Source organism: uncultured Fibrobacter sp., from assembly GCF_947166265.1.
Taxonomy (GTDB): domain Bacteria; phylum Fibrobacterota; class Fibrobacteria; order Fibrobacterales; family Fibrobacteraceae; genus Fibrobacter.
Genome location: NZ_CAMVDO010000013.1, coordinates 1 through 57,671 on the forward strand (window position 1 = coordinate 1; position 57,671 = coordinate 57,671).

The following is a 57,671-nucleotide window of genomic DNA, read 5'->3' on the forward strand; positions in this document are numbered from 1 at the left end:
TTGAAAGCCATAAATTCCTCGAAAGCTGTGTCCAACTTTCGGGGTTCACTTCACAACAGCATTTTTAGAATCTTCATCTACGGAACTCAACTGTTTCATTCGTTCACCATCGAATATAATACCCGACAAAATCTTCTGAGGGATAATTTTATTAAGAAAAAGTTTTACTTCATCAGCATTCTCAATAGGAAGAGCATCTTCGCCATTTTCTTTGATATAAGAAAGAACAACAGACTGCGTGACACTTATACCCTGTTTTATTTTTTTTGAATACTCTTCCGTTCTCTTAATTGTATATTCAATACCATCTGCCTCAAAAGAGAGTTCAACAAAACAACTCTCTTTTTTCTCTTGATCTGTATTATTCAATTCATGATATAATGCGGAATTAAGCGCATATGCCGTACTCTCTTTTCCCTTCAACTTATTAAAATCGAATCCATAGAGAACCCACCAGAAAGAGAAAAGCATTTCGGTTTTTCCGCCACCATTGGGCGCAACAATGAGGGTTATATTTTTCGAACCATTAGTCTTAAAATCTATCGTGAGATCGCGAAAACAGCGATAGTTAGAATATTTAATGCTACACAGTTTCATTCTTTGCAACCTCGCTGATTTTATTATCTACAAAACTTTTTAGGTTTTCACGACCAATAGTTTTTTGACAGGATTTAGCATACTCAATAATATCAAGAAAAGCTTTTTTCTCTTTTTCAGAAAAACCTTCTTGTTCAAGAACAACTTCAATAGGATTATTCTTCATTAGATAAATCCTCCATAGTCAAATTATATTTTTTCATAATGTTTTCAACAATCCTTTTGTTATCTTCAAGATTTTCAGATAAACGGCTATATTCACAGAAACGAGCCATTTCCGATGCAATTATAGAGCGGCAACCCACACCATAGTTTTGGAGAGTAGGAAGTACGATCATGTCATAAATGTTCGCTTCGCTTTTGCCGCTTTCAGCACATAGCCTCAATACTCGCCCACGACGCTGGACTGTTTGACGTAAAGAACTATCACTGGACAAGATGTATATTTTATCCAATTTCGGAACATCAACACCTTCATCAAAACATTTAATCGCCACAAGGACATCAAAATAACCTTGAGAAAACTTTTCCAAGACCCTTGTTCTATCTACGGTTTTACTCGTAAACTGCGACACTCGCATCTTCATATTGTGAATGATTTGAGTTACCCGATCAATAATAGATTCTTCTTCCGCTTTTCCCTGACCACAATAAATAACAGAATTACGAAATGGATAATCACCATTCATACTTTCCAATTTGAGCAATTTTCCCGATGCCTGTTTAATGATTAAACTGCGTTCCGTTCTTAATCGAGAAATTTTATCTTCATCACGATTCTCTTGATTCATTTCAAGAGCCAAGGCTTTAGATTTCACCTTATACCTATTTGTTTCCTCATCACTGAGATATACGATAATAGGGTGATATCTGTAATGGGACAAGTAACCAGCATCAATCGCTTCTTCTATGCTGTAGATAAATGTTTCGTTCTTATCCTTGGTAAAAAAGCTCTTAATTCCATCAGCTTGAAACTTTTCAAAACGTTCAAGCGTAGCACTCAATCCAAGACGACAAAGAGGATCTTTGGGAACCGACTTTAAATATGCTGGGGTAAGATTATGGGCTTCATCAACAATAAAGAACAAATTGTCAATATCTTTGCATTGGCTGGCAAACTTTGCAAAAAATGTGTCATAAACAGCGATGCAAATAACTGTTTTACGTTCTCCGTAAAATAGAATGGACGCATCATCATAGTTTTCGTCACTTTTTCCAGCTGCAAGCCCTCCAAGATAATATATATCTTCGAAACCGCATTCATCAAAGGCCGCTTTCCATTGAGGTTGCAGATCTGTTTGCGGGACACATACAACAACAAAAAGGGGACCTTTATCCTTTATTGCTCGTTCAACGGTTTTCACAGCGGTAAATGTTTTTCCCGTTCCTGTAGCCATTTCATAAAAATGGGCGTATTCATTGTTTACGAATTCATTTATCGCTTGTTCCTGATAAGGACGTATTTTTTTTGAATGCCTTGATTGCTCTTTTTTGCTTTTTTGAAAAGACTCTATCGCCTGTTCAAGAGATGCGCTTTTACGATATTTCTCAAAAATCTGTTTTTCTACTGCTTCCGGGAAATCCATTACCTGTATTTTTTCTCCAAAGCAATTATTCCAAAGTTTATTAAAATAATCTTGTTGGAGTTCGATCATTTTACTTCCACCATTCCACGATAACGCGACACCGATACATTCTGCATTGCGCAACTTTGCATTTACAGTCTCATTTGCAGAACCCGAAAAATAAATCTTATTGCCATCTTCATCCGAAAAGATTCCTATTTTTTCGTGATACAAACCGTCTGGCATATATGCAATCTTTATTATAAGATTTTTTTCATAAATCATATTGCATATAATATCAAGAGCAGCGAGTTCTGATTCTGAAAAATGGTCCCCTTCGCTTAATTCGCGCAGCAAGGATCTTGTTATGCATTCTTTATCGAGTTTTTGTCCTGCAATAATTATGTTAATATCTTCCTCAGACAAGCGCGGATTGCATACTAGGTGTATTTTTCCACCATTCTCTAAAAATGATATAATGCCTTCAATATCAAGAATTAAGGAACCTAACGAGAAAAAGCCAACCCCTCTTTCAAGAAAGACGCTCTCTCGATAACAAGGAATAAAAAAATCCCTGTCCAAATCATTTGTCAGACTTCTGTATATAGGCAAATAATTGTTTTGCGTAAGCATAAATAATATCGGTTTGCAAATAATATAAATAATTTACAAAGACAATTTGCGACAAAAACAAATTTTTTCGATTTAAATGTAACAAATAAGCGAAGGCCGTTATAAGGAAAAAAGGATGAATTTTCGTTGTTTTCTATTCAAGATTGGTCCTTTTTCGGGAGTGGCGCTACAAGATGTTCGCTGTTTTAAAGGATCTTTCTTAATTACAATCTCCAATCCTTGCATTTCTACCTTAATTCACCTCACAGTTCGGTCCCTTGACGCCCAAAATACGCGAGTATAGATTTGGGGTATGACTTACTATTTTATCAGCGATCTACATCTCGATTTCTATGTGTCGCCAGTGTTTCGCACAATCGACATACTGCGTATGGAATTTGAAGACTTCTTTGAACGAAATTTCTTGCCTGCGGATGCGTGCTGCATCGCGGGCGATATCGCAAATGACTACTTCAATTATATGGAGTTCCTGAAGTTCATTGCCGAGAAATACAAAAGTGTTTATGTTTGCCTGGGAAACCACGACATCATCACCGAACGCATTGGAAAATTCGGCTCCGACAGGGATTTTCTCACCTCCGAGAGCAAGATAAAATACTTTCTTGACGAAACCAAAAAGATTCCGAATCTGCAACTGCTTGAAAACCGCATCGCAGACGATGTCGCCGGCTGCATGGGCATGTGCGATTTCAAGTTCAAACATACGCCTTCGGCTTCCGAGATGGTGAACAAAATCCTTTGGGCGACGCGCTGGTTCGATGGTCGGCACTGGAATTACAAACTGAACGACGCCGACAAACTCTGGCGACACTACGATAGCGTATTCCGCAAACTTACCGCACAACGCCCTAAAATCATAATGTCACATTTTCTGCCGTTGGAATTCGACATGCCTGAGCGCTACAAACAAGATCCCTGCTCAAACTTCTTCTACTTCCACGGAGCAAAATACCTCGAAAAGATGGATGACGGAAGTATCTGGCAAGCAGGTCATACACACACCGCCATCAAGCGCGAATTCACCGATAAACTCGGCAAAAAACACCTGCTACTTTGCAATCCCGTTGGTTACCCCGAAGAAAATCCATACGCAGAATATGGACTAAAGCGAGAAGACTTTTTAGTGGAAGTAGAGTAAAAAAAGAGCACATTATGGACACACCCGAAATTAGCAACCGCTTTGATGCAGAAGACATTCGCAAACTGCGCGAATACAATTCCCTGAAGCATTCCAAGATGACCCACAAAGAAATCTTGGAAGATATCCGACAAGGAGCAGAATCCTTTATGTCAGAATTCAGTAGTTGCGTTGCTGAAAAATTTATCGCCATCAAAATTCAAAATCGGTGACAAATCGGTGATAAATATGGCGGTAAATTTAATTTCCAAAAACCACTTGACAGGATCTTGCTAAAAAATTATAATTAGTGCACAGATGTACAGAAGCCAACTTTTTTAACCCCGCCTTTTTTAGCATGTAGGCGGAAAGGAGTATCTAGCGTGTTGACCATAATGACTAAAAAAGATAAATTATGGGGGAATTATGGCTCTTGAAATAAGAAACATTCCGGTTCTGACAGGCTCTACGGCAGAGTCGTTTGTGCGTGCTGCCGAAGAACGCGAAAAGAACCCCCGTCATCTCGGGCTCAAGGTTTCCTTCGCCCAGATTGACGAAATGGCCGCCCGCGCCCGTTCTTATAGAGAGTCCCATAATGGAAAGAATCCGTTTAGCATCTGATTACAAGTCAGATTTCGCATCATTGAAAAATTGACAACCTCTCCACATCGCAAAAACTCCCCCAGTCTGGAGGAGTCTTGAAGACAGAAGGCAAATGTTGTGTCGTTCCCTTCGGCGGTGCTTCGACAGGCTCAGCAACCGACTCAGGTAACCGAACTAGCGTGATTTACTCGTACAATCCTTTGCTGAAGTAACGGTCACCACGGTCGGGGGCCACGAACACAATGTTTCCGCGTGCGCCCGAGGCGATGAGTTTCTTGGCTGCGGTGAATGCGGCACCTGAAGAGGAGCCTGCGAAGATTCCTTCTTTCTTGGCGAGTTCGCGAGCGCCACCAAAGGCGTCGTCATCGTTGATTTTGATGACCTGGTCCACGAGCGACATGTCCATGGTGTCGGCGATAAAGTCGTTGCCGATTCCTTCGATGTTGTAGTCGCCGTGTTCGCCGCCGCCCATGGTAGAGCCGATGGGGTCTGCGAGCACACCCTTGATGTTCGGGTTCTTTTCCTTGAGCGCCTTGAGAATTCCGCTAAAGGTGCCGCCACTGCCTGCGCCTGCGACCACGTAGTCGATTTGTCCGTCTAAATCTTCGTAGATTTCGGGGCCGGTGGTTTCGTAATGGGCGAGCGGGTTGGCCATGTTGCGGAACTGCCTGAGCGATACGGAGCCCGGAATTTGCGTCAGGAGTTCTTCGGCCTTCTTTTCGGCGCCGAGCATGCCGTCTTCACGCGGGGTGTTGATGAGTTCTGCGCCGAGGGCGCGCATGAGCGTCTGCTTTTCTTGCGAGAACTTGGTGGGCACCACGAATATCACGCGGATGCCACGGTTGAGGGCTGCAAAAGCGATGCCGAGGCCGGTGTTGCCTGCGGTGGCTTCGACAATGGTTCCGCCCGGTTTCAGGAGCCCCTTTTCAATCGCGTCGTTCACCATGTAAAGACCGGTGCGGTCCTTCACGCTACCCGAAGGGTTCCAAAGCTCGAGTTTGGCAAACAGGTTTACACCTTCGGGGAGTCCCACGTGCGTAAGCTTTACAAGCGGAGTCTTCCCGATTAAAGATTGCATCGATTCATAGTAATGCATATTATGCTTCCTTCGTGGCGTTGATGCCGGCGTTCAAATCCAAGATAATGTCATCGACTTTTTCGATACCTACAGACAAACGAATCAGTCCATCGGTAATGCCCACCTTCTCGCGAATTTCCTTCGGAATAGAGGCATGGGTCATGGTAGCCGGATGGCATACGAGGCTTTCAACACCGCCCAAACTTTCGGCGAGAGAAATCAGCTGCAGGGCCTTGAAGAATTTCTTGATGTCATAGTTTTCGTAAAGTTCGAACGAAATCATGGCGCCGCCGTTCTTGGCCTGCTTCTTGTTGATTTCGTAACCCTGAGCAGTCGGGAGTCCCGGATAATAAACACGCTTCACGGCTTCGTGCTGTTCCAAGTAGCGGGCAATGCGTTCCGCATTTTCGGTATGGCAATCGAGGCGCACGCCAAGCGTCTTGATGCCGCGAATCAAGAGGAAGGAATCGAAGGGGCCGAGCACGGCGCCCACGGCATTCTGGTTGAACGCGAGCTTTTCTGCGATTTCTTTATTGTTGGTCACTGCAAGGCCAGCCACCACATCGCTATGGCCGCCCAAATACTTGGTTGCAGAATGCACCACGATGTCGGCGCCAAGTTCCAGCGGACGCTGCAAATAAGGAGTCATGAAGGTGTTATCGACAATGGTCAGAATTCCATGCTTCTTGGCGATGGCAGCGACGCCAGCCAAGTCCGTCACGGTCAGGAGCGGGTTTGCCGGGCTTTCGATAAAGAAGGCCTTCACATCGGGCGTCACCTTGGTATCGAGCGTTGCCAAATCGGTCGTATCTTCGATAGAATAGGTAATGCCGAGGTTCTTGAAAACTTTGTCCAGAACGCGGAAGGTTCCGCCATAAACGTTGCTAGAGATAATGATGCGGTCACCCTGCTTAAAAAGCGAAAGCACCGTAGAAGTTGCAGCCATGCCGCTACCAAAAGCAAAGCCCGCCACACCGCCTTCGAGGTCGGCAATCAACGCTTCGAGCGCTGCACGCGTGGGGTTACCCGTGCGGGAATATTCCCAACCGGTATTTTCACCGAGGCCCGCCTGCTTATAGGTAGAAGTCTGGTAGATAGGAACGTTGACAGCTCCCGTGACCTTGTCGCCATCGATGCCGCCATGGATGAGTTTCGTTTCGATATATTTAGAAGTTGACATTTTTTGAAGTCCTTTAGCGCCATGCGCCTTTTATTGTTTAAATTCGGATAAAAAAATCCCGCTCTGGAGACACAGCCGAGCGGGAATCTGTTTTAGATAAAAGCCTAAAAACTAGTCGCCCGTTCGACATCGACCCCAACAGCAACAACACATGTTCATCAGGTTTTGATTCATTTTTATTTTCCTATCATTTACATAGGGATAATATAGACAAAAACAATAACGCTGTCAACTGAAAACGGGCTATCCAGTTATACTATTTTTCTTTGGTTTGTTATAGTTTAAAACGATAACCAGCCTGTATCAAGGCCTGTCACGGGCTCAATCCGCTTCACATTCTTCTGCGCATCGGTAACCACGGCCATTCCCGTCAGATAATTCATCCAGCGTTGCGGCGTAAAGGTCATCTTGCAAAAGTGCGTGAGGCTCGGAACCACCCAAGCATCATGCGTCGCAAAAATGTTGAAGCGACAATTTCCCTTTTCAAGCATCATCGAAAGCATTTCTTCGGAACGTGCAGGCAGCGGAGCAAAAGCTTCTTTTTCACCACGCGGGTTACCTGCAGCCTCATTCTTTAACCATTCGCAAATGCCTTCGTAAAATCCGGCGCGCAACACCTTGGTGTATTCATCGTAATCTTGAACAAAGTATTCTGCCAAGCAATCGAGCTTTTCGATATGCGGATTTTCAACGCCGCGACCTTTCGCGATACAAGAAGCAGTCTCCATGCAACGCCCTACCGGGCTTGAATAAAAGCAGATATCGCCTTCGGCAGGAATGCACTTACCCAGCGACAGAGCCTGCTCGCGCCCGCGCTCCGTAAGACCTACATGCGCACCGAAGTCAGGATCGTTGGGAGTAATATGGTTGCGTTCACCGTGACGCACCAACAGGAACACGCGTTCGTCAGACAAAAGAGATGCAAAGAAATCTGCGGCTTTTATAAAATCATTCATCTTTTAGATCCTTCGACTTTGCCCTTCGGCAGGCTCAGGGACCTTATTTCGGTTGGTGCCCTTCGACAAGCTCAGGGACCTTACTCGATTAAATCCCAAGCATTCCAGAAATGGGGATCCAGATCGCATGCGCAATCGCAAAACTCAAAATGCCGAGCAAGAATCCACAAACAATATCCGTCAGCCAATGCACACCAAAGTACACGCGCAAAAGTCCCCATGTAAGCGGCAAGAGCATCATGATCCAGCCATACTGCGGTACCGCATAGAACACCGCCGATGCCACCGCCAGGTTGTTCATCGTATGTCCCGATGGAAAGCTGTACTTGTCGAGCGGCGGGACTTCCGCCTTGATTTGCGGATTGGCAGCAAAGGGCCTCGGGCGCTTGGTCGAAAGCTTAACGCCCTCGTACAAGGCGAGCGCCACTCCCACCGCTACCAAAGCCTGCGCCAAAATCGGCCAGAACGCAGACCAGCCAATATGCAAAAAAAGCAACAACGCAAAAACGCCCCAAATGTATCCGTCGCCCAGGCGCACGTAAAACTTGAGGAACTTGTTCACCTTCGGCGAAAAATGCCGATTCGTCCAATAGACCGAAACCCGGTTGTCAAACTCTGCAATTTTCTTGAACATCGGGGTAAATGTAGATTTTTCAGTCTACGTAGCTTCTTCAAAATTCTTATTTTTTTTATGAAAAGGAGATTCCCGCCAGTTTATCCCGGACTTGTTCCGGGACGGGAATGACAATTATAAATAGTAAAGGAAACTACAATGCGCGTACTCGTACTTAACTGCGGCAGCTCTTCGGTGAAGTTCGCTGTCATCGACACCCAGACCAAGGAATCCATCTCCAGCGGCCTCGTCGAAAATATCGGCGTCAACGGCCACGTCAAGGCCAAGGGCCCCGCCGGCAACATCGACTTCAATTTCGATTGCCCCACGCACGCCGAAGCCGTCGCCGAGGTACAGAAGTTCCTCGCCGAACAGAAGCTCACCGACACCATCGAAGCCATCGGCCACCGCGTAGTGCACGGCGGCAAGTACGTCAAGAGCGAGCGCGTCACGCAGGAAGTCATCGACTACATCCGCAGCATCACGCTGTTCGCCCCGCTCCACGAACCCGCACACGCCACCGGCATGGAATGCGCCACCAAGTTCTTCCCGGGCCTCCCGCAGGTCGCCGTGTTCGACACCGCCTTCCACCAGACTATGCCGCGCAAAGCCTACCTCTACGGCATCCCCTACAAGTTTTACGAAGAAGACAAGATCCGCCGCTACGGTGCGCACGGCACGAGCCACCGCTTCGTGACGGCCGAAGCCGCCAAGATCTTGGGCAAGAAGCCGGAAGACTGCTGCTTCATTACCGCCCACCTCGGTAACGGCTCCAGCTGCTCCGCGATTCTCAACGGCCAGTGCGTCGACACCACCATGGGTTTCACCCCGCTCGAAGGCTTGATCATGGGAACCCGTTCCGGTTCCATCGACCCGGCAGTTCTCTTCTTCATCAGCAAGAAGTACGGTTACGATATCGACCGCCTCGACAAGCTCGTGAACAAGGAATCGGGCCTCCTCGGCCTCTCCGGACTCTCTAACGACATGCGCACCCTGACGCAGGCCGCAAGCGAAGGCCACGTGGGCGCACAGATCGCCCTCGAAACGTTCGCCTACAGGCTCACCCGCGAAATCGGCGGCATCGCCATGGCACTCCCGCGCATCGACGCGCTGGTATTCACCGGCGGTATCGGCGAGAACAGCAAGCTTGTCCGCAAGATGGCGATGGACAACCTCAAGATTCTCGGCTACCAGATCGACGAAGCCCGCAACGAAAAGAACGGCAAGGAATCCGGCCACATCATCAGCAAGGACGGCACGCCGACCGCCATGGTCGTCGCTACCAACGAAGAACTGCTCATCGCCCTTGACACCGAAGCTCTGGTGAAATAAACGAGAGACGAAAGAACGCCGCTCCGCGGCTACAGACGAGAGAAGGCTCCGCTAAAGCGGAGCCCTTTCTTTTAAATATCGTTACGAAATATCTCTCGTCTTTCGTCTGTAGGGCCGTAGGCCCGTCCTCTCGTCTATTTAATCGTCCAGGTCTGTCGATTGACTTGCAGGATCTTTCTGCCTTGCACCTGAGCGGCTGCGGCGCGTACCTGAGCCTCGGACACCGGGAGCTTGGCCTGCCACATCACGCGGCCCTGCATATCGAACAGAGCCACCGAGCCACGATTTGCAACAATGGCATTCTGCCAGGTCGCCTTGTACGTCACCACCACAGGGGCAATTCCCGAAGCGGCTTCGCCAACCAGAATCACAATCGTCGCCGTGGTAGAATCGGCAGCATCCTTTGCCTGAACCTTCACGCGGAAAATGCCGTCATTCAGCACCGTCGAATCGGTTGCAGGGGCAATCGTCAACACGCCGTCGACAATCTCGGTCGCAAGCACTATCGGAGCGGTAACCTTGTATGCAAGGCTGTCGCCATCGGCGTCATAGAACAGGGAATCCAGCACGATAGATTCGCTCCAGCCCGTCTTTTCGACGCGCAGCGTGTCACGCATCGCCACGACCGGGCCATCGTTCACCGGGGTGATATAGATATGAATCTTGAACGTCTCCGGAACAGAGACGCTGTCCGTAACGCTCACCGTCACATAAGCATCGCCAAAGGCATCCCTTTCGGCAAGCACCCACCAGGCGCCCTTGTTGTTCTGAGTCTTCGTCTTTCCGTCATCGCTCGTAAAGGTGTAATACAGCTTGGACTTGCCATCAGATGCCTTCGCCCAGGTGCTGTAAAGCTTTTCGGCATACGTCAGGGAGCCGCTATCTTCACGGATAGTCGTATCGAGGGTTGCCGGTTCCACCACCACAATCGGAGGTTCGGGCATGTCGATTACCGTAAGGGTGACAATCGCGAAACCCGATTTCTGACCCTTGGCAGTTTCCACATGATAGGCAAAGTAGTCTTCGCCATAGAAATCCTTTTCGGGCATATAGGTGAAGCTACCATCTTCGTTAAGAGTAAGTTCGCCATGGTCCGGGACTTCGTCAAGAACGGCAATCAAGGCAACCGTGCGGTCGTCGGGGTTGTAATCGTTGGCGAGAACACCCTTTGCAGCCTTCACAGAGAATTCCACATCTTCCTTGACTTCGTAGGCATCCTTGGCTGCCACAGGCAAATCATCCACAGGATTCACTTTCACATAGAAATTGACACCCACGGAATCGACTCCGGACTTCGCCCAGAAGGTCAACTTTGCAAGGCCATAGGCATCGGCTACCGGGGTAAACATAATGTAATGCGTTCCGCCCGTCAGCAAATGTTCCGCATTGATAACGCCCTTTGAGGTCACGCCATACACCACCTGTTCAAGTCCGTCAGCATCTTCCAAAACAAAAGCCGTCGCAGGGAACTGCAGCGCATCTACAGTATCGGGGTTAAAGTCTTCGTCCAGTTCGAGGGTATCCTTGAAATAGGACATATCGACCTCGGCGAGTACCATCGGGTCATTCACCGGAGTAACTTCAATCGACACAGTCGCAGGATCACTTTCCTTGCTAGTCGCATCCGTAACCGTATAGGTGAAGAAGTCAACACCGTTAAAGTTTGCCTCCGGCGTGTAGGTAAACGTTCCGTCGTATTCGCCAGCAGCATTCTTACCCAGCACCAGGGTCCCGTGCTGTACGTCGTCTACAAGGGCAATCGTAAGAGGCTTCGATCCTTCAGGATCATCGACATCGTAGTCGTTCTTCACGAAATTATTCGTAATCTTGACCTTCAGGGTCGAGTCTTCCTTGACCGTATAGGAATCGTCAACAGCGACAGGAGCGTTATCGCGGTCCTTGACCGTCACCGTGAGAGTGTACGAGACTGCAGCGTGGATTCCGTCGCTTGCTTTCAGGTTAACGGTAACATCGCCACTGACATTGGGGGTAGCCACCATATAAACATGGCCGTCCTGTTCATAAGAAGCCTTCGCATTGACAAACGAGGCGTAGCTCTTGTTCAAAAGGATCGATGCCGTCACGGTCGCGTCGCCATCTTCATCACTGAAAATCGTGGAGAGGTCGATATCCAGGGTATCGCCTTCGTTCAGGACTGCAGTTCCCTCTGCATCGCCCACAAGTTCCGTAGGATTGGTCACGCACTCGTCTGCAAGGATAAAGCTCGAAATCTCGATGTTGTTTGTCGTGGTCGAGGCCGACTTTGCGTGGTTATCCTTGAATGCGAACTGCACGCCCGTCTGGTAAACCGCCGACCAGTTCACCTTCGTCTTGGAAGTCCAGCCCTGGGTAAGGGAGGAGAATGCGATAAAGGTCTTCTTAAAACCGGCTGACGCCTTGAGTTCTGCACCATAGTAGTTGTAGTCCTTAATCGTGGACTGCTTGAAATCGATGCGGAACGGAGCCTCTGCGCTATAAGTCAGGCACACGCCCTTATAGGCCGCAAGGGAAAACACGACGTCATCCTGCTGCCAGCCAAAACCAAAACCGGCCGAATTGGTCTTGCCGCTAGTTACGCTCAACGTGGCGGACTTGATCAATCCGTCAACCGACTCAGTAATAGAACTGAGCGAACCGTTAGCCGGGTCAGTGTAAGTATACCAATAGGCAGGAACCTTGTCGCCATCGCCTTCTTCGGTCCAGACCGTCGTCGTCGCGGCATAAGCGGATCCAAACAGGGCTCCCAAAGCCCCCATCAACGAAATCATTTTTTTCATCATATAGACCTCTTATGATTTCCCAATACAATCCATTGGAATAAATGTAACATAAGAATACGAATATTGCAAATTGGAATATTGCAAAAACGACCCCTCCCGAGCGGAAATGTAAAGATTTTTGAACAAAGAGACTGTAGGAATTCATTTTTTCGTTGCGGGCGGCTTTTTTCCCGTTACCCTAGCGAGTCGAGTTCCTCGTAGCGTTCGTAGGCTTTTTCGAGTTCGGCTTCGCGGTCGGAGATTTCTTTCTGGAGTTCCACGATGCGGGCGGCATTTGTGAACACTTCGGGTTTAGAGAGTTCTGTCTGGCGCTCCGAAATTTCCGATTCGAGTTTTTCGATTTTCTCGGGAAGAGCGGCGTATTCGCGCTCCTCGTTGTAGCTGCGTTTTTTCTTCTTTGCGGGAGCGCCGGCAGACCCTGAAAGGGCCTGCGCCGCCGAAGCAGCTGAAGAATTCTGCGCAGACCTCGCCGCTTTTTCCGCTTCTTTTTCGGCGGCAATACGCGCGGCGTTTGCAGCTTCCTTATCGCGGACTTTTTTCTTCGCTTCGTAATCGCTGTAGCCGCCTACCGATTCGAAAATGTTGCCGCCATCTTCGATGGCGAGGATGCTTGTCGCCACGGAATCGAGGAAGGCGCGGTCATGACTTACGGTAAGCACGCTTCCCTTGTAGTCCGCCAAAAGTTCCGCGAGCAGGTCTAGCGTTTCCATGTCGAGGTCGTTCGTCGGTTCGTCAAGTACCAGCACGTTGCTCGGATGGCTGAAGAGGCATGCAAGCAGCAGGCGGTTCCTTTCGCCGCCGCTAAGCGCACTGATGGGGCCTCGGGCACGGTCCGCCGAGAAAAGGAAGTCTTGCAAATAACTTAACACGTGGCGCTTAACGCCGTTCAATGTAATGTAGGCTTGTCCGTCGCCGATGTTTTCCACAAGTGACTTGTCTTCACGCAGGCGTGTACGCATCTGGTCGAAGTAGGCAATCTGCAAGTTCGTTCCCAGGCGCACGTCACCGGTATCCGGCGTGAGTTCGCCCAGAATCAGGCGTAAAAGCGTCGTCTTTCCAGAACCGTTCGGTCCTACGATACCGATGCGGTCGCCACGGGAAACTTCGGTCGAAAGCCCGCTAATAAGAGGCGCCCCGTCGTAGGAGTAGCTTACGTCGGTGAGTCTTGCCACCAGGCGCCCCGAACGGTCGGCCTCGGTAATCTGCATATTCACGTTGCCCGTTCGGGTGCGGCGCGCCGCACGCTCCTCGCGCATTTTAATGAGCGCCCGCACGCGGCCCTCGTTCCGGGTCCTACGCGCCTGGATTCCCTTGCGAATCCACACTTCTTCTTCGGCGAGGCGTTTGTCGAAAAGCGCGTTCGCCTTGTCCTCTTCGGCAAGCGCCTGGTCGCGGAACTGCACGAACTTATCGTACGGGAAATCCCAGCAGCGTACACGGCCACGGTCCAAATCAAAAATGCGGTTCGCCACCCGGCGTACAAAGGTGCGGTCATGACTTACGAACAAAAGCGCACAGTTCAGTCTCGTCACGATTCCTTCGAGCCACTGGATCGCGGGAATGTCCAGATGGTTCGTGGGTTCGTCGAGCAGCAACAGGTCCGGGTCCTGCGCAAGTGCTCGCGCAAAAAGGGTGCGGCGTTTCTGTCCGCCACTCAAGCTGTCGTATAATGCCTCGGGATCGATTCCCGTCTTTCCTAGAATCGCCTCGGCGTGGGTGTCACGCGATGCGTCATCGCCCACCTTCCATGCCGCCGAATTCCCTACAGAAACGGTGCCCATCACCACATCGCGAACGGTTCCATCAATATGCGCGGGAATCTCCTGAATCATACGCGAAATGCGAAGCCCCGACTTTTTCACGATGTCACCCGACTGCGCCTCGGTCTCGCCCGAAAGCACCCGTAAAAGGGTGCTCTTGCCGCAACCGTTGCGGCCGACCAGACAAATCCGGTCGCCGGCCTCGATGTCAAAGCTCACGTTATCCAGCAGCGGGGCGTTCGCCCCTATTCGCAACAACAGGTTCTGGGCAGAAAGAATCGGCATAAATCCTATTTCTTGATATTCTCTTTAAGTTTCAAAATGCGGCGAACGCTTTCGTCAATACGGGATTCTTCAATCTTTCCGTCTTCGACGGCCTTCACCACGGCATCAAACGCATTCACGAAATGAAGCGGACAAAGGACAATGTCGATTCCCGCCTGAATCGCCTTGATAGCCGCATCTTCGTTGCCATAGTCGTTCACGATGGCACCCATATCCATGGCATCGGCGACAATCACGCCCTTAAAGCCGAGTTCACCGCGCAGCTTGTCCTGCAGAATGACCGGCGAAAGCGTAGACGGCAGATTGTTCCCCGTCACCTTGGGTGCTGCGATATGCGCCGTCATGATTATCTGGGCGCCCGCCTTGATTCCCGCCTTGAACGGAACCATTTCACACTTTTTCATTTCGTCCCAGGTCTTGTCGGTCGCCACGTAACCCGTGTGCGTATCTGCCTTCACGTCGCCATGTCCAGGAAAATGCTTGAGCGTTCCGACAATCTTTGCCGAATCGAGCCCTTCCAGGTACTTCACCACCATCTTCGCCGCCACTTCCGGCTTGTCCGAAAACGCGCGCGGACCGATTACGATATTTTCCGGATTCGTGTTCACGTCGGCTACCGGCGCAAAGTCGATATCGAAACCGTATTCCTTGACATAGGAACCGATAGTAAAAGCCGCCTCGTAGACATCATTCGGATCGCCCGACTTGGCAATGGCCTCCATGCTTTCATACTTGGGAAGGTCAAAATTTTCGCTATTTGCAATACGCGCCACACGGCCGCCTTCCTCGTCAACCGCAAGCAGGGGCGAACCGTTCAAGGTCTTTATTTTCTTGACAAACGATACCAGCTGCGATTCGTCCTTGATGTTGTGGGCAAAAAGGATCATACCGCCTATAGGGTAATCCTCATTCACGGCGGACATGGTCGCGTTCACCTTTTGCAGCTTGTAATCGACCAGTTCGCTATAGTGGCTCCAGTGGATGCTCGTGTCCAAGGCCTCCGGACGCACAATGAACATCTGCCCCACCTTTTCGCGCAGGCTCATCTTGCCGATGGCATCTTCGATCGAATCGCTTTCTACCCCGGAACTACCGACGGACAAGTCCGATTCGGAACAGGACGAAAGGATAAATCCGGCCGCCAAAACAAAAGCCGAAAGCCATATTTTGGAACATTTCATCAAACACCTCGTTAATACATCTTTCTTAAAAATAAAAAGTTTTGAGCTTTCAATGGAAAAATTTGTTATAATTAAAAGTATGAAAACCTTTTCGCCGTTGAACCTCTTGACAAACCGCTTGGCGGTCGCACTTCTTGCAGGCGTCCTTTCCACCCCTCTTTTTGCGCAGGGTGTTTTCGAAGGCAGCGGCGAAGTAAGTGACCCCAACTGCGTTGGCGACGGATGCGGCTATGTCCCCGCCGGAGAGGCCACGCAGAGCAACGGCGAACAGGGCTATTCCTACGGCGAAAGCGCCAACAGCGAAGACAACTCCAGCGAAGGCGATTCCACGCAAACATCGGCTGACAGCTCACAGGCACCCGCAAAAGTCGCAACGGCGAACATCGACGAAGAAGACGATGACCGCCCCCACTACGTCAACGAAAGTGCCGCCGAATACCGCGCCCGCAAGGAAGGCTTTTCAAAAGGGGTCCAGTTCGGTGTCCGCGCCACAGGGGGCGCAAACAAGAGTTTCGGCAAGAAAGCCGACGACTGGAACATCGGATACGACTTCGGCGGAGGCCTCATGGCAAGGCTCCCCCTCGGCGGCACCTTCGGAGTCGCGACCGAACTTTCCTTCAGCTACCGCCACTACAGCTACGAAGGCAAGACCAACTACAGCAAGAACTCGGCGACCATCGACGAGATGCTCTTCGAAATCCCCATCATGGGGCAATACATCTTTGACGAAGACGGACTGTTCGTTGGCCTCGGAATCAATCTCGGCCTCAAGATGAATGGAGATTCCGAATTCAAGCAGACCACGACCATCGACGGCAAACAGGTCAAGTCCACGAACAGCAACACGGTGCCTACCTCGGGTGTCGAAATCGGCGGCCTTTTCGACCTAGGCTACATCGTCAACCGCTGGCTGGTCGTCGATATCCGCGTCGTACAGAACTTCTCGAACACGCTCGACATGAACCTGATCGCCGAATCACCCCTAATGCATTCAAAACTTTACACAATGCATACCTCGCTTGGGCTCACATTCCTGCTCTAAATCAGCACTCGGCACCCCAGTTCCGCTAAGTAAAAAAAATTTTCTGCACTATTTTTACACGCTGAAATTATTTTATAGGCGGTCTTTACGTGTTCTTTTATTATAATTTGATTATGGATTTCAAGAGATTGAGTGTAATTGCCACCCTGGCACTTGCCCTAGCGATTCCCGCCTGGGCACAGGACGATTCTAACGATGACGAAGGCTGGGCTACCGCAGCAGACGCATCGACCGCAGCTGCCCCTTCGGACGAAGCCCCCACCTACGACGGATCGACCGACAGCGAATTTGCAGACGACGAAGAATACGCGAGCGCTTACGCCCGCTACAAAGCCGAAACGACCAAGAGATCCGAAATCAACAAGCTCCGAAACGAAGGCTTCCAGCGCGCCGTGCTGCTCGGCATTCGTGCCCAGGTCGGTACCAATACCTTCTTCGGCGAAAACTCCGACGGCTGGGGCATGGGTTTCCAGACGGGCGGTGGCCTCATGGTCAAGATGAACTTCCTGGTCAAGAACCTGAGCCTCGTTCCCGAACTTACCTTCAACTACAGGCACTACGCCTACGAGGAAGAGATGGAATCCGGCTACACCAACGAGGCCTCCATCGACATTTTCATCTTCGAAATTCCCATCATCTTCCGCTACACCTTCGAAGACTACAATTTCTTCGTGGGACTCGGCCTGAACATGGGGCTCAAGCTGAAGGGTTCCTCCGAGTTCAATACGAGCGGCGAAACGCGTGAAAACACCGTAGCCACCTCCGGCATGGAAGTGGGCGGAGCTTTCGACATCGGCTACATGATTACCCGCTGGGTGAGCATCGACCTGCGCGTGGTGCAGTGCTTTACGAGCCTCCTGAACAAGACTCTCGTCGCCGAACAGTCGTTCGAAAACTCCTCGCTGAACACCTTCTATTCGACCATCGGCATCAGCGTTCTCTTCTAGCAAAATTCACGAGGACATACCAGAAATCGCACAAGGGGTCTTGACAGGCCCCTTCCTTTTAGTGTATATTTGTGCAGTGCAGGAACAGGCCTGGCCTCCCCTGCGAAGAATTTCACGCGTTTTAGTATATTTGAATTATGGACCAGCCGCTCGCCGAAAGATTACGCCCGCAAAACCTGGATGAGTTTCTAGGCCAGAACAAGATTCTGGGCGAGCAGAGTTTGCTTCGCAAAAGTCTCGAAAACGACAACGTGCCGAGCATGATTTTCTGGGGCCCGCCGGGCTGCGGAAAGACGAGCCTCGCCCACGTGATCCGCCAGCATACGAAAAAGTCGTTCGTCGCCCTTTCTGCGGTGGCAAGCGGAGTGAAAGAAGTCAAGGAAGTCCTCGCAGATGCCCGACGGATGAAGGGGATGTTCCACGACACGATCCTTTTCATCGACGAAATCCACCGGTTCAACAAAGGACAGCAGGATGCGCTGTTGGGTGCCGTCGAGGACGGCACGGTGACGCTTATAGGCGCCACCACCGAGAACCCTGGGTTCGAGGTCAACAGCGCATTGCTCAGCCGCTGCCAGCTGATTCTTTTTGCGCCCTTAAGCAAGGAAGATTTGCGTACGCTGATTTTCAGTGCGCTACGCGACCATCCGCGCGGCCTGCAACTCAAGGATGTAGAAGTCGAAGAAGCCGTCGTCGACAAGCTCATCGCGCAATCCGACGGCGACGCACGATTCCTGCTGAACCAGATCGAATGGATCGGCAAGAACCTCGGCGACAAAAAAGTCATCGACGAAAAACTCCTCGAAGAATTCCAATACAAGAAGCCCCTGCGTTACGACAAGGGCGGCGAAGAACATTACAACCTGATTTCTGCCTTGCATAAGTCTATCCGCGGCTCGGACCCCGATGCGGCCCTCTACTGGCTGCACCGCATGCTACAAGGCGGCGAAGACCCGCGCTTCATTCTGCGCCGACTCATGCGCATGAGCATGGAAGATATCGGCCTTGCCGACCCTAACGCGCTACTGCTTGCCACATCTGCCCGCGAAGCCTACGACTTCATGGGAATCCCCGAAGGCCTCATCGCCCTCGACGAACTCGCCATCTACCTTTCGCTCGCTCCCAAGAGCAACAGCGTGGAACTCGCCGGGATGAAAGCGGATTCTATCGTTAAGCAGACAGGTACGCTCCCCGTTCCCCGCGCCTTCCGCAATTCGGTCACGAAGGTCGGCAAAAAATTGGGCTACGGAATCGACTACCAGTACGACCACGACAGTCCTGGCGCCTATTCCGCACAGGAACATTTGCCCAAGCAGCTCGAAGGCACCGAAATTTACCAGCCCAAGCCCTACGGCAAGGAAAAGCAACTCGGCGAACGCCTCGCGCAGCTCAAGCAAATCAAGCGGGAAAAGAACTCCAAATAAAAGATCCCCGCAGCGCAGGGATGACAAGTAAGGTCGTGGGGATGACAGAAGAGCTTACTTTCTCATAAGCTTGAGGCCGATCCAAATGGAATAGCCGCTCGCGTCCTTGTGGTTTTCACCGATATCGCCCAACGACATAACGTCGGCCCCCACGGCGACTCCGGCAAACATTCTGTCGGACACCTCCCAAACATAGCCAAGCTCGCCCATCAAGTTGACGTTTATGGCACCAATGCCACCGCCGCTACCCAGCAGAAAATTTCCGGCAAAACCGAAATACATATTCTTGAGACCATCATCCTGAAGGCCAAACGGAAAAATCGTTATACCAGGACCGGCACCCAGAAAAACGGAACCAGGGTCAATATCCTTGTCATCCCAACCAGAAACAGACCCCTCCGTAAACTCGAGCTCCACATTTGCAAAAAAGGCGATAATCTTTCCGAAGTGGCCACCAAAGCGTGCGTCAATCAAGGTTCCCACACCCGTGTACCCAACTTCGTCTTCCTTTTTAGCAGGCTTATTTTTTTCGCAAACATACCGTCCATCACTTTCAAAATGGCAACCGTCTGCCAGACCATCGCTCGATTTACGACGTTTCACCACTGTCGCCTCTAGGTGCCGAAAAGTGCCACCCAGCGTCATGTCAAAATAAAAACCATTCCCCGCAACCGCGCGGGCAGGGCCGTACTGCTGAGCGGGCGCACCCTGCTGTTCAACAGGCATAGGTTCTACAGCGGAAGGCGGCTTTTCGCAAGGCGAATACACCGAACATTCCCTATAGCCATCCTGTGCAGCAATTACCGCGACAAAAGCGATTATAAATAAAATAACACGCTTCATCGGCTCGCCTATTCCCTATAAATTACGTAAATCGTAAAGTCGTCTTCGCCTTTGGGCCCCTGCTTTTCCAGATAACTTTCCGTATGCCAGGAATGCCTATGCCCACGGAGTCCGCTAAAGCCCTTGGCATCTGCGGGCAAAGATTCCCGAACAGCCTCTTCCATCCGCGATACCGAATAAAGGTCCGAAACCGTAAGCTTCTTAGGAGCAGGACTAAGTTCATTTCTGTAACAATCAATGGAGCTGTAATGCCACCCTTCGTAGTTTCTGACATCTAAGTAGAAACGTTTCGACTTGCAGCTACTCGAATCCTGGACGCGGACATACTGTTCCATCGTTTCCGAAACGATCGTTATCGTCCCGCTTCCATCCGTAGGCTGCCCCTCCGTAAAGGCGCAATAAAGCAAGGTGTCTGTATAGTTACTATCGAGAGAGTATTCGTAGCAGCCAAATTCACGGTTCGGATCGTACGTATAGACATCAGCACTGTCTTCTTCGACAGAGCCGCGACTATAAGACGTAAACGAACTCTGCGGAGGGAACTTGAAATCGAAGGTGTCACCGTGGACCTTGTACATCCCTACGTAATCCGAGAGATCCACGTCCATTTTCTTTTCCTTCTTTTCGCGGTCGACCAAAGTGAATCGCAGATGGTTGTCGTCATCGAGAGGAATGCTGGCATACGATTCAAGCGCATAACCATAAGGAGAAACCACGGGCTTGCCATACAGGTAGCTGTAGTTATAGCTGTACTTGCTCAATTGCGGCAGGTGAACTAACGATTTGCTTTTGTCAAACTTGAGACTATCGACACAGAACGTGCTGACCTGGGAGGAATCTTCGTCGGAAAGGTAGGCGCAGTCCAGCGTAAAGAGACGCGCAACCGGCGACTCACTCGAATCATTCAGCTGAAGCTCCAGCGCAAACGACGTCGGACGTTGACGCACCTCGGACGAGGGCTTGCACTGGTGGCTTTCGCAATAAGACGGGGTGGCCGGAATGTCGTTACACCCCAGCAGCAATGCCCCCAAACAGGCCAGGCCCATCCATAAATGCAAAATACGCTTCATCCTCTCAGCCTCCCATAGAAAGTGTTCCTCCCCTAGAATATATATAAAATAATGGGAAAGCGCAAAGGATATGGATTTTATCGGTGATTTTTCTCGTAAATTTGGTCGATTGCCGCACCGATAGGACTGTGCTGCACCTTGTCGATTGCTTTCAGGCTCTTTTCCTCGGCACCATCCAAGAAGTTCATCACCTTGTTGTAGATACGGTCGCAGCCGGCCTCCCACGAGGGGCCAATTTCTTCCATATAATTGGCAGCGCGTTCCAGGGCATCACCCACCTTCGCATGGAACTTTTCGACGGCTTCGGGAAACAGGTCATGAGCAATGTCATAAATATCGTCCATAATGCCGAATAGCAGGCCTTCGGATTCTTCCTCTTCGACTTCTACAGCTTCAATCGGTTTGGTGTTTGCATTTTTAGCCATAATGTACTCCTTTGTTTTTGAATAAATCTAGCCACGAGCGTTCTTTGCTCAAATAGGCATTATTTTTTTGTTCTACAAGCCGGGACCTTTAAAAACCGCATATTTACGGATTTTGCCCTTTTTATTGAAAAAACGCAAACGGCAACTTCAAAAATGGAACTTTCGTTTTTAGGGCGCTGGGGTTCCTTTTGGGCGATTTGAAATGTATCTTTATGACATGATCAACGTATCACAGAAAATAAAAGTCGCCGTTTCGCACCTGCTGCGTTCGCAGATGGAATTGGACGTCGAGGACTACGGACTGAAAAGCCTGAGCGATCTTTGCAACAGGATACTCGCCCGCTATGCAGAATTTACGCCGCCCGATCCGACCAAAATCGGTACGGACGATACGCTGTACAAGAACGTGCCCCCGCTCCAGTTCACGCTGAACCAACCCGGCGAAAGCTTTGCGAACTTCGCGAATTCATTTACCAAGAACGCGGGCACCAAAATCGCGACCCTCTGCCGCTACTACTTTGAATGCTACGTGAACATGCCTCGCGGCAAGCGCGAATGTTTTATATTCCGCGACGAACTGGACAAGCTGAATGCCGCCACGGAGGCCCGCACCAACGTTTCGCTCACCTACCGCGGAGAACGAAAGTGCGTTTCGCCCTGCTTCTTGGCGTTCTCGCCGTCGCAGGTGCGGGCATACGTGGTGGTGTGCGACGACAAAGTAGAGTGTGCCGCTGCCGGTGCGCGATTCCATTCACTGCGACTCTGTCACATCCGGGGAGTCGCCCCCGACACCGCAAGCAAGGCGTTCCACTGCGAAAACTTTGAACTCTCGCACCAGGCGGAAGTGTTCCGCGAACACTTCGACCCATTTTTGTGCTACGGGCAGCAGGTAAAGGTGAAACTCACCGAAGAAGGCGCCAGGCGCTACAACAAACTCACCACCAACCGCCCGAAAGTGATCGCCTTTGGCGAAAGCGAATCAGCGCAAGCTGCCGCAACCGCCGAGGTAAACGGCGCCGGCACCTACACCTTCGAGTGCTCCGAGAAACTCGCAAAAGTGTACTTTCCGCAATTCCTAAGCGACGCCGATGTCCTCGCCCCGCGTGAACTGCGCCTATGGTTCAAGGAACAGTTCGAAAAGGCTGCGGGAGTGTATAAGGGCATTTAACATTTTGTATACTACAAAATGTTAAATGGATTTCGTTATTCCGCATCCTTGATCAGACGGACAGAAGCGTAAGCCGGATAATCCTCGTCATCGATTTCATCACAGCCGTCTTCGAAACGCACACACGTATAGAATTTTTCGCGACCAATCGCGTGACTTATTGGATCAACCGTTTTTTCGACGCACCAAAAATGAGCCGAAAAATCAATCAGTTCAAAATCATCGTTGTCATCACGCCTTCCACCAGGTACCATCGAAAAGCCGTACTTGTCAGAGCTTGACTCGATCCATTCCTCCGAGGCTATGACGCTCAAAACGTCCCTGCAACGGGAATCCTTCTTTGCAAAGCGGACCATCGTTTCCCATTCCTTTTTGCTCGGCAAGTGCCAACCCTCGGGAATCGCTTCTTTCAACCCTTTTTCGCTATACAGATAACCGTACTTATCGAAGTACTGGTAATCTTCGTCGTAGGCGACGCAGTCGTCTGAATCCAGCTCGAATTTCAGGTTCTCGGCCAGCCAGACCTGATTACCGATTTTGCAGGTCTTGTATTCAGTACCGTCGCGCGGATCCACGAAAGTCCCCATCTCGGCAGCGGTTCTCTTTGCAGTCTTTTCGCCCTCGGCCTGGGGCTGGGTGGTTTTCTTGGCCATAACCATAATGGACATAAGCTTTCCTTTTTTAAGTGATTTACCTTTTGCTATAAGGCAAATCTAGGTAAAAAGGGATGCTCCAGGAACGATTTTTTATTTGCCCAAATTTTTCGGAACTTTGGGAGCAAGAAAAAAGTTCCAGTTTCTGGAACCTGAAAAAAAAACATTCAATTATAATTTTCATCAATGAATGTTTTAATAGCCACATTACCAATAGCATTCGTGGCGGCAGCATCCATTGCAGCCCCTAAAACGCCGCCAATAAACGGAACCGCTTTTCCCAAATTTACAGCGCCTTTAGTCCCGAATTTTGTTATTAGACGAAAGCCCACAGCTTTGTTTATCTGACCAATTACCGTTTTGGGAATCTGCTTGATGAGCCCCTTCGCAGCCGCAGTTGCAACCGAAATTCCGGCAGTTTTCAAAACATCTTTTGCAGAATTCCCTGCTAGACAAACAAACACCAAGGTTTTCACTCTGTCATCATGCAGGTCATAGCCACCAATTTTCGCAATAGCAGCAATCATACGAATCTGCACATAGATGACAGACGTAATATTAGCAGGCAAAGCAACAGGTATTGTTATTAAGCCGCCCAATCCAGTAACAAAACCAGACGTTCCGGCCTTCACATTTTGCCACCTTACTAAGGCCTCAGCCGCCTTCAACGGCTCATCATAATCATTTTGATAATCTCGCGCCAAGTCTTCGGCAGAATCAGTACCCGGAACACTTCCTGAAACAGCCGCATCATAGGCCTTGTCAAGAAGTTGCATCATAAAAGAATGATTATCAGAGTCGGAAGACATACAAGAGACCTATGTGATTTACGTTTTCTTTAGTACCACAGATGAATTTTTAAAACGAGTACGATTAGAAGCATTAGCCTTCATTTTAGCTTCAAAATATTCAAATCCAATTCCTGTTGAATCATCTGTAGATTCATTATTTTCTACAGTCAGGGGAATGTCTTTTTCGCTAATTTCTTTTATCTGTTTTGTTAGAGATCCCTTCAAAAAACCGTCAATGAAGAATTCTTCAACCTTATCGCACCCTACTTTTTCTATTGCAAATTTTTGGACTTTCTTTTCTATTAAAAATTTTAAAATAATACTAGAATCAGTCACAATTTGCAACAGCGATTTTTCAATATCTTCAGCATCAATATTATAAGTCCAATGACAATCCCTTTCTATTTTGGAAAAAACAGTCTTCGTTTTTGCTAAAAAAGAAATAGACAGGGTATCACTTGAAAGAAGCGATTCCCGTTTTCGAAATTTCTTCCAAAATTCCTTTTGGTCAGTCCAAAAAGCATCTTCTTCAACAGAAGACTCCCCATGGAATTTGACTAAATCCATACATGAAGAACCTTGGCTTAAATTAACAACAAAAAGTCGCTTCTGCCAAAACACGAAAACATAGGATCTGTCATTGGACGTATCAATCATTTTTATTTACCTTCTCTTTTGTCATCTTCCGCTTTACGCTCGACATCGGTCTTTTGGAACTCTGCCTTAATATCATCCATAATATTTGCAGATTTCTGAGGATCCAAATTTAAATCTGAGAAAAATCCCTTGAGTTCCTTTCCAGTCTTTACAAAGTCAATATTACCTTTCCCCGCAAAATATTCATAAACTGCAGTTAAATCAGACCATCCATTAGCCTTCAAGTTTTTCAAGAAATCAGCAAAATTAGGCGCCGTCATATAAGGAGCCGCACGTTTAATTAAACCTAAGGCATTAATCCCTTTTACCCCAAGATCCAATCCAACCTTTTCTGAAATGGCATTTCCTGTAATAGTGGCTCCAACTGCAGCATAGGCATATTGTTTAACAGGATTTTCCTTCATTTCGGCTTCCGCTTTTTTACGGTCATACTCAATATCATTTTTCAAATGATTGATGTACTCTTCGGTTGATTTGAAATCCTCCGGCTTTTTATCAGATTGACAAGCTCTGCATCCCAAGTCATCCATATCTTCATCATCTTCTTTGGTAAAAAGTCCCATCACATTTCCAATGCCGCCTAGAACATCCGATATACTCAAGCTACCGAGCAATTTACCGCCAATAGAAGCAATGCCCGATGCCAAAGATTTGGCTCCAGCAACAAGGGTTCCGCCAATACTAGAAGCAAAACCTCCAATGGCACTTGTTACAGCAGAAATGCCAGAACCAATAAAGCCCGCGACACATGAAAATGCAGCGCCAATACCAGCAAGTATTCCAAACAACATAATGATTCTCCTTTTTTTTGTTAGTTGTTAAAGCCCATAAAAAGATCACTTCTTAAATCTTTTAGCAGGCCGTTGTTGAAAATTTCAATGAAAGACTGTTTTCGTTCCTCCGAATACTTCGAATTCTCTTTACTAGAGTACAATAAGCGGTCCAAATATGAACTCAAGTATTCCAATGCTAAACCATTATTCACCAACAATTCAATTGTGATCAATAATTCTTTTTCTTCATCGCGTCCCTCTTTATGATATCTAGAGCCTCCAACATAATTTACAAATTTTCTAGCAAAGTCAAGGCTTAAAATTTCTTTGGCAAAAAAATCCAAGGTGTTTGTCGAAACTTTTTTCCCTATTGAGGATTCTGCATAAAATTCAAGGCATGTTTTACGCAAAATCTCATCTGAATAGGGTTTGCGTCCAGTGTCATTATCTTCTTGGCGTTCAACCTTAATTTGCACAGGCTTATTCCAAGATCCAGATTTCCCTGTAGAGGTTGCATTTCCTGCATTTTGAGAAAACATAATGGCACGTCCTGTTTCAAGAGATGACAGGAAATTTTTCTGTTCGTCTTCCAAGGCCATCGTATTTCCAATAGCCTCCTTGTCATCTTGAGCAAAAAGACGGTGCACTATTTTAGTATTCGTATTCTTCAACACATCTGGTGTCAGTTTATTCGGAATCTGATCCGCAATAATGAAACACTCACCATATTTTCGAACCTCTGCAAGCATATCGGCAAAGATTTCTACGCTTTGCTTTCGATTCATACCATCACCAGGAGCCCACTTTGCAAGCAATCGGTGAGCTTCTTCAACAAGCGTAATATGCTTAAATCCACTAGAATCGCGATACTTTTGTTTAATAATCTCTCCTAATACAGAAAGAATCAACCCCATAATAAGAGCTTTTTCGCCTGGATTCCTGATGGGTTCAAGTTCCAAGACAACCTTTCTGTCAAGAAGTTTGTTAAAATCTATGGAACGTGGTGTATTAAGCATTTTTCCTTTAGCACCATGAGTGAGCGCCTGGAATCGTGCAACGATGGAGCCAATATATTCGTCTTTGAGGCGTTCATCAAATCCCTGCTCCCTTACAACTTCAGGGACCGCCGCAATGAAGTCATCAATCATCGGGAAGGAGCAAACTCCTTCTGCATAGGGATCGTCGTAATGGCTATTCGTGTCATCCTCTTCATTCCATCCCTTGGCCTTGTAAATTTTATAGATCGTAGCCTCTACAATTTGCGGAATCGCAGCTTCCATATCAAAAGATGCTTCAAAGCAGGCCTTAAGCATATCCACATGCGACGACAGACTTTCGCCAGGCAGTAGCTCAAAAGGATTCAGTCTGAATGGAGCAACCCTATCATCGCCTAAAGTAAACACAAGTAAATCTTCATATTTTTGCTTTAGAATTCGATATTCCGTTTTGGCCGGTTCAATAACACAGAACGGCAATTTGCTTTCTATAAGCAGACGCTGACACGTTGTAGTTTTTCCGCTACCAGTTACGCCCGTAACAAATACATGCTTGTCAAGGATATCTTTATCAAGATACACTTCCGTATCCAGGACATTGCCGCTTTGAACAAGCTTACCCATCAAAATAGACGATTCACTTTTTAAAGGCGTGTTCAAACCAAATTCAACTTCAGCCCTAAGCGGAAGTCCCCGAACTTCTTTTTGCGGTAAACCAGCAATTAAGCTAAGTTCCCTAGCCGAATAACAATTGCCAATGCTATAGAATGGAGAACGAGAATACACCGCATATACAGACTGTTTATCTTTGCCTATCAAGGGTCTATTGGCATGAGGTAATTGAAAATGCCTCATAGCATCAATGAGAGATTTATCATTAAGTTCCTTTACATTCTGTATTCGCAAAGGATTTTTGTTACCGCTTTCACCGGAATATAAAGCACAAATAGTGGATTTAAGTTCCTGCATCTGATCCGGTGTTTCCGTAAACAACAAAGCCGATGTCAAGAACAAGCCCTTACCTTTACTATAGTCAAGACGTGGCAAAAGAACTTCATCTAGATATTTTTGCAAATCAACCAAACGTTTATCCAGCCTTTCTATAGTGAAAGACGTAGATGTATTTGTAGATGAACCTACATTCTCTGAAACTGATTCTGTCTTCCCAGAAGTTTTGTTAACTGTTTTACTTTCAGAAACGGTTGTTGATGTAGAAGATCCTCTTTGATCCGTATGGCTTGTTCCGCCGGACTCATTTGTGCTGTGTTTTCCCTGATTTGAAGACGTCCCTTTCCCTTCAGAGTGCGATTTTGTATCAGAATATCCTGTGTTAGAGCCATCTGTTTTAGATTTTGCGGAACTCGCACCTTCCGACGATGAGGAACTCGATCCATTTGTGGTCGTAACCCCCATAGTTTTACCATCAGAAAAACTTCCCTGCTGAGACATTTTTGAAAATGTTGCCATTTCACTGTAAAGATCATAGACATCATTTTCAATATCTAATATTTCTGCATCCTTCAAAGGACGAGCAATCAGCATAAATGCAAAATTTTCATTCTGCATTACGTCAACAAGCCTGTTCACCGCTTGAAATTCTTCATCATCCTTATTAATTCCCGGAATACCTTGCATCAAGTGAATATTCTTGTACACCTTATCATTATTGAGCAAACTCAATATCTGTTTTTTTTCTTCAGGTTCAAGACTTTTTACGGAACTGCCTCTAAAATTTCCTAAAATACTAGTTTTGAGAATACGGTCCGCGATATCACATAAAGCAACATCCGTTTTTTGGGAGTCATACAAATCAGATGCCACCCCAAAATAGAAAGACACGCCTTTTTGTCTATCACCTATTAAAAGGTAAATAAAGTTGATTCCTTCCATACGTAATGCGGAAACAACATTCTCAAGAGCTTCCTTACGTGGCGCAGTCTTTTCGTAGGTAACTTCTTCGATACGGAACAATTCAAAATTGCTCAGCAAATCTAGTTTTTTATCAATCGCCTTTACCGGAAGCGATTCATTGGGAACTATTCTTAAACACTTTAGCAAGTTATTGATTTTCGATTGATCTGCTAACATATTTGCTCCTATCTTGACAAAATAATTTCTTTCCCGTTATTACATTCGTTTTCAGACTTAGCAATAGCCCATTCCAATGTATGCGGATCTTTTGCACGGATGAAAAAGCCAGCTTCTTTATCTACGGCATTAAAACTGCATCGGATTCTTTTAGTTTTAACAATATTCAATTTGTTAGTTATCGCAGACGGAGTGTCTGTATAATAAATTTCCATCGCATCATCATCCTCTTCAACATCCATAAACCTATACCAAACACCTATTTCAAGCCGACCCGCATTCTGGTCAACATTCTTATCGTTGATAATTTGGAATTTATTCCTAGAGTTAAAACCAACATAGAAGGCAAAGAATTTTTCGCCGTTATCGTTATCAAGATTAAGATTTTCAACTTTAATTCGCCCACCTTTTCTAGACAACAAGAGACCAAAGGCGACACCAGTCTTTCCTGTGGGTCGTTCCATCTCATCCCTTGAATCCGCATAATCTGGATTCGATTCCTGCAATGTTTTGTAGAAATCTTCCGAGCCAATAGGCGGGAGAATTCGGCACTCAATTGGTAAATCTTCTTTATGCTGTTCAAGATATTGATTAAAAAGTTCCTTGACGATTGGAGATTTTGAAGAATTACCAGCCAAAAGAATGTTGAACGACTCCATCCTCATTTCTTTATCATTTCTCTTATAGAAGGCAGAATGGAATGCTGCAAAAAATTGTTGGACCCCCATATCAATTCTTGATTTCAAAATAGCCATGATTTCATTTCGATTGGCGTCCAGCCTAAAACCGGTAATCAATTCGCCTTTAGCATTGAGTAGGTTTACTTCCAACGACTCCTGATTGTCAAGAGAATTCTTCTCACCTTCAGTTTCAGTGCCTTCCCAAATAGGTCGCAACGCTTTCATTAAGTTCTTGATATTGTAAGCAGCTTCACATGAGTTATTATCAATCAGCATTTCAGAACCCTGAAAATCATTGCACTCCGCAGGCTGCATAAAGGTAATTCCTTCTTTGCTAAGGATCTTTGCATTCTTTTTGAATATTTCAAAAGCCAGTAAGGCAAGCAAATTTTCCCCACCAAGATAGCGATCTCCCTGCGCTCCGTAATGGGTTATGATAAAATCATACCTTGGTTTTGTAGAGGTCTGCCATTCACCGAAATCAAAATCCGTTGTACCGCCACCGAAATCAAAGACTCCAAAATAAACTTTCTTACCATCTTCGGGAATAAAATTATATTCTCGCATAGCACATGCAGCATAAGCTGCCGGCTCGTTAATTTGCCCATTGACCCTAAATCGCTCCATCAACTCCTTTTTCTCAACAACCGCTGTAGGAAGTGATTTCAGCAAGCCTCTTCTAAAGCTCTCCGTAATATGCTTTTGAACTGCAACTTCATAAGTTACAGGGAACGAAAGATAGTAATCCAAAAAAATTCCATTTCGCATATTGTTGATGTACAATCCCAAGTAATAAGCATATACTTCTATGGGATCAAAATCATTTTGCGAATCCAACTCTTTAAAAGGAGGCAATTCAATCTTTGTCTTTGACTTATCTATCAACACATATTTTTTATTGCTGGATGAATTACCGGCCCACTGCTTCAAATCTGAGAAAAAAGCAGTATATTCACCATTTGTTGTGCTTGCAAAAAAATCCTCATAAGCCTGATGTGAAATTTTCAAATCATTCCATTCCGTTTGAGGACGATTTCCAATGGCATAAGCATTCATAAACTGATTGATTGAAATCAGTTCCATTGTAGTGGGATTTTCATAATGTTGCTTAGAAACCTCTTTTCTCAGTTCTCCCGTTCCAATTCGCATCGGAACAATGCGTTCGCTGTCAGATTGGAAAACAACAACCGTGCTTTTTGTGCCAAAATCAATCCCAACAACACCACTTTCATGAACATCTTGACACGGATTTCGAGCATACAAGCCGTCATATTGATCTTCCGCACCCCAAAGTTCCCAATGACCTCGGTTCGGATCCTTTACTAGCTTCTCGTCATAAGGTTCCAAGTCTGCACGATTTTTATCGCAATTAAGAAGATCATCGAGAATATTTTCCGAATGTAGCTTCGATATAATTGTTTGTGAAGAAAAATCGGATATGTTATCTTTTATGGATTTGATTCGTTGTAATTGTTCATTTACGATTTTAAGAAGTTCTAACAGATCTTTTCTTGAGATTTTTTCTTCTTTATGATTTACTGAAATAAAGCAATCTAAAACATTTACAAATAACTTCTGAATACCTTTGTCATAAAGGTATGAAATTTGAAGATTATGAGAACATATTGTATGCAATAAGCTCTGTACCGAATAAATTCTTTCTTTTAATTCGAAAGTCGGCCATTTGTATGATTCACTTGTATAGCTACTTCTATTTCTATTAATGCTATTTACGCCATAAACGTTATAGCAATCGTTGCTTCTTGTTGCAAAATATCGATCACCTTCTAAAACAGAATTATTACCCAAATTTAAGTTCTTTAAAAAGGAGGATAATGAGGAAAAATCTAATTTTTCAATATGACTGTTTCTAGGTAGAGTCCATGAAAAGTCGGGGTCATTATATGGCGTAATAAGTTCTTGCTTGCTGATTCTGCCTGTGGGATCAAGAACGAATACATCTAAATCTTTACAGTAGACAACTCGGACATTTTCACTTATATTAAAAAGAATAAACGGTTTGTATTGTACTAAAAATTCAAGAACCTTTACCAATATTGAATGCCGTTGTTCATAGAATTCTTTTGTATCGGGCGCAGTTTGTTCATTCTCTTTGAGCGTTTGCAATGCACTTAGCAATATGGTTTCCGCATCCATAGTTTTCAATTCTTCTTCGTCCATCATTTGACTATCCTTTTTTTGATTTTGTTTATAATTCTGATTAATTTGATTAACAGTCTCTCTTACAATTGAGCCTACTATTCCACCAATTAGACCACTAGTGCTTTCAGACATACTTCACCCTTAAGCATTAACCCACAAGTCAAAACTCTTGTTACTTTCACACGGTTTTTCCCTTCGCAATGAATATGTTTTTCGTCATCAAAAACTTCTCCTGGTTTAACTTTTAATTCCTTGGCTTTATCATTCATTCTCTCATAAATAGAGATAAAGTATTTTAAAATTTTTCCCATTTTTTCCGCCAAATCAAATTCTTTTTTCGTTGTGTAGACACGAATCGTTTCAGCAAAATTCCTAATGCGGCTAAGATCTGTTCCACAAACAATGAAATCTTCAAAATTATCACTTAATATGTTTCGCAAAGTCTTTTTGACCGTATCAGGCAAAGCCTGATAAGTTTGCTTTATTTCGATCAACCGTTCAAAAGGTTTTAAGGCATCTTCGGTTTCTTTAAGCTTCGCTTTCAAATCACGAACAGAATCGCTTACTTCTTTTTGCTGATTCTTACTTTCAGCAAGATCCTTTTGTAGAATTTCATTCTGCTTCTTGAGTTTCGAGCACTCCTCCTGAGCATTTTTCAATTTTTCATTACATTCCTTGATCTTTTTCGCATCATCCAAACACTCTTCTTCATCGGAAGATTGTTCCAAAAGGCGTTGTACCTTTTTGCAGATTTTTGAATCTTTCAAAGTTTCTAAAAGCATATTCTCAAACTCTTCTTGTTCCATTTTTGATCCTTTTTTACTTATCAAACAATATAACATATTTTTTCGTTACATTCTAAAAAAAATTCATTTTTTTTCGATCCTCGTTATTCCAACTTGGAATACATCTTTTTAAGGCAAAGAGCCATTTTTCTATAAAAGTTCCACTTTCTGGAACTTGGATTTTTTGTGTATTTGAATCCGGTCGTAGCCGAGGTATATTTATCCTCCCAACCAAAGGATTCTTATGAACAGCGAAAATGAAGCGATAAAGTATTGTCCATTTTGCAAGAACCAAGTAAAGAAATCTCTTGACGACATCCGTAGCGACATCAACAAGTTCCTGTCGCCTTATTTTGACATGTACGGAGACGACATTATTACCGATATTCTTGACGACGAGATTATTCAGAGAAAGCCCGCAATGTCTGCGCTGCACATTGAACAAGGCTTATTCGAGGACCCGCGCGATGGCGAGCTCTACGAGACGGTCACTATCGATGGCAGGGAATGGTTTGCCGAGAACTTGCGATTCCATTGCAGAAATAGCGTCGTTCTCGACGACAACAACATTTATCAAGACACTTTCGGTCTACTGTACACTTACCATGACGCCAAGAAATACATCCCCGAGGGGTGGCGGCTCCCCACGATCGAAGATTGGGATTCCCTGATTAATTTTGCCGATGAAATCACGTGCAATTCCACCAGGTCGCTTATGCATAAAGACGGCTGGAAAGGCACCGACGGAGTGTACCCCATTGACAATTTCGGTTTCGGAATTTACGCCGCGGGCTACATCGATATCTTAGGAGAATCCGCCTACGTTGCAGAATCGGGAGATTCCGAGGTGACGTGTTTCTGGGCCGACAGTTCAACGGATTGCGATAGCGAAGGCCACCACGCCGTCAACAGTTTGTCTTTGAGCAAGCACGGATGGGAAAAGAACTACCGCGCCCCGGATTACAAGTTCTCTGTCCGGTTGGTGCGGGAATAGCAAAAATCATCCCCCACCTCCCCCTATTGCCATCATCCGCAAAAGTTTGTATATTCATTTCAGTAGATTCCGCTAATCCTGCTATCACCGAGAAAATGACGCCGTTGGCGTCCGTATCATAGTCTCGGTCATAGTTTCAAGCAAGCTTGAAACTGCGACTCTCGACTCAGTACTATTCAGGGCAGGAAGTTCCACTATCTGCTTGAGGTCGTTTCCCTTCGCGAGGCCGACTACTTCGCGAATCGATACAGTCGCCCTGCGGAGAAAAACGGCTCCGTGGCTATCAACGTAGAGCACCGTCTGTCATCTGATGGACGTTAAAACCTTGTCATTCAACAGGTTTGCAAGCGGTTGCCTTGACGACCGCAGGTGTTCTACCAAATGTCATTGCGAGCATAGTGAAGTAACCTCATAGCCGCATCATCAAGCATCCGTTTGCAAGCCATAGCCAAAAACTTTCAAACGGAGATTATGATGATTCATAAGCCCCATGATTCATTCTTTCGTTGGCTGTTTGCTATAGCAGCCCACCTTCATTCATTGCTCAAGCTTGCAGAAAACGTCAACCATGAAATCGCCGAATTTCTCAAAGCGATAAATCTTGAAACTCTGGTGCGCATTCCTGACTCGTATTCGGAAGTAGACGATACTGGCGAAGCGGATCTCGCTTTCCGTGTGAACGTTTCCACGGGGGCACCCTTGATTGTTGGAGTTCTGCTAGAGCACAAGTCCGGGCGCGATTCGAACGTCTTTGAACAGATTGCCGATTACGTACATTCTGTCATGAGGATTTATGACAAAACACGCGCATACAGTGGAATCCCGACAATGACCATCATCATTTACAACGGTCCTACCAACTGGAATCCACTCGATAAGTTGGAAGATGGATATCCTGAATTTTTCCGCGGCAGGGTTCTGCCTTTCCGTTGCGCGTTTGTAAATGTGGCTGATATTCCCGATAGAGCTTGCTTTGCGAGTGACGATATCGCGACAGGAATGGGCATCATCGCAATGAAATATGCGTATAATGAACAGAAAATCAAGGAAATCCTACCGAAATTCGCGGATTCCTTGCGCAAGATGCCGCACTACGAGGCCTCTTGCCTTCTGCATAAAATTAGTGTATATTTAGCAGAGTACCTCAGTGAAGAAGTGCAAAAGGAGCTTGATATGGCGTTCGTAAGCGTGGGACAGAAATACGGGTTCGTCAGTGCCGGCGATGTTTTCCGTCAGCGGATTGCAGATGCCCGTGCCGAAGAGCGCAAGAAAGCCGAGGACGAACGCGCAAAATCCGAAGCCGAAAAGCTAAGTACAGCTCGCGGTCTCTATGAAGATGGCGTTGCGATGGACGTACTTGTTCGCAGGTTCAACCTGACAGAAGAACAAATTCGTGGCAAGTAGTTCTTAATTCACTGCAATTGATGTCAAGGATTGGTGCGGGAATAGCAAAAATCATCCCCCACCTCCCCCTATTGCCATCATCTGCAAAAGTTTGTATATTCATTTCAGTAGATTCAGTTAATCCTGCTATCACCGAGAAAATGACGCCATTGGCGTCCGTATCATGGTCTCAGTCATAGTTTCAAGCAAGCTTGAAACTGCGACTCTCGACTCAGTACTATTCAGGGCAGGAAGTTCCACTATCTGCTTGAGGTCGTTTCCCTTCGCGAGGCCGACTACTTCGCGAATCGATACAGTCGCCCTGCGGAGAAAAACGGCTCCGTGGCTATCAACGTAGAGCACCGTCTGTCATCAGATGGACGTTAAAACCTTGTCATTCAACAGGTTTGCAAGCGGTTGCCCTGGCTGCCGCAGGTGTTCTACATCTCACGTTTTCGGTTTCCGTTTGCAAATCAACCCATCCATTTCTAGCAAACGGAAAAAATATGAACCGTACACAACATTATTCCTTGCTCAAGGCGATGGAAATCGACAAGAGCAACCTTCTCAAGTACCAGGAGCTTTACAAGTACGCCTATCTCCTTAGCGACGGCATTTTCAAGATTGTCTTCGCCAAGGAAAAGGATCACTTGCTCCTGATTTCGCTCGTGAACGCAATGCTCAATTTGCAGGGCGCTGACGCCATCAAGGATATCACCCTCGAAATGCAGGAGTTTCCGGGCGCCTTCAACAAGAAGGACTGCATTCTGGTCTTCTTTCGTGAAGTTTTAACGCAACTAAAGTTGCGAAACTTCATCGAAAAAGACATCCTTCGACTATCAAACGGCAAAGCCGTTCTCCCGTGCTAAAGCACGGAGTCTCAGGAGACATTATCGGCACCACGAACGCAGGCGAAAAGGTGCTGGTCGAAGTACAGCAGCAGGGGGACGATTTCTTCCGCGACCGCGTGGAATACTACCTCTCGCGCGTCATCGAAAACCAGGTGCACACGAGTGAAAAGTACGAACTGCCGCGCATCTACTTCTTGGGTCTCCTGGATTTTGAACTTTTCCCCGAAGAACCGCAGAAGTACATCCACCATGTTGACGAAATGTGCAACGGACGGAAGTTCTTCCCCAAGATCCAGAAGATTTTCGTGGAAATCGACAAGTTCTTCGAGCTTGAAAAGGCGGGCATCACCAAGGACGACAATTCCGAAGCGGCCCAGTGGCTCCGTGCCATCAAGGTGGCTATCAAGGAAGAGCCCGTCCCTGAAAAGATTATGCAGAACGAAACGTTCCGCCGCTTGCTTGATTCGGTAAAATTGATTAACTTTGTAGAAGAACTTTTCAATGCCGAGGTAAAGAACATGACGGATCTGAAGGCTGAACATGAAATCGGTTTTTCTGAAGGCAAGGCCGCAGGTTTTGTTCAGGGCAAGACTGAAGGACACGCCGCAGGTTTTGCCGAAGGTAAGACCGAGGGACACGCCGCAGGTTTTGCCGAAGGTAAGACCGAGGGACACGCCGAGGGTTTTGCAGAAGGCAAGACCGAAGGACATGCAGAAGGTCTGTCCGAAGGCGAACGCAACAAGGCCTGCGAAATGGCGTTCAAGATGCTTGCGAAGAACAAGCCTCTCGAAGAGATTATTGAATTTACGGGCCTGACGGAATCCGAAATATATGCTCTCAAGGCAGGCGCTACGACCTAGCGATAATTAAATAAAGCCAATTACACAAAGTGCCCTCGATTCTTATCAGAACCGAGGGCATTTTTAGTACGCATCTTTCCTAGAACTGTTCCAGAATCTTGATTCTCTCCGGCGTATCGGGGTGGGTGCAGAACATGATGTTCGCCTTTGCGATGATGCCCTTGAGTTTCATGTCGTTGTCGAATTCTTCGTCGGGGTGAATAATATAAAGTTGCGCCACGTCGCTACGGCGCACGGTGTCGAGGCCGGGGTAATCCGAAATTTTTTGCAGGGCAGAGGCGAGCGCCCACGGGTCGCCACAGAGTTCGGCGCCGCCCGCATCGGCCACGTACTCGCGCGAACGCGAAATGGCAAGGCGCGTGAGCCAGCTGAACAAGTAGCCGATCGTGCTCCAGATCAAAACTAGAATCAGCGCAAAGATGATGATGACGCCGCCGCTTCCACCGCCGCGCCTGCCGCGGGAATGGTTGCGGGGGCCGCGGAGCATTGCCGAAAGCAGCTTCATCGACACCATCTGAATGGTCGAAAAGATTCCAACGAACACGATGCACACCACCATGAGTCGCGTGTCGCGGTTCTTGATATGCGTGAGTTCGTGCCCCACGACGGCGGCGAGTTCCGCATCGTTTAATTTATCTATAAGTCCGGTCGTGAGCGTAATTGTAAACGAGGGAATGTCGATTCCGCTCGCAAACGCGTTCAGGCCGTTATCCTCAACAATGTTGATCTGCGGCATCTCGATTCCGCCTGCAATGCAGAGGTTCTCGACAATGTTGTAGACGCGCAGGTTATCCTTGCGCTCAAGTGGTTTCGCATGCGTCGCATGGCGTATAATGGCTGTATTCGCGCAATAGGCGATAATGAACCATACGCCGACAATCTGCAATGTGTAAGGAAGCACCTCCCAAAAACTATGCCGCACTTCGGGCCAATGCAGAATACCGTACTTCATATATGTGGCGTGGCCTTCGGGACACCCGCCTTCGACAATCGGGCAGAGTATGCCAAAAAAGTCCAGACATAAAATGACTGCAAACACCATTCCCAAAATAATAAGGGGGAACATACACAACAGCAAAATACTGTTGCGGTTGTTCCGCCAAATCTGGGTCTGGATACCGACGTATTTCATGAAGGCGAAGTTAGAACTTCACTTCGGGGGCCTTGTTGAGCGTATCGCGGCTTTCGGTCGCCTCGTACATGGAAGCGCGCTTGAAGCCAAACATTCCGGCAACGATATTGCTCGGGAAAACTTCGCAGGCGTTATTGAGTTCGCGGGTCGTCGAATTGAAGAAGCGACGTGCAGCAGAGAGCTTGTTCTCGATATCGGCAAGTTCATTCTGCAGCTGCAAGAAGTTCTGGTTCGCCTTGAGTTCGGGGTAAGCCTCGAGCGAAATGCGAAGCCCGGCAAGCGCACCGGAAAGCGCCTTGTCCGCCTGGACCTTTTCATCGACCGTAGTTGCGCTCATGGCGGCGGCACGGGCAGAGGTCACCTTTTCGAGTGTTTCCTTTTCGTGGGCCGCATATCCCTTGACAGTATTCACCAGCTGCGGCACCAGGTCAAAGCGCTGCTTGAGCTGCACATCGATATTCGCGAACGCATTTTCACGGTTGTTGCGCAGTTTCACCAGGCCATTGTACATACCGATGAACCAGCCAATAAGAACGACCACGACGATGCCGGCGATAATTCCGATAGACATAACTTGCTCCTTTCTGTTTTCTTATTGGAAATGTATATAAAAAAGAGATCCCCAAACAAGTCGGGAATGACGATTGCGCCTGAAATGCCCGAAGTCGGGCATGACAAAATTAGGGAGCGGAGGCGTTAAACAGGGTCATTGACCGGTTTGCTGTAGTCACGTTCGCCGAAAAGGGCCGTTCCCACGCGAATCATCGTAGATCCCTCTTCGATAGCGACTTCCAAATCGCCCGTCATGCCCATCGAAAGCTGGTCGAAATTCGCGAATACGCCGCCTTTCGCGAGAAATTTCTGCTGCAGATTGCGGAGGAAAGCAAAACATTCGCGGCTGTCCTCGGCGACACCGGTGTTCTTTCCGATCGTCATCAGGCCACGGAAACGCAGATGCGAATACGCACTTGCCCCGCGCGACTCCAAATTCGCAAGGAACGCCTCGGCAGCGTGTACGTCCAAGCCGCTCTTGGTCTCTTCTTCGCCGGCGTTAATCTGGAAAAGGATCTCAAGAATCTTGCCCGCACCGTTTTCACCGGGAAGCGCCGCACAGACCTTCTCCAGCTTTTCCACGGCTTCGATACTTGCAATGGAGTGGATGCAGTCAGCAACAATCGCCGCCTTCTTGAGCTTATTACTTTGTACAGGGCCAATCACGTGACAACGCACACGGCTTCCGTCAAGGGCTGTACGCGGCGCCGAGAACTTGAGTTCGGCTTCCTGCACACGGTTTTCGCCAAAGTCGGTAGCGCCGAGCGCAATCGCATTTTCCACAGCTTCTGCCGGGTGGAACTTGCTCACCCACACGAGTTTCACCGAGTCGCGACTGCGGCCCGCAATCTTACAAGCTTCGGTAATCCTTGCTTCGAGAGCTGCAAGGTGCTCGCGCATTTGTTCAAGTGTAAATTCCATAGTAGTAGACAATAGGAAGTAGGCCGTGGTTTGAGGTTAAATTCTCATAAAAAGATAACAAATCTTTGACAATGAATCACAAACGAAACTCATCATTCTTCTTTCAAAAGCTATATTTCATCAAAACGCGAGATTTTTATGGGACTCTTTAGAAAAAAAACACCAATAGATAAAGTCAAAAATAAAACAATCAAAATATTAAAAGCGGGAGGAATTATAAAGAAAAGCCCCTTGGAAAAAGGTATAGAAAAAGCAAAACAGAAAGCGGAAGCAAAAGCATCTGCTTTGATGGAAGATTTAATTGAAGATGCTATGAATGCTGCGGCCAATGTAATTAGAAATAAAATTTCTGATTTTTGGATACATGTAACTTCAGAACCCCCAAAAGTAGAAATACCTTACAACAGCGAACAGCAAAACAAAATTTCATACAATCCAACAACCTCTACCGAAGGCAAGGACGAAAAAAAAATTCCATTAAGCAAATTCTAAAGGATTTCGGCTCACAAATGGTAATAAGTTCTAAAAAGGACGAGTTACTGTACACCTCCGATTTAAAAAAAAGAAATTCCTATGAAGCTGTAGCTTACATTGAAAGCGATAACGAGAAAAAAATTGCAAAGCAACTTCTGCAAGAAATCGGAAGTACGTCAGCGGGAATAGCTATAAATGCAAGCAAGTACTCCGGCCTCCTTCAATGTAATGTTGATCCTTCACAACTCGCAAAAGCGGCCGATGGCAGTGGTATGCTAAGAGGTTTCTGTTGTGAAGGAGGGCGCATAAACCAACAGGCTTTATTTAAATCTATTTCCTTTTCTTCTCAACTACTAAGTGTATCAACGGCATTTGTCGTCTTATCTGTAGTAACGCAAAAATACTACCTACACCAAATAACAGAAAAACTTAAAAGAATTGAGAAAGGTGTTGAAGACATCATAAATATTTTGCAAGAAGAAGATCGTGCAGTCATTATGCAATCTATGCATACATTGCAACGTTTGGAATCATATGATTCTTTTAGGATTATGGATCTTGAAGAGGCCAGATCCGAGCAGAAAAATGCAGACAAAATAAGAACGAAATATCATAACTTAGTTAATGGTATAAATATTCAAGCAGACAACTGTTTCAAAAATGTGAACAAAGCGCGATCAATATATGATAAATTTAATGATTCCCAATATAAGACAAGAATGCAAATTGCTTTTGGTGCTGAAATGCTCTACTTTGCATATGGTGTGTTAATTGCAAGAATCTACTCAATTTTAGAGGGTGAAGACTCCAGCAGAGCAAAACATGCAACTCTATCTTTAGATTCTAATTTCGGGCGCTCTTACACGAAAAAGCATCACGAAATAAAAGAATCCGTGGTTCAAGCATTATGCGCTCTTGATTGGGAAAATTCTACTTTTGGTCGCGAAAAAATTAGAAATATGTACTCAACCGTAGCAGATGACTTTAAACAAATTGAGGAAATGTTCCAAAAAGGACAAGAGGGTCTGCAGCCAGTCATTTGTTATGAATTTGAAAATGGTGAACCAATAAGAAAAGGTTTATAGAAGTAATTTTTTTTGCCACAAAAAATTTGTCGATTATATAAAAAAGAACCATAAATTCATGGTTCTTTTTTAACAATTAGCATTTTAGAAAGTTACTTTTTCTTCAAAGAAATTTTCTTTTCCACAAACAGCACCTTGATGATTTCGTCGATGTGCTTGTGCGTGAAAATCTTGAGGCCCTTCTTTGCGGGAGCAGGAAGTTCGTTCACGTCCTTCTGGTTACCAGCCGGGAGTCGAAGCGTCTTCACGCCCGCCTGGAGTGCAGCAAGCGCCTTCTCGTTGAGTCCGCCAATCGGGAGGCAAGCGCCCGTAAGACTCACTTCGCCGGTAAAGGCAATCTCGGGGGACACGGGCTGCTTCGTAAACGCAGAAAGCAGACAGAGCGTGAGGGCAATACCCGCAGAAGGTCCATCCTTCGGAACGGCGCCTTCGGGCACGTGAATGTGGATGTCCGTCTTCTTCACGATATTCGGATCGATGCCGAAACGGCTCAGGCGTTCGCGCACAAGGCTGAGCGCAATCTGCGCCGATTCCTTCATCACGTCACCAAGCTTACCCGTCATCAGGAGCGTTCCCTTGCCGGGCAGGAGCATGCATTCAATCGGCAAGATTTCGCCACCAACACTTGTCCATGCAAGGCCCACGATAACGCCCGGGCGGCCCGCTGCGGGCAGCTGATTGTCGAGGTAACGCGGAGCGCCCAAATAATCCTGCAAGGTCTTCTCGGTGATTTCGGCCTTGTACTTCTTGCCCATCACCTTGTCCTTTGCACGGTGACGCACCACGTTTTCAAGGGTACGTTCCAGTTCGCGCACGCCCGCCTCGCGGGTCCATTCGCGGATTACCTTCGCGATCATATCGTCATCGAAAGAAACATCCTTGCCGTTTTCGATACCGGTACGTTCGCAGATGCGCGGCACCAGATACTTGCTTGCAATCTGCAACTTTTCGTGCGGATAGTAGCCGGGCAGGCGCACCATTTCCAGACGGTCGCGCAGGGCTTCGGGAATTTCGGCCTCGTTGTTCGCGGTCGCAATGAACAGTACGCGGCTAAGGTCAAGCCCCACTTCCATGAAATGGTCTGTAAAGTCGTGATTCTGCTCAGGGTCCAAAACTTCGAGCATGGCACTGGCGGGGTCGCCCCTAAAGTCGCTCGCCATCTTGTCGATTTCGTCGAGCAAGATAATCGGGTTCATGCACTTTGCACGGCGCAACGCCTGAATAAAGCGGCCAGGCATAGCTCCAATGTAGGTGCGGCGGTGTCCACGAATTTCGGCTTCGTCACGCACGCCACCCAGAGTAATGCGGACAAAGTTACGCTGCATGGCATTCGCGATGGACTCCACCAGAGTCGTCTTGCCTACACCCGGAGGGCCCACCAGGCAAAGAATCGGCGCCCTGCGTTCGGTTCCCGTAAGCTTCAGGATCGCCACGTATTCCATGACGCGTTCCTTCACCTTGTCAAGGCCAAAGTGCTTCGAGTCAAGCTCGCTTTTCACCTTCTTCATGTTGAGGACGGTGTCGGTATATTCGCCATACGGCAAGTTCAGGAACCAGTCCAGGTAGTTGCGGCTTACGGCGTATTCCGGAGACGTCGGCTGCATCAGCTTCATGCGGCCGACTTCTTCTTCGAGTTTTTCCTGGATGGCCGGGGAGAACTTCTTCGCCTTAATTTTCTTGAGCAACTGGTCGGGTTCCGAAGCGTTTCCGCCCTCACCGTCCAGTTCATCCTGCAACTGACGAATCTGTTCAGAAATGAACCATTCCTTCTGCTGCTGCGCCATCTTCTGGCGAACGTTCTGCTGCACCTTGACCATCATGGTGTCGGTGTCGGCAGCCACCTGCATAATTTCAATCAGGCGTTCCGCGAGTTCATCGATTTCTCCGATTTCGAGCAAGCGCTGACGTTCGTCCATCGAAATCTGCAAGAAAGGAATCATCCCGTAAAAAGCGTTCACCTGACTATCCATGGTGAACAATGCATCCACCATACCTTCCGAAATGTTTCTGTGCAGGGAATATTCCTTGAACTGCGTAAGCACCATTTCAAAACGGGGAGTCTTGTCCTTCGCCGTAATGGAGGGGCTGTGCGGCGAAACGGTCACCGCCAAATAGTCATTCTTGGTCGCAATGGAACGAAGGTCCACTACACACTGGCCTTCAAGAACCACCTTCACGCAACCGTTCGGAAAGGGAGTCACGTTACTCACGTGCGCAAGGATACCCACCGAATAAAGGTCAAGCATCGGATTTTCGATATCTTCCTGCTCGATATTCTTCTGGGCAGAAAGAATAATGTTACCATCGTTCGATTCGGCATTCTCAAGGGCGCGCAAAGAAATGTCCCGACCAACAAGGATACGGCGGGTCGTATGCGGAAAAATAATAGCATCCCTCAAAGGGAGCAAAGGATACATTTTAGAATAGTCAAAATCCATACAATACCAAAGATAGCATCTTTAAAAAAAAGCCAGTCTGCATTTAGTTGCAAACTGGCTTATGGTTTGGTTAGGAAGTCACTATCGAATTCGAACAGTGTGGCTCTCGGAGCCCACGCGCACCAGGTAGCCGCCCGCGCCAGGGAGCGTTACCGTATGTTGATTGCTGGTGGAGAAATTCCTGTAGATCAAGCGGCCCTGCATATCGAAGACAGTAATCGACTTCGCCATGGCGCCCATGATCGAAAGTTCGTTGCCAGAGACCGAGAGATTTACGCGAGTCAGCACGACAGCTTGAATGCCCTGCGCCGTTTCAGAAGAGCTAGACGACTCCGCCACTTCGCTGCTGCTCAATTTTTCGGAGCTACTGGACTTTGCTTCGCTGGAACTGGATTTAACCTGCGAAGAGCTTGAAGCCACGCTTGAACTAGATTTCGTTTCGGAACTTCCATCGCCCGCAACCACGGTAATCGTTCCACTCTTGGACACATTTGTTGTAGCACCGGTCGTGGTAACGGTGAATTTGTATGCACCCACCGCGGCAGTAGATGCCACCGCGCCCGAAATGTAGTAGTCAAGGCCCTTGAGCGTGCCCGTTACACCCTGCGGAAGTCCCGTTACCGTTGCACCGGTAGCACCGTCAATCGTGTAGTAGAATTCCACGATGGAGGCGCCTTGGGCCACTTCCTGATTTGCGCTGCCCGAGCCGTGCTTGGTGAGGCTAGCCTCGCCCGCGACAGGCGTCTGCGACGAGCTGGACTTGGCAGAAGAACTCGATGCCACGCTGGAGCTCGACTTTACGCTGCTGGAACTTGCCGGAGTCACCGTACCCGAAGCACCCGGATCAGGCAAAGTTGCGCCCGCATACATCTTGATAGAATCGCGCAATGCATAAGCCTTGGCCTGTGTGCTCACGTCGGTGAGGCTCATGGAATAAGGCGGCGTAAACGCGGTACCTGTTCCCGACTGCGGCTTTTTCACATTTTCTTCATAGTTACTAATCATCTGGGCTGCGGTAATGGTACCGTCGCTCGTGTAAAGGTCAAGCGCCTTCTGCACGCCAATGAACACGTTTTTCTCGATACGGATGTTGGCCTCGACGGCTGCACGCACGCAGTAGCTCGCATTCTTGCTGTCAAAGAGGTTGTTCGCCACATGCACCTTTCCAAAACGCACGCGCGGCATACGTTCCACCACGCCGTCCGCCCACCACGTATGGTGAATCGTCACATTCAGGTGTCCGCGGTCGCTCGTCTTCGTCTTGCTGTTGCCAATCAGGTTACTGAACTGGTGGCCGCTCGATGCCGAGGTATAGCTGAACTTGGTCCACGAAATCGTCACGTAGTCCGAAGCGTTGGTAATGTCCAGGTTGCCGTCGTGACCGTCGTAGACATCCACGTGGTCAATCCACACGTTCTTCGATTCATGATTCACCTGGAGGCAATCTTCGTCATCGTCGTCGTGCGCGCCCACACCCTTGAATTTCAGGTTGCGGATAATGACGTTTTTCGAGCCGCTCAGCTTCATGGCGCTACCCGAAGTAGGCTGCGCAATGATGGCGCCCTGGTAGCCGTAAATCGTCACGTTGCTGCCGACCTCGATGGGGCCCATGTACGTACCCGGCTTCACGTAGATAACCTTGTTGCCCGCCTTGGCGTAGCTCTTGAGATCGCTCACGTTGCTTACCGTGACCTCGGAATAACCCTTACCGCCCGTGGTGCCGCCGTTCTGCGTGGCAAAGCCCGCCATCGGAAAGTCCGGCGAAGTGACCGCAAACGCGGAAGTCGCGAGGGCTGCACCCAATGCTGCGCCTACAGCAAGAGTTCTAGACCAGTTTTTCTGTGTTTTAACCATATCATCCATCCCTTATTTTGTCATTTCAAGCCACCACGCTCGAAAATGTTCTCAAATTTCTTCTCAAAATTTATAATCAAAACAACCAAAAGTCAATAAGTATCTCAAAAACAAAATACACTTTTTTCGTTATTTTAGCGCACAAAACAAGAAAACGGCGATTTTAAGTAAAAATCGCCATTTCTAAAATGTTCTCAAAAATATATTTTACAATTAGCTACGAAGCCTTTTTCCGAGACCTCTTCGCGGGTTCAGAATCAGCGCCCAGCGCGACCGTCTTATCTGCAGACTTCTTTTCAGGAGCCTTGAGACCGTTTTTCACGATGTCGGCGGTCACCACGAACTGCTTGTTGCCGGAACCCGGCATGGTAAACATCGCCTTCTGCAAGGTCTTTTCCATCACGGAGCGGAGCCCGCGGGCACCCGTCTTGCGGACCATCGTCTCGCGGACAATTTCTTTCAGGGCGTCGTCTTCGAACTGGAGCTCGATTCCATCCATTTCGAACAAACTCTTGTACTGTTTCACGAGAGCGTTCTTCGGCTGGGTAAGGATGTTGAGAAGCGCGGCCTCGTCGAGTTCTTCGAGGGCGACAGCGACAGGCAAGCGGCCCACGATTTCGGGAATGAGACCGAACTGAATCAGGTCATCGGGTTCCAGGAGCTTGAAGAGCTCGGAAAGCGAGTTTTCCTCGGCGCTGCGGATATCGGCACCGAAACCCATTCCGCCGGTGTTTACGCGACGGGAAATGATCTTGTCCAAGGTTTCGAAGGCGCCACCGCAAATGAACAGAATGTTCTTGGTGTTCACCTGCACCAGCGGCTGTTCCGGATGCTTACGGCCACCCTTCGGGGGAACGGCAGCGACAGTACCTTCCAGGAGTTTCAAAAGACCCTGCTGCACGCCTTCACCACTCACATCGCGAGTAATGGAGGGGTTGGCAGTCTTACGGGCAATCTTGTCAATTTCGTCGATAAAGATGATACCGCGTTCGGCGCGGGCCACATCGTAGTCGGCAGCCTGCAACAGGCGAACGATGATGCTGTCCACGTCTTCGCCCACGTAACCCGCTTCGGTCAGCACGGTTGCATCGGCAATGGTAAAGGGAACATCCAGGAAGCGCGCCATCGTCTGCGCCAAAAGTGTCTTGCCCGAACCTGTCGGACCCACCAGCAGCAGGTTCGACTTTTCGACTTCCTGCGCGTCGGGATGAGCTTGTTTGTAACGCAGGCGCTTGTAGTGGTTGTACACCGCCACGGAAAGGGCGATTTTCGCCTGGTCCTGGCCGATCACGTATTCGTCCAGGTGCGCCTTGATTTCGGTCGGGAGCGGGAGCGGTTTCGAGGAGGCCTCGGCGGCGGCAGATTCCTGCCTTGCACGCATGCGGTCTTCTTCGATAATGCGGTGACACATCGCAACGCAGTCGCTACAAATCTGAACGCCTGCGCCCGTAATCATCTTTTCGACGCGTTCTGCGGGCTTGCCACAAAAACTGCAAGTAACCGTCGGGTGATTTTTCCCGCTACGATACATTAAATTCCCTCTTTACGCGGAACAAAGATTTCATCGATGACGCCGAAGGCCTTCGCTTCTTCGGGGCCCATGTAGAAATCGCGGTCGGTCTTTTCGCGGACTTCGTCAATCGACTTGCCGGTATGCTTTGCGACGATTTCGGCCAAGGTTTCCTTGGTGCGCACGATTTCCTTTGCGGTAATCTGGATATCGGTAGACTGACCGGTAGCAGCACCCGACGGCTGGTGAAGCATGATGCGGGAATGCGGGAGCGCATAGCGCTTGCCCTTGGTTCCTGCAGCAAGGAGCACCGCGGCCATCGAGGCGCAGTTACCAATGCAGATGGTCGCAATGTTCGGGCGAACATGCTGCATGGTGTCGTAAATGGCAAGCCCTGCCGACACGTAACCACCCGGGCTGTTAATGTACAGCGTGATATCCTTTTCCGGATTCTCGTATTCAAGGAAAATCAGCTGGGCCATGACGTTGTTCGCCACTTCGTCGTTAATCGGCGTGCCCAGGAAGATAATGCGTTCCTTGAGGAGACGGGAGTAGATATCGTAGGCGCGTTCACCGCGTCCGGTGGTCTCAATGACGGTAGGGATAATCATTCAGTTTACCTCTTACTTGTTTTCTTCAGCAGCCGGGCGGATACCGACGATGAAGTCGGCAGCCATCTGAACGCGGAGTTCATCGCGGAGCTGGTTGATGCGGCCGGTCTGACGGAAGTGGCCCTTGAGGGTTTCAAAGTCCACATGGTAGGCGGCGGCCATCTGCTTCAAGCGTTCATCAACGTTAGCCTGCGACGGCTTGATCTTTTCTTTTGTTGCAATAAAGTCGAGAATGCGATGCTTCTTGATTTCGCGGATTGCTTCCGGAGTAAGGCCGTTCAGCTGTTCTTCGGTCGGTTCCACCACGTCCTTTTCGCTCTGGGCGTTGCGGTTCAGCGTCCACTTGATGAGGTCGTAGACGCGAGCCTTCGGCACTTCGAACGGGTTGGCTTCGATAATCTTGTCGATCGCTTCGTTAATCGCCTTGTTCTTGGCGGCGTCCTGCTTCTGGCTAGCGAGGCCTTCGGCGAGGTTGTTCTTCAAGTCTTCGACATCCTTCACGCCAATCTGCTTGCAGAATTCTTCGTCCATGGTCGGCGGAACAATTTCGCGCACGTCGGTGATTTCGACCTTGAACTGGGCGGTCTTGCCGCGGTAGCGTTCGTCCTTGTGGTCATCGGGGTACTTGAAGTTGATTTCCTTCATTTCGCCGGCGGCTGCACCGGTAAGGCCTTCGTCGAATCCCGGAGAAGCGGACTGGCCGAGCAGGCTGCGGAATTCCTTGTTTTCGGGGAGTTCCTGCTTTTCACCGTCGATCACCACTTCGAGGTAGTTGCCCACCACGACGTCGCCCTTCTTGGCGGCGCGGTCCACATGTTCGTCCTTGCTCCACATCTGGATCAAGCGGTCGTATTCGGCCTGGACTTCTTCTTCGTGAACGGCGGTTTCAGGAACGGTGATGCCCGTGTCGGCATAACCCTTGATGTCGATTTCCGGATCCATTTCGACTTCGACCTTCAGTGCGATGTCGTTTTCCTTGTCATCCTTGAAATCCACGACCTTCATGGAGCCGACGGGGATAATGTTTGCGTTCTTGAGCGCATCCTGAACAAGCTTGTTCACGACTTCGTCCACGGCTTCCTGACGGATAGCACCGCCAAACTGCTTGAGGATCATGGCCTTCGGCACCATACCCTGACGGAAACCCTTCATGGAGACCTGCTTCTTGTACTGGCCCAGTTTCTTTTCGAAGGGGGCGGTAAGGTCCGCCTGCGGGATGGTAATTTCGAGGGTGCGCACGGTTGCGCTTGTTTCTTTGATTTCTACGCTCATGATGAACTCCGAGAGTCGGTTGAAAAGAGTAATGAAAAACATGCGAGAGGAGGGAGTCGAACCCTCACACCGAAGTGCCAGATCCTAAGTCTGGTGCGTCTGCCAATTCCGCCACTCTCGCGATTTTGCACCCAAAGATACAAAATCTTAAAGACATCGAGTGCGGAAACATCTATTTTATGGCTCGTTGCAAGCACTTAGGAACATCAAAATCGGCGTTTTCATATCTCTGGTCAATATCCTCATCCAGGGTGTTTCGGTCGTTGTACAGAATCTTATCGCTAATAATCTCGGAATTGTCAAATTCGGATCGTTCGGAATTTTACAAAGCGACTACACTATCTTCTGCGCCCTTGCCGATTTCGGCATGGCAACGCTGATTTTGGCCTTTTTTGGGCATCGTGCCACCAAAGGGGCGCTTTTTATCAACGTCCTGCAGCTTCGGCTGTTCATGACATCCATCGCCGCACTGGGGATGGCGGTTTTCGCATGCACCGTCCGCAGGGGGAGCGACATTTTCGTAGGCGAACTGATTCTTGCGCTCGGCCTCCTTTTCCAGCACGCCTTCTTCGACTGGTACTTCATCTGCGGAAAATTCTGGAAGAAACTGCTGATTTCAAAAATTCTCCACACCATCTCCTACTGCACCGTCATGGGAATCGCGCTCGGAGTCCTTAAGTTCGATTCCATCCCGGCGGTGGCGCTTGCCATGGTTATAGCGGCCCTCCCCGCCTTCGGTTTCGGTGTCGGCCAGGCGTTCACCCTGAAAATTTTCCGTGCAGGCCTCCATACGGTCAGGTTTTTCAAGCTCATGTTCAAGTCGGCCTGCCCCTACGCCCTTTCGAGCCTCGCAAGCTTTGCTTACCTGCCCGTAGGACTTTACACGGTCGACCACTTCGCCCCAAGCGAATTCCTGGGAGCCTACAATTTTTCGCACAAGCTGATTATCCTTGCCTCTGGACTCATGGTACATTTCATCTCGTCAAGCCTGATAACGCTGCACCAGACCGACAGCAAGATCCTTCACCTGCGCGACCAGGCCGTATTCACCCTTTTCATCGTAGCGGTATCATCCCCCTTCTGGCTCTTTCCGCAATACACGCTCCGCCTCATCTTCTTTGCCGCACCCTGGACACATGACGTCCTGGAAACAAGCTGCTACTGCCTGCGCATACTCGCATGTTCCCTGATTCTACAGGCCACCCGCATGGGAATGATTTCGACCATGCTCAAGGAAAAACGCACCTGGCTTTACGGAGCCATGATTACAACCGGCGGCATCATCAACATCGCCGTGTGCATCGGAGGGGCAAAAATATTCGACCCCTTCGCCATTCCCGCACTCACCCTCACGGGCGATTTGTGCCTGAGCCTTTTCCTTCTCTTCTACTTCGTGAAAAACCGAAGGCTCCGCCTATAAACGCAGCCTCCACTTGCCGTGAGCCTTACGGCAAGGCCATCTACATCACAAGCATAAAGGCTCCGCAAACGATAAACGCGAGGCCCATTTTCTGTTTCCGCGAAATACGCTCCTTCAGAAAGCCCGCCGACAGTACCGCCGACCACACATAAGTGAGCGACGTAAAAGGGAGCACCACGGAATAGTCCAGATACCTGAGGAGTGCAATATTCATCAGGGCCGTTACAAAGTAAAGCCCCCCACCGCCAAAGAACCAGCCATTCCTGTAGATATAGCGCACATTCAAATTGACGCACGCCTTCTTCAGTAAAAGCGAGGCAACCGCACCGAGCAAGGTCATCAGAACAAGCGACACGTAAAGCATCATTCCTCATCTCCCGCCGCCACAAGGAATACCCCTGCCACAATGACTACAATCGCGATGCATTTCTGCAAGGTCACGGCTTCGCCCAGCACAAAGAATCCAAGTACGACACTCAAACCGTAATTGATGCTCAGCATGGGCTGCAACACGGAGAGTTTCCCGAAACGGTACCCTACCACCATCAAAAGCGCTCCGGCTACATAAAGGGCGAATCCCGCCACCAGAAACAGCCAGCCGTCTTCAACGGAAAGTTTCCAAAACAGCTGCCCTAGGCACACGCACAGGGCAGAGGCAAGCATCATCAAGATGCCCTTGCGATTTTTCTTTAGCGATTCAAGCATTATGGATTGTAGGCCCCCACCAGATTCCTGAAGAGTATCTTGAGCAAAAGCCAGTTTCCCTTGAACGGGCTGATCTTCGTCGGTGTCTTTTCGTTCTTGGGGTAGGCCCTCGTCACGGGAATTTCACAGGCGCGGTACTTGAGCTGTGTGGCACGCACCGACAAATAGGCCAGCAGCTCGTAGGTGTTAAAGACGTCGCGGAACGGGGCGACGCGGGCATCCTGCAAGTACCGCGTAGAGTAAGCGCGGTAGGCGTTGGTCGTATCGGTAAACCACTGGCGGGCCGTCATAGAAATCACCGGCGCATGCAACAAGCGCACCGCGACAAGGCGACTCAGGGGAGTATTGATCGCAACGCCGCCTTTCACGAAGCGGGAACCCTGAACCAGGTCGAAACCTTCTTCCAACTTTTCGATAAAGTGCGGAACGTCCTCGATGCTGTCCTTGTCGTTTCCGTCGATAGTGATGATTCCCTTGTAGCCACGCTGGAGCGCCCACCAGAATCCCATGCGCAACTGGGCGCCCTGCTTGCCCGCACTTTTCTTGACAAGCAACGTATTGACATCCAGTGCGACAAGCACTCCCTTTTCGGTGCTACCGTCGGTACTGCCGCCATCGCAGATGACAATATCTGCGACAGCACTCACTTTTGCAGCCAGTGCCCTTTTCAGTTCGTTTAGAATACGGTTCCCTTCGTTGATGATGGGAATCAATACAACATAATCCCTTTGACGCGAATTAAATTCCTCGCATTCAAAATCGGGCACTCCGGAAATATCCTGATACAGCATCTTACACCATTTCCTTGACGTAAAGCATCGCCTTCCTTATTTCTTCGAGGTCATCGACTTTTCCCATCTCGATAGAGACAAAGCCCGCATACCCATTTTCCGAAAGCGTCGAGAGCAGTTCTGCGTGAATCGAACGATGCTGAATCGGCTTCAGGTACGGTTCGCTGATATGCACATGATTCACCAGATGAATCTTGCCGCGCAGGACATCTACGGATTCGTCGTTTGCAATCATCGTTCCCACATCCAGGTTGAGACGCACCCCTTCCGAGGCGACGTCTTCAATCAGCGAAAGGGCATCTTCCGTTCGGTTGACGAAATTCGTCCCGTATATCGCGGGGTTCGCCTCAATTCCGACAACGGTCCCGTGGGCCACGGCATAATCGCCCAGTTCCCCAAAGAAATCGACGGCTATCCGATGAGCGTTCGTAGCGTTCATTCCTTCGGGAACCGCACGGTTCTTCGGACAACCGAACACCAGGTTCCTGCAACCGATCGCCTGGGCAAAATCAATGGCCGCTTCGGTATACTGCACCAAAGCAGCCCTTTCCTCGGCGGAACCGAAAAGGCATTCCTTGCGTCCATACCAAATCGACTGCATCGACGGTACGCAAAAACCATGCTCCCGCGACATCTTTTCGCGCCATTCCGCAGCCGCCTGCAGCTTGCCATACGGCAACTCCGGAAAAACGCGGGTCGGGGCAATTTCCAGCCCCTCGAAAGCCAATTCCTTCATCAGCGCATAGACAAAGGAATCGTTTTCAACAGCCCAGGCGATATTCGATATCGATAACCTCAAGTCAATCTCCTTGCAAGATTTGCACCTTTCGAACCGTGCAGGCGCCACATGAGAACTTCACCGTATTGATGTTGTACGTAAACCAGTTATAGTCCTGGCTTGAACGAACCAGATACTTGTGAAGTCCTTTCTTCAGGTCGAACGCATAGCCGTATTGCGATTGTTCCCTACCCGATTCAGAAAGCAGGATCCTTGCCCCGGCAATATCCTCCGGGCTTTCAATTTCTGCGGCGACATAGTTTCCAAGCGAAACCGGATACGTCTGCGAACCCTTAAATTGCAGGCGCCCCTCCATTCCCTGCGCCTCATCCAGAACTGCATTCCCGGCAGCATTGAACTTGTCCAGATTCGCCCAGATATACGGATTCTGTTTCAAGTCAAAAAAGTGATACGCCCCATTCGGTTCGTAACCGTTTTCCTCAAGCTCCAAGGCCACATCCCCGACAGTTCCCAATTTACGTACATAGTCTTCATAGCGTTCCGGCTTGCACCAAACAACAAAATCGCCAAGTCGTACAAGCGGCCTGTAATGGGAGTACAGGTATTCCGCAATCTTGTAATAGCGAATATGGTGGGGAACATTCGCGACCGACTGCAGGTATTCCTTGTCGCTAAATCCCGTAATGGCGACAGGGACCTCGTGCGCCTCGATTTCCTTCAGGAACATTTCCTGCGAATAAAGATCCGTCAGGAGTCCGGGACTCTGCGCCGAATAAAACGGGCGCACCCTTTCAGTCAAGGCGTAAAGCAGGGGAACATTGGCAAAATCGAGGAACGTCTCCCGTTCCGTCAAAATCGTCGAAAGCACCGTGTTCCATTCCACTGCATATCGGCTCAAGGTATCGTCCAGCGAAAAACGATCCATACGGGGGATATCCTTCTGGATTTCGCTCCGGACAGATGCTATACTCGAAACCGCCCTGTTCGCAAAGACATTTGTCGAATCGGGTATAAAGTGATTCGGCAAGTTGCACAGCCACACGGCCACCGCGGTAAGCAAAAGCCACACCATCTTTGTCACGCCGACGGAAAGGTAATTCTTCAACAGGTGAGCGACAAAGAACAGTAGCGCAAATACACCGTAACAGAAAATTAGCGAGCCGCACCCTTGCGAATGCAAAAGCGTATGGTAGACAAAGGCACGCATCAACAGGAAAAGCCCCACTATCGAAAACAGCAGGGAAAGCGCAGCCGACATTTCCAGGTTTCTTTTCCTGAAACTTTCGATAACGACGAAATACACGATAAACGATTCCGCAAGCGGAATAAAGTAGTAGGCCGCCACAAACGAAAGACTCACTTTCATGGGCGTAAGCTGTTCAAGAGCCCAATACGGATTCGAATGCAGCGTCAATGAAATCCATTCCTTCATTCTTGCCACGGCGTCAATCCCGTTCAAGTGGCAACAAACGAAATAGAAGCAAAGCAATGCGACACCCACCGATACGCCAGAAAGGATAAACTTGACAAATCCCCTCCAGTCGCGACGGCACGTCAAAAGAACGCACACGCCAAAGAGGGCCGCAATGCCAAACGCAATTCCCGTATCGTACTTGTAAAACGCAAGGAGGGCTATCAGGAACCAGAACAAGAGAAACTTCGCGACGCTATTCTTACGGTACAGCCCAAAATGCAGGGGAAGCGCCACCAGGCATACATCGACAAACGAAAACGCATTCGAGTTCAACGGAAAAAGGCACACCAGCGAAAACGCAAAAAACGGTCCCCACAATTTCGAAAGGACAAAGAAGAAAGCGAGCCCACCGCAGGAATAGCAGATAAAGTCTCGGTAAGGATCGGCAAGCGCGCCCACATAGCTCCCGTGTATCACTCCATGGACAATCTTCGAGAAAACGTCGCACAGGGCATGTGCCGAAAAGTAGTCGACAACGGGAATCTTCCCCCTAGCAAGCGTATCTATGGCGCCCAGGAAATTTCCATATTCATAAAATCCCTGGTAATCCTCCAGAATATGCGGCAGCACGTGATAATAGGAAATCTTGAAATAGGCCAACGCCACAAAGCTTAGCAGGGCGCCGGCATAAAATCCGCGCTCCGGAATTTTACGCGGAAAGAAACGGAAGTTTCCCTTCCTAAAAAACACCGAGAAGAAAAAGAGAGCCGAAATGGCATACACGCCATAAACTGGGGCAAACCCCACCATTCCCTTTTCAAGCAGGGTAAACACCAGTTCAGCGCCCAGGCAATATACCAGCGGGAAAAACACACAGAATTCAAGTAAGCCCGCATCTATTCTTTTCTTCTGTAAAAATGCAAGGAGCGCAAAGACCATCGCTCCACTCAACACGACCGGAACCGGCAACAGCAGCGACAAGGTTACCGAAACAAAGATGAACGTGACAAATGCCCGGTAAACATCGCAAGACGATTTCCTTGCAAAATACAGAACGTACAAAAACGCAAACAGGAAGAGGAACAGCACCGATACATCGGACAGCACGAAGCCAAACCTTTCGGCATATTTCTCGAACCAAACCGAATGAGCGGCAAGAACGGGAACCGCAAATTTCGAATAAAGGGTAGTAACCGCAAGAACTCCCCCAAAGGCAGCGATAACGCAGACCTTTCCAAGACCGTGCGCAGAAATTTTTTCCAGTACGCTCTCCCACACGCTCTCGCAAAGTGGTCCCGCCCTTGGGCATTTCGAAAAATCCGGTCTACGGCATGAGAACGCCACCAAAAGCCACTGCCACCCAAAACAGGCAACGGCAACGACATTTGCCACAATGTTGCATACCGGCGACCCCTCGCGCAACGCGTATGCCGCTAACAGGGCCAAGAAAGAAATTCCCCACGACACCCTGGAATGCAGAAGACGCCTTCCCTTCAGCAGCAAAGAAACGACCACCGAAAAAACAACACAAAGGAGCGGAAAGTAAACCAGGTAAAGCCTGTAAAAATTGGAAACGCGCTTCGCCGGATCAATTCCCGCAAGCGACGCCTCGCAAAAAGAACGGTCCCAGGACATTATCCCTATTCCCGAAAGCGGATCGTAAAAGAACAGCACGGACAAAGCCATCAGAAAAGCGACGGCCACCGACTGCACCGAAAGCGAACGCATCGAAACCAGGGAAACGATCTTCTGACGAATCACCGACCCGTTCCCTCTACAAAATTCCGAATCTGCTCCATGACCGACATCTTGTTCTCAATGTATCCGGCACATCCGCCAAAAAGATCCGCATGAACGGTCCTGTAATCGTAATTCGCGGGAACACCGTTCAGTTCGTTCACAAACGGCTTTCCCGTGATGAACTTGTGCAGCTCCCCTGCCGAAACAGGTTCCGTCGCCGGGTGCCACAGGGTAATCCCCGAATCCAGGGCCTTTTCTATATCGCCCCAAAGACGCGCCAAGTTGTAGAACTGGTAACTAGCCCTGCTATCGGTAAAGTTCAGTGCGCTAAAACCAAGTTCCAGGAATTTCCCTTTCAGTGTAGAGCGTTCCTCGTCCGAAAGCGGCTTCACCTTGAAAAATCCGTTATCCTGCAAGGCATAGTATTCCTTCAGGGCACTTTCGCGCAACGAAAGTTCCTCGAACTTTTCCCTTTTCAGCATCGAGGGAATCACGTTGATCAGATCAAAGACAAAATTCTTCTTGATATTCTTTCCGAATAAACCCGGAAGCCTTATAATCAAGGCATCACGATAGTTCTCGCGAACCCACGTTTCCAGCCGGTAACGGTTATAGCCGTAAGCGTTCAGGCCCTCCGTTTCTATTTCGCTGTTCTCGTCTACCTTCACGGGGTTCTTGAACACGTCAATCGTCGAAATCAGCACCAGGCGTTTCGGCCGTATCCGCTCGATATTGTTTTGTGCTTCCAGCACCAGGTCGTAATCCCGCTCCGGGTTCGCGTTCGCCAAGAACTTTTCGGCACGCATTCCCGCATACACAAGCAAGTCGGGGCAAGTTCCGAAAGAATCCTGGATGTTCCTGGTGTTGTAGGCCGCGTCAAAGTCGCCCGACGAATAGATGTTGCTCCCGACAAAACCGGTATAGCCGACAATAGCCCTCTTCATCATTTCAACACCCCTAGGTCAGTTTCTCGATGCTTTCGAAATTGTAGGTCTTGCGCTTGAAAATCAGGTCCACGATAATCTGCAAGTACTTGATGATTACCGTTAGGACACTGAACAGGCCAAAGAACGCGAACGAAAGGAACAATATCGTGGTCGTCCAGCCTTCGACCGGATTTTGCGTCAAGTAAATCACAACCGAATAGGTAACCATCGATATGGCAATACACATCATGATGACCGCCATGTATATCGAAAAGCTGTAGCCCACGTCCGTAAAAAGAATCAGCGAGTTAATGGCAAGGCCACGCTTATAGCGCCTCTCCCCCCTGTCGACCTTTCTGCAAGACTCCGTCCGCGTATACGAAAGCCGTGCCGTGCGAAGCCCGCTGCTTGCATAAATCGCCTTGCGGTAGGGAATCGTCTTGCTCATGCTGCTTATACGGTTAATGGTACGGCGGCTCAGGATACGCACCGTCTCTGTCGAAATCTTCTGCGGATAATTCGAGAAGTCGTTGAACAACTTGTAGAACGCCTTCGAGAAAAGTCCGTTTCCCCTGTCAGGCGTAAGGCTCACGATATCGAAACCTTCCTGCGTCTTGTAGTACAGTTCCATTATCCTCGACGGTTCATAATCCACGTCGACCGAATCGAATTCAAATACGAAATCCCCGATCGACAAGTCTACGCCCGCGTTCATGGAAAGTTCGATTCCGTGGAAATAGCTCATGTTCAGGGCGGATATACTGACCGACGAACCGGACTTGCAGAATTCCCTGATTCTTGCAAGACTTCCATCCGATGAAAAATCGTTCACGCAAATGATTTCCGAATGTTCGAAATGCTCTTCAAGGACTCCGGTCAGCATCGAAAGGAATTCAAAGACCTGCGCCTCGTCGTTACGCACGTACACGACCGCCGAAACAAAATTTTTTTCTTTAGCCATTGCTCAGTACCTCATCCAGATCATAGACGGTGTTGATTTTTCCCGAAAGGACGCTAACGAAAGTCGGTTTCTTCGACTGCACCCTGATCACGGTCGGCCTCGAATCGTCAATTTCGGAGGCCACAAGAATCGGCTTCATGGAAAAAAGCGAATCGACATACTCAAAGGAAAACTTGTCGCGCAGATACTTACGCGCAAGGTTTGCCATATAAGGGAACGCCGTCTTCGGTCTCGCCGCACACTCGTTGCAGTTCCCCAGCTTGTCACGCGAACAGTATCCGCCACTTCTTTCCTGACAACTAAACCTGGGCAGGTTTTCTCCGTGGCAGGTCACATGCGGAGTAAAGGTCACCGACGTCAGGGAATGGTAGGGAGTCTTTCCGAACGGCATGATCGAGAAAAAGGGGCCATCCATCACGGTAATGCCGTAATGTTTCAGTTGCTCGTTCACGTTGCAGAGGATTATTTCGCAGAGTTCATACTTTATCTTGAACCCCTCGAATCCAAGCATGTCCTGAACCTGGTTCGTCGAAGCGTAGGTCGCATTCAGCAGGAACGGCGCCACTGCAAGGCTTTCGGCATCGTTTGGCAGCCTGAAGTTCACGGCGTAATTTTCGCCGTCCAGGTGAATGGCGCAAACATCGGCATTGTAGCAGATTTCGACATTGCTCATCTTGCCGAGTTCTTCGACAAAGTAATCTCTCAATATTTTCGCGTCGTATGTGTATTCCCGAGTCAGAAAGGCACCGTCGCACATGTCCGGCCTAAAGAACTGTCCCGGGTGGAGTTCGCGACAAGGAATGTTCGCCGCCTTGCAGAAAGAAATAAACTGTTCACGGTCAGACCACGAATAC

The 57,671-nt window shown here is 48.5% G+C and carries 51 protein-coding genes and 1 tRNA gene (1 of these 52 running past the window's edge); 15 read left to right on the top strand and 37 right to left on the bottom strand.

Going from position 1 to position 57,671, the window contains the following annotated elements; all coding sequences use genetic code 11:
- Nucleotides 1-45: 45 nt before the first annotated feature.
- From Q0W37_RS08185 to Q0W37_RS08195, 3 genes are read right to left on the bottom strand one after another with little or no spacing between them, the layout of a single operon-like run.
- Complete coding sequence (locus Q0W37_RS08185) at nucleotides 46-597, bottom strand: AAA family ATPase (RefSeq protein ID WP_297700495.1); 552 nt, start codon at nucleotides 595-597, stop codon at nucleotides 46-48.
- Nucleotides 584-763 carry a hypothetical protein gene (locus tag Q0W37_RS08190; RefSeq protein WP_297700496.1) on the bottom strand — a complete coding sequence of 60 codons (180 nt, stop codon included), beginning with the start codon at nucleotides 761-763 and terminating at the stop codon, nucleotides 584-586. The genes Q0W37_RS08185 and Q0W37_RS08190 overlap by 14 nt, the downstream gene beginning before the upstream one ends.
- Nucleotides 753-2,795 (bottom strand): DEAD/DEAH box helicase family protein, encoded by a 2,043-nt coding sequence (locus Q0W37_RS08195; RefSeq protein ID WP_297700497.1) that lies wholly within the window; start codon nucleotides 2,793-2,795, stop codon nucleotides 753-755. Before Q0W37_RS08195 ends, Q0W37_RS08190 begins: the two co-directional genes overlap by 11 nt.
- A 292-nt stretch (nucleotides 2,796-3,087) precedes the next feature.
- Here Q0W37_RS08195 and Q0W37_RS08200 point away from each other — a divergent pair, with 292 nt between their 5' ends.
- The 3 genes from Q0W37_RS08200 (at nucleotide 3,088) to Q0W37_RS08210 (ending at nucleotide 4,533) form a co-directional block, all read left to right on the top strand.
- Nucleotides 3,088-3,933, top strand: coding sequence for a metallophosphoesterase (locus tag Q0W37_RS08200; protein WP_297700498.1), 846 nt, complete (start codon nucleotides 3,088-3,090; stop codon nucleotides 3,931-3,933).
- Nucleotides 3,934-3,947: 14 nt separating this feature from the next.
- On the top strand, nucleotides 3,948-4,145 hold the full coding sequence (locus Q0W37_RS08205) for a hypothetical protein (RefSeq protein WP_297700499.1): 198 nt from the start codon (nucleotides 3,948-3,950) through the stop codon (nucleotides 4,143-4,145).
- 193 nt (nucleotides 4,146-4,338) lie between these two features.
- Nucleotides 4,339-4,533 (top strand): hypothetical protein, encoded by a 195-nt coding sequence (locus tag Q0W37_RS08210; protein ID WP_297700500.1) that lies wholly within the window; start codon nucleotides 4,339-4,341, stop codon nucleotides 4,531-4,533.
- 166 nt (nucleotides 4,534-4,699) lie between these two features.
- On the opposite strand, the gene Q0W37_RS08215 is transcribed toward Q0W37_RS08210, so the two are convergent.
- From Q0W37_RS08215 to Q0W37_RS08230, 4 genes are all read right to left on the bottom strand, one after another.
- Nucleotides 4,700-5,611: a PLP-dependent cysteine synthase family protein gene (locus tag Q0W37_RS08215; protein WP_073056534.1), complete on the bottom strand. Its 912-nt coding sequence runs from the start codon at nucleotides 5,609-5,611 to the stop codon at nucleotides 4,700-4,702.
- Nucleotide 5,612: 1 nt separating this feature from the next.
- The gene (locus tag Q0W37_RS08220; protein ID WP_297700501.1) at nucleotides 5,613-6,773 is read right to left on the bottom strand and encodes a PLP-dependent aspartate aminotransferase family protein; all 1,161 of its coding nucleotides are present in this window, start codon (nucleotides 6,771-6,773) and stop codon (nucleotides 5,613-5,615) included.
- A gap of 281 nt (nucleotides 6,774-7,054) precedes the next feature.
- Nucleotides 7,055-7,729 carry a histidine phosphatase family protein gene (locus Q0W37_RS08225; RefSeq protein ID WP_297700502.1) on the bottom strand — a complete coding sequence of 225 codons (675 nt, stop codon included), beginning with the start codon at nucleotides 7,727-7,729 and terminating at the stop codon, nucleotides 7,055-7,057.
- 88 nt (nucleotides 7,730-7,817) lie between these two features.
- Entirely contained in the window at nucleotides 7,818-8,363 is a 546-nt protein-coding gene (locus Q0W37_RS08230) for a phosphatase PAP2 family protein (protein ID WP_297700503.1), read from the bottom strand.
- Between the two features lie 138 nt (nucleotides 8,364-8,501).
- Here Q0W37_RS08230 and Q0W37_RS08235 point away from each other — a divergent pair, with 138 nt between their 5' ends.
- Nucleotides 8,502-9,674 (top strand): acetate/propionate family kinase, encoded by a 1,173-nt coding sequence (locus Q0W37_RS08235; protein ID WP_297700504.1) that lies wholly within the window; start codon nucleotides 8,502-8,504, stop codon nucleotides 9,672-9,674.
- A 134-nt stretch (nucleotides 9,675-9,808) separates the two neighbouring features.
- Here Q0W37_RS08235 and Q0W37_RS08240 read toward each other — a convergent pair whose 3' ends face one another.
- The 3 genes from Q0W37_RS08240 to Q0W37_RS08250 form a co-directional block, all read right to left on the bottom strand.
- Complete coding sequence (locus Q0W37_RS08240; protein WP_297700505.1) at nucleotides 9,809-12,454, bottom strand: tandem-95 repeat protein; 2,646 nt, start codon at nucleotides 12,452-12,454, stop codon at nucleotides 9,809-9,811.
- 173 nt (nucleotides 12,455-12,627) lie between these two features.
- Nucleotides 12,628-14,499 (bottom strand): ATP-binding cassette domain-containing protein, encoded by a 1,872-nt coding sequence (locus Q0W37_RS08245; protein WP_297700506.1) that lies wholly within the window; start codon nucleotides 14,497-14,499, stop codon nucleotides 12,628-12,630.
- Between the two features lie 5 nt (nucleotides 14,500-14,504).
- Nucleotides 14,505-15,680 carry a glycoside hydrolase family 3 protein gene (locus tag Q0W37_RS08250; protein WP_297700507.1) on the bottom strand — a complete coding sequence of 392 codons (1,176 nt, stop codon included), beginning with the start codon at nucleotides 15,678-15,680 and terminating at the stop codon, nucleotides 14,505-14,507.
- A gap of 79 nt (nucleotides 15,681-15,759) precedes the next feature.
- Between Q0W37_RS08250 and Q0W37_RS08255 the strand changes: the two genes are divergently transcribed.
- From Q0W37_RS08255 to Q0W37_RS08265, 3 genes are all read left to right on the top strand, one after another.
- A complete protein-coding gene (locus Q0W37_RS08255; RefSeq protein WP_297700508.1) occupies nucleotides 15,760-16,722 on the top strand; it encodes a porin family protein in 963 nt (320 codons plus the stop codon).
- A 113-nt stretch (nucleotides 16,723-16,835) separates the two neighbouring features.
- Entirely contained in the window at nucleotides 16,836-17,669 is an 834-nt protein-coding gene (locus Q0W37_RS08260; protein ID WP_297700509.1) for a hypothetical protein, read from the top strand.
- 137 nt (nucleotides 17,670-17,806) lie between these two features.
- The gene (locus Q0W37_RS08265) at nucleotides 17,807-19,093 is read left to right on the top strand and encodes a replication-associated recombination protein A (RefSeq protein WP_297700510.1); all 1,287 of its coding nucleotides are present in this window, start codon (nucleotides 17,807-17,809) and stop codon (nucleotides 19,091-19,093) included.
- Between the two features lie 54 nt (nucleotides 19,094-19,147).
- On the opposite strand, the gene Q0W37_RS08270 is transcribed toward Q0W37_RS08265, so the two are convergent.
- From Q0W37_RS08270 to Q0W37_RS08280, 3 genes are all read right to left on the bottom strand, one after another.
- A complete protein-coding gene (locus Q0W37_RS08270; RefSeq protein WP_297700511.1) occupies nucleotides 19,148-19,936 on the bottom strand; it encodes a hypothetical protein in 789 nt (262 codons plus the stop codon).
- Nucleotides 19,937-19,944: 8 nt separating this feature from the next.
- A complete protein-coding gene (locus tag Q0W37_RS08275; RefSeq protein WP_297700512.1) occupies nucleotides 19,945-21,006 on the bottom strand; it encodes a hypothetical protein in 1,062 nt (353 codons plus the stop codon).
- 77 nt (nucleotides 21,007-21,083) lie between these two features.
- Nucleotides 21,084-21,431 carry a hypothetical protein gene (locus Q0W37_RS08280; RefSeq protein WP_297700513.1) on the bottom strand — a complete coding sequence of 116 codons (348 nt, stop codon included), beginning with the start codon at nucleotides 21,429-21,431 and terminating at the stop codon, nucleotides 21,084-21,086.
- A gap of 217 nt (nucleotides 21,432-21,648) precedes the next feature.
- On the opposite strand from Q0W37_RS08280, the gene Q0W37_RS08285 reads away from it, so the two are divergent.
- Nucleotides 21,649-22,599 (top strand): WYL domain-containing protein, encoded by a 951-nt coding sequence (locus Q0W37_RS08285; RefSeq protein ID WP_297700514.1) that lies wholly within the window; start codon nucleotides 21,649-21,651, stop codon nucleotides 22,597-22,599.
- 35 nt (nucleotides 22,600-22,634) lie between these two features.
- Here Q0W37_RS08285 and Q0W37_RS08290 read toward each other — a convergent pair whose 3' ends face one another.
- From Q0W37_RS08290 to Q0W37_RS08320, 7 genes are all read right to left on the bottom strand, one after another.
- Nucleotides 22,635-23,267, bottom strand: coding sequence for an FISUMP domain-containing protein (locus Q0W37_RS08290; RefSeq protein ID WP_297700515.1), 633 nt, complete (start codon nucleotides 23,265-23,267; stop codon nucleotides 22,635-22,637).
- A 152-nt stretch (nucleotides 23,268-23,419) separates the two neighbouring features.
- Nucleotides 23,420-24,061 (bottom strand): EcsC family protein, encoded by a 642-nt coding sequence (locus Q0W37_RS08295; RefSeq protein WP_297700516.1) that lies wholly within the window; start codon nucleotides 24,059-24,061, stop codon nucleotides 23,420-23,422.
- Between the two features lie 18 nt (nucleotides 24,062-24,079).
- Nucleotides 24,080-24,610: a hypothetical protein gene (locus tag Q0W37_RS08300; RefSeq protein ID WP_297700517.1), complete on the bottom strand. Its 531-nt coding sequence runs from the start codon at nucleotides 24,608-24,610 to the stop codon at nucleotides 24,080-24,082.
- Nucleotides 24,611-24,702: 92 nt separating this feature from the next.
- Entirely contained in the window at nucleotides 24,703-25,491 is a 789-nt protein-coding gene (locus tag Q0W37_RS08305) for a hypothetical protein (RefSeq protein WP_297700518.1), read from the bottom strand.
- A gap of 20 nt (nucleotides 25,492-25,511) precedes the next feature.
- Complete coding sequence (locus Q0W37_RS08310) at nucleotides 25,512-28,556, bottom strand: ATP-binding protein (protein WP_297700519.1); 3,045 nt, start codon at nucleotides 28,554-28,556, stop codon at nucleotides 25,512-25,514.
- 8 nt (nucleotides 28,557-28,564) lie between these two features.
- Nucleotides 28,565-31,531 (bottom strand): hypothetical protein, encoded by a 2,967-nt coding sequence (locus Q0W37_RS08315; RefSeq protein ID WP_297700520.1) that lies wholly within the window; start codon nucleotides 31,529-31,531, stop codon nucleotides 28,565-28,567.
- Complete coding sequence (locus Q0W37_RS08320; protein WP_297700521.1) at nucleotides 31,507-32,205, bottom strand: hypothetical protein; 699 nt, start codon at nucleotides 32,203-32,205, stop codon at nucleotides 31,507-31,509. The genes Q0W37_RS08315 and Q0W37_RS08320 overlap by 25 nt, the downstream gene beginning before the upstream one ends.
- A gap of 223 nt (nucleotides 32,206-32,428) precedes the next feature.
- Here Q0W37_RS08320 and Q0W37_RS08325 point away from each other — a divergent pair, with 223 nt between their 5' ends.
- The 4 genes from Q0W37_RS08325 (at nucleotide 32,429) to Q0W37_RS08340 (ending at nucleotide 36,272) form a co-directional block, all read left to right on the top strand.
- A complete protein-coding gene (locus Q0W37_RS08325; RefSeq protein WP_297700522.1) occupies nucleotides 32,429-33,178 on the top strand; it encodes an FISUMP domain-containing protein in 750 nt (249 codons plus the stop codon).
- Nucleotides 33,179-33,649: 471 nt separating this feature from the next.
- Complete coding sequence (locus tag Q0W37_RS08330) at nucleotides 33,650-34,582, top strand: Rpn family recombination-promoting nuclease/putative transposase (protein WP_297700523.1); 933 nt, start codon at nucleotides 33,650-33,652, stop codon at nucleotides 34,580-34,582.
- A gap of 485 nt (nucleotides 34,583-35,067) precedes the next feature.
- Nucleotides 35,068-35,430 (top strand): PD-(D/E)XK nuclease family transposase, encoded by a 363-nt coding sequence (locus tag Q0W37_RS08335; protein WP_297700524.1) that lies wholly within the window; start codon nucleotides 35,068-35,070, stop codon nucleotides 35,428-35,430.
- Entirely contained in the window at nucleotides 35,424-36,272 is an 849-nt protein-coding gene (locus Q0W37_RS08340; RefSeq protein ID WP_297700525.1) for a PD-(D/E)XK nuclease family transposase, read from the top strand. The genes Q0W37_RS08335 and Q0W37_RS08340 overlap by 7 nt, the downstream gene beginning before the upstream one ends.
- Before the next feature lie 79 nt (nucleotides 36,273-36,351).
- On the opposite strand, the gene Q0W37_RS08345 is transcribed toward Q0W37_RS08340, so the two are convergent.
- The 3 genes from Q0W37_RS08345 to Q0W37_RS08355 form a co-directional block, all read right to left on the bottom strand.
- Nucleotides 36,352-37,404: a M48 family metallopeptidase gene (locus Q0W37_RS08345; RefSeq protein ID WP_367186260.1), complete on the bottom strand. Its 1,053-nt coding sequence runs from the start codon at nucleotides 37,402-37,404 to the stop codon at nucleotides 36,352-36,354.
- A 10-nt stretch (nucleotides 37,405-37,414) separates the two neighbouring features.
- A complete protein-coding gene (locus Q0W37_RS08350; protein ID WP_297700528.1) occupies nucleotides 37,415-37,975 on the bottom strand; it encodes a LemA family protein in 561 nt (186 codons plus the stop codon).
- Between the two features lie 125 nt (nucleotides 37,976-38,100).
- The gene (locus Q0W37_RS08355; protein ID WP_297700530.1) at nucleotides 38,101-38,877 is read right to left on the bottom strand and encodes a YggS family pyridoxal phosphate-dependent enzyme; all 777 of its coding nucleotides are present in this window, start codon (nucleotides 38,875-38,877) and stop codon (nucleotides 38,101-38,103) included.
- 138 nt (nucleotides 38,878-39,015) lie between these two features.
- On the opposite strand from Q0W37_RS08355, the gene Q0W37_RS08360 reads away from it, so the two are divergent.
- Entirely contained in the window at nucleotides 39,016-39,369 is a 354-nt protein-coding gene (locus Q0W37_RS08360; RefSeq protein ID WP_297700532.1) for a hypothetical protein, read from the top strand.
- Nucleotides 39,370-39,386: 17 nt separating this feature from the next.
- A complete protein-coding gene (locus Q0W37_RS08365; RefSeq protein WP_297700534.1) occupies nucleotides 39,387-40,436 on the top strand; it encodes a hypothetical protein in 1,050 nt (349 codons plus the stop codon).
- 92 nt (nucleotides 40,437-40,528) lie between these two features.
- Here Q0W37_RS08365 and lon read toward each other — a convergent pair whose 3' ends face one another.
- The 6 genes from lon to Q0W37_RS08395 all read right to left on the bottom strand — a co-directional run bounded on the left by lon (nucleotide 40,529) and on the right by Q0W37_RS08395 (nucleotide 48,242).
- Nucleotides 40,529-42,874 (bottom strand): endopeptidase La, encoded by a 2,346-nt coding sequence (gene lon / locus Q0W37_RS08370; RefSeq protein ID WP_297700535.1) that lies wholly within the window; start codon nucleotides 42,872-42,874, stop codon nucleotides 40,529-40,531.
- An 81-nt stretch (nucleotides 42,875-42,955) separates the two neighbouring features.
- Complete coding sequence (locus tag Q0W37_RS08375) at nucleotides 42,956-44,728, bottom strand: pectate lyase (protein WP_297700536.1); 1,773 nt, start codon at nucleotides 44,726-44,728, stop codon at nucleotides 42,956-42,958.
- Between the two features lie 217 nt (nucleotides 44,729-44,945).
- Complete coding sequence (gene clpX / locus Q0W37_RS08380; protein ID WP_297700538.1) at nucleotides 44,946-46,259, bottom strand: ATP-dependent Clp protease ATP-binding subunit ClpX; 1,314 nt, start codon at nucleotides 46,257-46,259, stop codon at nucleotides 44,946-44,948.
- On the bottom strand, nucleotides 46,259-46,849 hold the full coding sequence (locus Q0W37_RS08385) for an ATP-dependent Clp protease proteolytic subunit (RefSeq protein ID WP_072799965.1): 591 nt from the start codon (nucleotides 46,847-46,849) through the stop codon (nucleotides 46,259-46,261). Before Q0W37_RS08385 ends, clpX begins: the two co-directional genes overlap by 1 nt.
- Nucleotides 46,850-46,861: 12 nt before the next feature.
- Complete coding sequence (tig, locus tag Q0W37_RS08390) at nucleotides 46,862-48,121, bottom strand: trigger factor (RefSeq protein ID WP_297700540.1); 1,260 nt, start codon at nucleotides 48,119-48,121, stop codon at nucleotides 46,862-46,864.
- A 41-nt stretch (nucleotides 48,122-48,162) separates the two neighbouring features.
- A tRNA-Leu gene (locus tag Q0W37_RS08395) sits at nucleotides 48,163-48,242 on the bottom strand.
- Nucleotides 48,243-48,281: 39 nt separating this feature from the next.
- On the opposite strand from Q0W37_RS08395, the gene Q0W37_RS08400 reads away from it, so the two are divergent.
- Nucleotides 48,282-49,541, top strand: a complete 1,260-nt coding sequence (locus tag Q0W37_RS08400; protein WP_297700542.1) for an oligosaccharide flippase family protein — start codon at nucleotides 48,282-48,284, stop codon at nucleotides 49,539-49,541.
- Between the two features lie 40 nt (nucleotides 49,542-49,581).
- Here the strand turns inward: Q0W37_RS08400 and Q0W37_RS08405 are convergent, their stop codons facing one another.
- The 8 genes in view from Q0W37_RS08405 to Q0W37_RS08440 are tightly spaced (at most 13 nt apart) and all read right to left on the bottom strand, a layout consistent with a single transcriptional unit that may run on beyond the window.
- Entirely contained in the window at nucleotides 49,582-49,908 is a 327-nt protein-coding gene (locus tag Q0W37_RS08405) for an EamA family transporter (RefSeq protein ID WP_297700544.1), read from the bottom strand.
- Entirely contained in the window at nucleotides 49,905-50,246 is a 342-nt protein-coding gene (locus Q0W37_RS08410) for a hypothetical protein (RefSeq protein WP_297700546.1), read from the bottom strand. Before Q0W37_RS08410 ends, Q0W37_RS08405 begins: the two co-directional genes overlap by 4 nt.
- Nucleotides 50,246-51,037, bottom strand: coding sequence for a glycosyltransferase family 2 protein (locus tag Q0W37_RS08415; RefSeq protein ID WP_297700547.1), 792 nt, complete (start codon nucleotides 51,035-51,037; stop codon nucleotides 50,246-50,248). The genes Q0W37_RS08410 and Q0W37_RS08415 overlap by 1 nt, the downstream gene beginning before the upstream one ends.
- 1 nt (nucleotide 51,038) lies before the next feature.
- Nucleotides 51,039-51,836, bottom strand: a complete 798-nt coding sequence (locus Q0W37_RS08420; protein ID WP_297700549.1) for a sugar phosphate isomerase/epimerase — start codon at nucleotides 51,834-51,836, stop codon at nucleotides 51,039-51,041.
- Nucleotide 51,837: 1 nt separating this feature from the next.
- Nucleotides 51,838-54,951 carry a hypothetical protein gene (locus Q0W37_RS08425; RefSeq protein ID WP_297700551.1) on the bottom strand — a complete coding sequence of 1,038 codons (3,114 nt, stop codon included), beginning with the start codon at nucleotides 54,949-54,951 and terminating at the stop codon, nucleotides 51,838-51,840.
- Nucleotides 54,948-55,874: a sugar nucleotide-binding protein gene (locus Q0W37_RS08430; RefSeq protein WP_367186264.1), complete on the bottom strand. Its 927-nt coding sequence runs from the start codon at nucleotides 55,872-55,874 to the stop codon at nucleotides 54,948-54,950. The genes Q0W37_RS08425 and Q0W37_RS08430 overlap by 4 nt, the downstream gene beginning before the upstream one ends.
- A gap of 13 nt (nucleotides 55,875-55,887) precedes the next feature.
- Nucleotides 55,888-56,817, bottom strand: coding sequence for a glycosyltransferase (locus Q0W37_RS08435; RefSeq protein WP_297700555.1), 930 nt, complete (start codon nucleotides 56,815-56,817; stop codon nucleotides 55,888-55,890).
- Nucleotides 56,810-57,671 carry the 3' portion of an FAD-dependent oxidoreductase gene (locus Q0W37_RS08440; protein ID WP_297700557.1) on the bottom strand. It continues 284 nt past the right edge of the window, so 862 of the gene's 1,146 nt are visible here — the last part of the coding sequence; the start codon falls outside the window, past its right edge — the gene reads right to left on this strand; its stop codon occupies nucleotides 56,810-56,812. Before Q0W37_RS08440 ends, Q0W37_RS08435 begins: the two co-directional genes overlap by 8 nt.

Bases quoted from the DNA above. Each gene is read 5' to 3' on its own strand.
- Q0W37_RS08185 (WP_297700495.1), bottom strand. From the start codon at position 597: ATGAAACTGTGTAGCATTAAATATTCTAACTATCGCTGTTTTCGCGAT.
- Q0W37_RS08190 (WP_297700496.1), bottom strand. From the start codon at position 763: ATGAAGAATAATCCTATTGAAGTTGTTCTTGAACAAGAAGGTTTTTCT.
- Q0W37_RS08195 (WP_297700497.1), bottom strand. From the start codon at position 2,795: ATGCTTACGCAAAACAATTATTTGCCTATATACAGAAGTCTGACAAAT.
- Q0W37_RS08200 (WP_297700498.1), top strand. From the start codon at position 3,088: ATGACTTACTATTTTATCAGCGATCTACATCTCGATTTCTATGTGTCG.
- Q0W37_RS08205 (WP_297700499.1), top strand. From the start codon at position 3,948: ATGGACACACCCGAAATTAGCAACCGCTTTGATGCAGAAGACATTCGC.
- Q0W37_RS08210 (WP_297700500.1), top strand. From the start codon at position 4,339: ATGGCTCTTGAAATAAGAAACATTCCGGTTCTGACAGGCTCTACGGCA.
- Q0W37_RS08215 (WP_073056534.1), bottom strand. From the start codon at position 5,611: ATGCATTACTATGAATCGATGCAATCTTTAATCGGGAAGACTCCGCTT.
- Q0W37_RS08220 (WP_297700501.1), bottom strand. From the start codon at position 6,773: ATGTCAACTTCTAAATATATCGAAACGAAACTCATCCATGGCGGCATC.
- Q0W37_RS08225 (WP_297700502.1), bottom strand. From the start codon at position 7,729: ATGAATGATTTTATAAAAGCCGCAGATTTCTTTGCATCTCTTTTGTCT.
- Q0W37_RS08230 (WP_297700503.1), bottom strand. From the start codon at position 8,363: ATGTTCAAGAAAATTGCAGAGTTTGACAACCGGGTTTCGGTCTATTGG.
- Q0W37_RS08235 (WP_297700504.1), top strand. From the start codon at position 8,502: ATGCGCGTACTCGTACTTAACTGCGGCAGCTCTTCGGTGAAGTTCGCT.
- Q0W37_RS08240 (WP_297700505.1), bottom strand. From the start codon at position 12,454: ATGATGAAAAAAATGATTTCGTTGATGGGGGCTTTGGGAGCCCTGTTT.
- Q0W37_RS08245 (WP_297700506.1), bottom strand. From the start codon at position 14,499: ATGCCGATTCTTTCTGCCCAGAACCTGTTGTTGCGAATAGGGGCGAAC.
- Q0W37_RS08250 (WP_297700507.1), bottom strand. From the start codon at position 15,680: ATGAAATGTTCCAAAATATGGCTTTCGGCTTTTGTTTTGGCGGCCGGA.
- Q0W37_RS08255 (WP_297700508.1), top strand. From the start codon at position 15,760: ATGAAAACCTTTTCGCCGTTGAACCTCTTGACAAACCGCTTGGCGGTC.
- Q0W37_RS08260 (WP_297700509.1), top strand. From the start codon at position 16,836: ATGGATTTCAAGAGATTGAGTGTAATTGCCACCCTGGCACTTGCCCTA.
- Q0W37_RS08265 (WP_297700510.1), top strand. From the start codon at position 17,807: ATGGACCAGCCGCTCGCCGAAAGATTACGCCCGCAAAACCTGGATGAG.
- Q0W37_RS08270 (WP_297700511.1), bottom strand. From the start codon at position 19,936: ATGAAGCGTGTTATTTTATTTATAATCGCTTTTGTCGCGGTAATTGCT.
- Q0W37_RS08275 (WP_297700512.1), bottom strand. From the start codon at position 21,006: ATGAAGCGTATTTTGCATTTATGGATGGGCCTGGCCTGTTTGGGGGCA.
- Q0W37_RS08280 (WP_297700513.1), bottom strand. From the start codon at position 21,431: ATGGCTAAAAATGCAAACACCAAACCGATTGAAGCTGTAGAAGTCGAA.
- Q0W37_RS08285 (WP_297700514.1), top strand. From the start codon at position 21,649: ATGATCAACGTATCACAGAAAATAAAAGTCGCCGTTTCGCACCTGCTG.
- Q0W37_RS08290 (WP_297700515.1), bottom strand. From the start codon at position 23,267: ATGTCCATTATGGTTATGGCCAAGAAAACCACCCAGCCCCAGGCCGAG.
- Q0W37_RS08295 (WP_297700516.1), bottom strand. From the start codon at position 24,061: ATGTCTTCCGACTCTGATAATCATTCTTTTATGATGCAACTTCTTGAC.
- Q0W37_RS08300 (WP_297700517.1), bottom strand. From the start codon at position 24,610: ATGGATTTAGTCAAATTCCATGGGGAGTCTTCTGTTGAAGAAGATGCT.
- Q0W37_RS08305 (WP_297700518.1), bottom strand. From the start codon at position 25,491: ATGTTGTTTGGAATACTTGCTGGTATTGGCGCTGCATTTTCATGTGTC.
- Q0W37_RS08310 (WP_297700519.1), bottom strand. From the start codon at position 28,556: ATGTTAGCAGATCAATCGAAAATCAATAACTTGCTAAAGTGTTTAAGA.
- Q0W37_RS08315 (WP_297700520.1), bottom strand. From the start codon at position 31,531: ATGTCTGAAAGCACTAGTGGTCTAATTGGTGGAATAGTAGGCTCAATT.
- Q0W37_RS08320 (WP_297700521.1), bottom strand. From the start codon at position 32,205: ATGGAACAAGAAGAGTTTGAGAATATGCTTTTAGAAACTTTGAAAGAT.
- Q0W37_RS08325 (WP_297700522.1), top strand. From the start codon at position 32,429: ATGAACAGCGAAAATGAAGCGATAAAGTATTGTCCATTTTGCAAGAAC.
- Q0W37_RS08330 (WP_297700523.1), top strand. From the start codon at position 33,650: ATGATGATTCATAAGCCCCATGATTCATTCTTTCGTTGGCTGTTTGCT.
- Q0W37_RS08335 (WP_297700524.1), top strand. From the start codon at position 35,068: ATGAACCGTACACAACATTATTCCTTGCTCAAGGCGATGGAAATCGAC.
- Q0W37_RS08345 (WP_367186260.1), bottom strand. From the start codon at position 37,404: ATGAAATACGTCGGTATCCAGACCCAGATTTGGCGGAACAACCGCAAC.
- Q0W37_RS08350 (WP_297700528.1), bottom strand. From the start codon at position 37,975: ATGTCTATCGGAATTATCGCCGGCATCGTCGTGGTCGTTCTTATTGGC.
- Q0W37_RS08355 (WP_297700530.1), bottom strand. From the start codon at position 38,877: ATGGAATTTACACTTGAACAAATGCGCGAGCACCTTGCAGCTCTCGAA.
- Q0W37_RS08360 (WP_297700532.1), top strand. From the start codon at position 39,016: ATGGGACTCTTTAGAAAAAAAACACCAATAGATAAAGTCAAAAATAAA.
- Q0W37_RS08365 (WP_297700534.1), top strand. From the start codon at position 39,387: ATGGTAATAAGTTCTAAAAAGGACGAGTTACTGTACACCTCCGATTTA.
- lon (WP_297700535.1), bottom strand. From the start codon at position 42,874: ATGGATTTTGACTATTCTAAAATGTATCCTTTGCTCCCTTTGAGGGAT.
- Q0W37_RS08375 (WP_297700536.1), bottom strand. From the start codon at position 44,728: ATGGTTAAAACACAGAAAAACTGGTCTAGAACTCTTGCTGTAGGCGCA.
- clpX (WP_297700538.1), bottom strand. From the start codon at position 46,259: ATGTATCGTAGCGGGAAAAATCACCCGACGGTTACTTGCAGTTTTTGT.
- Q0W37_RS08385 (WP_072799965.1), bottom strand. From the start codon at position 46,849: ATGATTATCCCTACCGTCATTGAGACCACCGGACGCGGTGAACGCGCC.
- tig (WP_297700540.1), bottom strand. From the start codon at position 48,121: ATGAGCGTAGAAATCAAAGAAACAAGCGCAACCGTGCGCACCCTCGAA.
- Q0W37_RS08405 (WP_297700544.1), bottom strand. From the start codon at position 49,908: ATGATGCTTTACGTGTCGCTTGTTCTGATGACCTTGCTCGGTGCGGTT.
- Q0W37_RS08410 (WP_297700546.1), bottom strand. From the start codon at position 50,246: ATGCTTGAATCGCTAAAGAAAAATCGCAAGGGCATCTTGATGATGCTT.
- Q0W37_RS08415 (WP_297700547.1), bottom strand. From the start codon at position 51,037: ATGCTGTATCAGGATATTTCCGGAGTGCCCGATTTTGAATGCGAGGAA.
- Q0W37_RS08430 (WP_367186264.1), bottom strand. From the start codon at position 55,874: ATGAAGAGGGCTATTGTCGGCTATACCGGTTTTGTCGGGAGCAACATC.
- Q0W37_RS08435 (WP_297700555.1), bottom strand. From the start codon at position 56,817: ATGGCTAAAGAAAAAAATTTTGTTTCGGCGGTCGTGTACGTGCGTAAC.